Origin of the sequence: Nocardioides kribbensis (assembly GCF_015070375.1) — a bacterium.
In the GTDB taxonomy this organism is placed as follows: domain Bacteria; phylum Actinomycetota; class Actinomycetes; order Propionibacteriales; family Nocardioidaceae; genus Nocardioides; species Nocardioides kribbensis.
This window is the reverse complement of the sequence record NZ_JADCLL010000007.1, coordinates 50,825-106,367: the sequence shown is the minus strand read 5'-3', so window position 1 is coordinate 106,367 and position 55,543 is coordinate 50,825. Positions and strand designations below refer to the sequence as shown.

Annotated in this window: 55 protein-coding genes and 3 tRNA genes (2 of these 58 cut by a window edge); 26 read left to right on the top strand and 32 right to left on the bottom strand. The window is 75.4% G+C overall.

Annotation, left to right across the window (positions count from 1 at the left end; all coding sequences use genetic code 11):
- Together purM and IR170_RS15485 are read left to right on the top strand one after the other, a co-directional pair.
- Window positions 1-313 carry the 3' end of a phosphoribosylformylglycinamidine cyclo-ligase gene (purM, locus tag IR170_RS15490; protein WP_193665528.1) on the top strand. Its footprint begins 767 nt before the window's first position, so 313 of the gene's 1,080 nt are visible here — the last part of the coding sequence; the start codon falls outside the window, past its left edge; it ends in the stop codon at window positions 311-313.
- Between the two features lie 254 nt (window positions 314-567).
- A complete protein-coding gene (locus IR170_RS15485; protein WP_056863354.1) occupies window positions 568-756 on the top strand; it encodes a DUF3073 domain-containing protein in 189 nt (62 codons plus the stop codon).
- Between the two features lie 79 nt (window positions 757-835).
- Here the strand turns inward: IR170_RS15485 and IR170_RS15480 are convergent, their stop codons facing one another.
- The 5 genes from IR170_RS15480 to IR170_RS15460 form a co-directional block, all read right to left on the bottom strand.
- Window positions 836-2,005, bottom strand: coding sequence for a Glu/Leu/Phe/Val family dehydrogenase (locus IR170_RS15480; RefSeq protein ID WP_193665526.1), 1,170 nt, complete (start codon window positions 2,003-2,005; stop codon window positions 836-838).
- A 118-nt stretch (window positions 2,006-2,123) separates the two neighbouring features.
- A complete protein-coding gene (locus IR170_RS15475; RefSeq protein ID WP_319805114.1) occupies window positions 2,124-3,560 on the bottom strand; it encodes a hypothetical protein in 1,437 nt (478 codons plus the stop codon).
- A gap of 4 nt (window positions 3,561-3,564) precedes the next feature.
- Entirely contained in the window at window positions 3,565-3,912 is a 348-nt protein-coding gene (locus IR170_RS15470; protein ID WP_056863355.1) for a hypothetical protein, read from the bottom strand.
- A gap of 65 nt (window positions 3,913-3,977) precedes the next feature.
- Window positions 3,978-4,955 (bottom strand): lipid kinase, encoded by a 978-nt coding sequence (locus tag IR170_RS15465; protein WP_193665524.1) that lies wholly within the window; start codon window positions 4,953-4,955, stop codon window positions 3,978-3,980.
- 107 nt (window positions 4,956-5,062) lie between these two features.
- Window positions 5,063-6,286: a TerC family protein gene (locus IR170_RS15460; protein WP_193665522.1), complete on the bottom strand. Its 1,224-nt coding sequence runs from the start codon at window positions 6,284-6,286 to the stop codon at window positions 5,063-5,065.
- Between the two features lie 145 nt (window positions 6,287-6,431).
- On the opposite strand from IR170_RS15460, the gene IR170_RS15455 reads away from it, so the two are divergent.
- Together IR170_RS15455 and IR170_RS15450 are read left to right on the top strand one after the other, a co-directional pair.
- The gene (locus IR170_RS15455; RefSeq protein ID WP_193665520.1) at window positions 6,432-7,502 is read left to right on the top strand and encodes a winged helix family transcriptional regulator; all 1,071 of its coding nucleotides are present in this window, start codon (window positions 6,432-6,434) and stop codon (window positions 7,500-7,502) included.
- Window positions 7,493-7,873: a response regulator transcription factor gene (locus IR170_RS15450; RefSeq protein ID WP_193665518.1), complete on the top strand. Its 381-nt coding sequence runs from the start codon at window positions 7,493-7,495 to the stop codon at window positions 7,871-7,873. Before IR170_RS15455 ends, IR170_RS15450 begins: the two co-directional genes overlap by 10 nt.
- Here IR170_RS15450 and IR170_RS15445 read toward each other — a convergent pair.
- Entirely contained in the window at window positions 7,822-10,704 is a 2,883-nt protein-coding gene (locus IR170_RS15445; protein ID WP_193665516.1) for an ATP-binding protein, read from the bottom strand. The two genes, IR170_RS15450 and IR170_RS15445, sit on opposite strands and share 52 nt — an antisense overlap.
- Before the next feature lie 132 nt (window positions 10,705-10,836).
- Here IR170_RS15445 and IR170_RS15440 point away from each other — a divergent pair, with 132 nt between their 5' ends.
- Window positions 10,837-11,643 carry an alpha/beta fold hydrolase gene (locus IR170_RS15440; RefSeq protein ID WP_193665514.1) on the top strand — a complete coding sequence of 269 codons (807 nt, stop codon included), beginning with the start codon at window positions 10,837-10,839 and terminating at the stop codon, window positions 11,641-11,643.
- Between the two features lie 39 nt (window positions 11,644-11,682).
- Here the strand turns inward: IR170_RS15440 and IR170_RS15435 are convergent, their stop codons facing one another.
- Complete coding sequence (locus tag IR170_RS15435) at window positions 11,683-14,448, bottom strand: SCO7613 C-terminal domain-containing membrane protein (protein WP_193665512.1); 2,766 nt, start codon at window positions 14,446-14,448, stop codon at window positions 11,683-11,685.
- Window positions 14,449-14,517: 69 nt separating this feature from the next.
- A complete protein-coding gene (locus tag IR170_RS15430) occupies window positions 14,518-15,600 on the bottom strand; it encodes a hypothetical protein (protein WP_056903353.1) in 1,083 nt (360 codons plus the stop codon).
- Between the two features lie 167 nt (window positions 15,601-15,767).
- Here IR170_RS15430 and IR170_RS15425 point away from each other — a divergent pair, with 167 nt between their 5' ends.
- The 3 genes from IR170_RS15425 (at window position 15,768) to IR170_RS15415 (ending at window position 17,904) form a co-directional block, all read left to right on the top strand.
- Window positions 15,768-16,577, top strand: a complete 810-nt coding sequence (locus tag IR170_RS15425) for an SDR family oxidoreductase (protein ID WP_193665510.1) — start codon at window positions 15,768-15,770, stop codon at window positions 16,575-16,577.
- Window positions 16,578-16,736: 159 nt separating this feature from the next.
- Window positions 16,737-17,507 (top strand): hypothetical protein, encoded by a 771-nt coding sequence (locus IR170_RS15420; protein WP_227489397.1) that lies wholly within the window; start codon window positions 16,737-16,739, stop codon window positions 17,505-17,507.
- A 10-nt stretch (window positions 17,508-17,517) separates the two neighbouring features.
- Window positions 17,518-17,904 (top strand): hypothetical protein, encoded by a 387-nt coding sequence (locus tag IR170_RS15415; RefSeq protein ID WP_193665508.1) that lies wholly within the window; start codon window positions 17,518-17,520, stop codon window positions 17,902-17,904.
- Window positions 17,905-17,928: 24 nt separating this feature from the next.
- Here IR170_RS15415 and IR170_RS15410 read toward each other — a convergent pair whose 3' ends face one another.
- The 5 genes from IR170_RS15410 to IR170_RS20420 form a co-directional block, all read right to left on the bottom strand.
- Window positions 17,929-19,611 (bottom strand): ABC transporter transmembrane domain-containing protein, encoded by a 1,683-nt coding sequence (locus IR170_RS15410; RefSeq protein ID WP_193665506.1) that lies wholly within the window; start codon window positions 19,609-19,611, stop codon window positions 17,929-17,931.
- Window positions 19,608-20,741 carry a P-loop NTPase family protein gene (locus IR170_RS15405; RefSeq protein WP_193665504.1) on the bottom strand — a complete coding sequence of 378 codons (1,134 nt, stop codon included), beginning with the start codon at window positions 20,739-20,741 and terminating at the stop codon, window positions 19,608-19,610. The genes IR170_RS15410 and IR170_RS15405 overlap by 4 nt, the downstream gene beginning before the upstream one ends.
- Before the next feature lie 147 nt (window positions 20,742-20,888).
- Window positions 20,889-21,110, bottom strand: coding sequence for a YbdD/YjiX family protein (locus IR170_RS15400; protein WP_056863369.1), 222 nt, complete (start codon window positions 21,108-21,110; stop codon window positions 20,889-20,891).
- A complete protein-coding gene (locus tag IR170_RS15395; protein WP_227489396.1) occupies window positions 21,107-23,311 on the bottom strand; it encodes a carbon starvation CstA family protein in 2,205 nt (734 codons plus the stop codon). Before IR170_RS15395 ends, IR170_RS15400 begins: the two co-directional genes overlap by 4 nt.
- Before the next feature lie 58 nt (window positions 23,312-23,369).
- Window positions 23,370-24,503: a glycoside hydrolase family 26 protein gene (locus IR170_RS20420; protein WP_193665502.1), complete on the bottom strand. Its 1,134-nt coding sequence runs from the start codon at window positions 24,501-24,503 to the stop codon at window positions 23,370-23,372.
- Window positions 24,504-24,761: 258 nt separating this feature from the next.
- Here IR170_RS20420 and IR170_RS15385 point away from each other — a divergent pair, with 258 nt between their 5' ends.
- From IR170_RS15385 to IR170_RS15375, 3 genes are read left to right on the top strand one after another with little or no spacing between them, the layout of a single operon-like run.
- Window positions 24,762-26,027: a glycosyltransferase gene (locus tag IR170_RS15385; protein WP_319805113.1), complete on the top strand. Its 1,266-nt coding sequence runs from the start codon at window positions 24,762-24,764 to the stop codon at window positions 26,025-26,027.
- The gene (locus IR170_RS15380) at window positions 26,024-26,182 is read left to right on the top strand and encodes a hypothetical protein (protein WP_156718038.1); all 159 of its coding nucleotides are present in this window, start codon (window positions 26,024-26,026) and stop codon (window positions 26,180-26,182) included. The genes IR170_RS15385 and IR170_RS15380 overlap by 4 nt, the downstream gene beginning before the upstream one ends.
- On the top strand, window positions 26,179-26,877 hold the full coding sequence (locus tag IR170_RS15375; RefSeq protein WP_193665497.1) for a sortase: 699 nt from the start codon (window positions 26,179-26,181) through the stop codon (window positions 26,875-26,877). The genes IR170_RS15380 and IR170_RS15375 overlap by 4 nt, the downstream gene beginning before the upstream one ends.
- Here IR170_RS15375 and IR170_RS15370 read toward each other — a convergent pair.
- The 4 genes from IR170_RS15370 to IR170_RS15355 form a co-directional block, all read right to left on the bottom strand.
- Window positions 26,805-29,027 carry a heavy metal translocating P-type ATPase gene (locus tag IR170_RS15370; protein ID WP_319805112.1) on the bottom strand — a complete coding sequence of 741 codons (2,223 nt, stop codon included), beginning with the start codon at window positions 29,025-29,027 and terminating at the stop codon, window positions 26,805-26,807. The genes IR170_RS15375 and IR170_RS15370 overlap by 73 nt on opposite strands.
- Before the next feature lie 10 nt (window positions 29,028-29,037).
- Window positions 29,038-29,316, bottom strand: a complete 279-nt coding sequence (locus IR170_RS15365) for a DUF1490 family protein (protein ID WP_193665495.1) — start codon at window positions 29,314-29,316, stop codon at window positions 29,038-29,040.
- Between the two features lie 96 nt (window positions 29,317-29,412).
- Window positions 29,413-31,227, bottom strand: a complete 1,815-nt coding sequence (locus IR170_RS15360) for a 4Fe-4S binding protein (RefSeq protein WP_193665493.1) — start codon at window positions 31,225-31,227, stop codon at window positions 29,413-29,415.
- Between the two features lie 3 nt (window positions 31,228-31,230).
- On the bottom strand, window positions 31,231-32,145 hold the full coding sequence (locus tag IR170_RS15355) for an AurF N-oxygenase family protein (RefSeq protein WP_193665491.1): 915 nt from the start codon (window positions 32,143-32,145) through the stop codon (window positions 31,231-31,233).
- Window positions 32,146-32,286: 141 nt separating this feature from the next.
- Between IR170_RS15355 and IR170_RS15350 the strand changes: the two genes are divergently transcribed.
- A complete protein-coding gene (locus IR170_RS15350; protein WP_193665489.1) occupies window positions 32,287-32,997 on the top strand; it encodes a TetR/AcrR family transcriptional regulator in 711 nt (236 codons plus the stop codon).
- Window positions 32,998-33,050: 53 nt separating this feature from the next.
- On the opposite strand, the gene IR170_RS15345 is transcribed toward IR170_RS15350, so the two are convergent.
- Window positions 33,051-33,806: an SDR family NAD(P)-dependent oxidoreductase gene (locus tag IR170_RS15345; protein ID WP_193665487.1), complete on the bottom strand. Its 756-nt coding sequence runs from the start codon at window positions 33,804-33,806 to the stop codon at window positions 33,051-33,053.
- A 125-nt stretch (window positions 33,807-33,931) separates the two neighbouring features.
- Here IR170_RS15345 and IR170_RS15340 point away from each other — a divergent pair, with 125 nt between their 5' ends.
- The gene (locus IR170_RS15340; RefSeq protein WP_193665485.1) at window positions 33,932-34,585 is read left to right on the top strand and encodes a TetR family transcriptional regulator; all 654 of its coding nucleotides are present in this window, start codon (window positions 33,932-33,934) and stop codon (window positions 34,583-34,585) included.
- A 27-nt stretch (window positions 34,586-34,612) separates the two neighbouring features.
- Here IR170_RS15340 and IR170_RS15335 read toward each other — a convergent pair whose 3' ends face one another.
- The 5 genes from IR170_RS15335 to IR170_RS15315 form a co-directional block, all read right to left on the bottom strand.
- Window positions 34,613-34,930, bottom strand: coding sequence for a hypothetical protein (locus IR170_RS15335; protein ID WP_193665483.1), 318 nt, complete (start codon window positions 34,928-34,930; stop codon window positions 34,613-34,615).
- 53 nt (window positions 34,931-34,983) lie between these two features.
- Entirely contained in the window at window positions 34,984-35,187 is a 204-nt protein-coding gene (locus IR170_RS15330) for a hypervirulence associated TUDOR domain-containing protein (protein ID WP_193665480.1), read from the bottom strand.
- 92 nt (window positions 35,188-35,279) lie between these two features.
- Window positions 35,280-36,227 carry a hypothetical protein gene (locus IR170_RS15325; protein ID WP_193665479.1) on the bottom strand — a complete coding sequence of 316 codons (948 nt, stop codon included), beginning with the start codon at window positions 36,225-36,227 and terminating at the stop codon, window positions 35,280-35,282.
- A gap of 61 nt (window positions 36,228-36,288) precedes the next feature.
- Window positions 36,289-36,750 carry an RDD family protein gene (locus IR170_RS15320; protein WP_193665477.1) on the bottom strand — a complete coding sequence of 154 codons (462 nt, stop codon included), beginning with the start codon at window positions 36,748-36,750 and terminating at the stop codon, window positions 36,289-36,291.
- Between the two features lie 139 nt (window positions 36,751-36,889).
- Window positions 36,890-36,963, bottom strand: a tRNA-Phe gene (locus IR170_RS15315).
- A 122-nt stretch (window positions 36,964-37,085) separates the two neighbouring features.
- Here IR170_RS15315 and IR170_RS15310 point away from each other — a divergent pair.
- Window positions 37,086-37,158, top strand: a tRNA-Glu gene (locus IR170_RS15310).
- A gap of 94 nt (window positions 37,159-37,252) precedes the next feature.
- A tRNA-Asp gene (locus IR170_RS15305) sits at window positions 37,253-37,329 on the top strand.
- A 78-nt stretch (window positions 37,330-37,407) separates the two neighbouring features.
- Here the strand turns inward: IR170_RS15305 and IR170_RS15300 are convergent.
- Window positions 37,408-38,811, bottom strand: coding sequence for a mycothione reductase (locus IR170_RS15300; RefSeq protein ID WP_193665475.1), 1,404 nt, complete (start codon window positions 38,809-38,811; stop codon window positions 37,408-37,410).
- A gap of 79 nt (window positions 38,812-38,890) precedes the next feature.
- Here IR170_RS15300 and IR170_RS15295 point away from each other — a divergent pair, with 79 nt between their 5' ends.
- The gene (locus IR170_RS15295; RefSeq protein ID WP_193665473.1) at window positions 38,891-39,247 is read left to right on the top strand and encodes a metallopeptidase family protein; all 357 of its coding nucleotides are present in this window, start codon (window positions 38,891-38,893) and stop codon (window positions 39,245-39,247) included.
- Window positions 39,248-39,252: 5 nt separating this feature from the next.
- Here the strand turns inward: IR170_RS15295 and IR170_RS15290 are convergent, their stop codons facing one another.
- The 3 genes from IR170_RS15290 to IR170_RS15280 are packed head-to-tail and all read right to left on the bottom strand — an operon-like array spanning window position 39,253 to window position 41,013.
- Window positions 39,253-39,621 carry a fluoride efflux transporter FluC gene (locus IR170_RS15290; protein WP_319805111.1) on the bottom strand — a complete coding sequence of 123 codons (369 nt, stop codon included), beginning with the start codon at window positions 39,619-39,621 and terminating at the stop codon, window positions 39,253-39,255.
- The gene (locus IR170_RS15285) at window positions 39,618-40,028 is read right to left on the bottom strand and encodes a fluoride efflux transporter FluC (RefSeq protein ID WP_193665472.1); all 411 of its coding nucleotides are present in this window, start codon (window positions 40,026-40,028) and stop codon (window positions 39,618-39,620) included. Before IR170_RS15285 ends, IR170_RS15290 begins: the two co-directional genes overlap by 4 nt.
- 19 nt (window positions 40,029-40,047) lie before the next feature.
- On the bottom strand, window positions 40,048-41,013 hold the full coding sequence (locus IR170_RS15280) for an ATP-binding protein (protein ID WP_193665470.1): 966 nt from the start codon (window positions 41,011-41,013) through the stop codon (window positions 40,048-40,050).
- Between the two features lie 388 nt (window positions 41,014-41,401).
- On the opposite strand from IR170_RS15280, the gene IR170_RS15275 reads away from it, so the two are divergent.
- The gene (locus tag IR170_RS15275) at window positions 41,402-42,901 is read left to right on the top strand and encodes an NAD(P)/FAD-dependent oxidoreductase (protein ID WP_193665468.1); all 1,500 of its coding nucleotides are present in this window, start codon (window positions 41,402-41,404) and stop codon (window positions 42,899-42,901) included.
- A 76-nt stretch (window positions 42,902-42,977) separates the two neighbouring features.
- A complete protein-coding gene (locus IR170_RS15270) occupies window positions 42,978-43,526 on the top strand; it encodes a GNAT family N-acetyltransferase (RefSeq protein WP_193665465.1) in 549 nt (182 codons plus the stop codon).
- A 68-nt stretch (window positions 43,527-43,594) separates the two neighbouring features.
- On the opposite strand, the gene IR170_RS15265 is transcribed toward IR170_RS15270, so the two are convergent.
- Window positions 43,595-45,355, bottom strand: a complete 1,761-nt coding sequence (locus IR170_RS15265; RefSeq protein WP_193665463.1) for a hypothetical protein — start codon at window positions 45,353-45,355, stop codon at window positions 43,595-43,597.
- Between the two features lie 155 nt (window positions 45,356-45,510).
- Between IR170_RS15265 and IR170_RS15260 the strand changes: the two genes are divergently transcribed.
- Both IR170_RS15260 and IR170_RS15255 read left to right on the top strand, forming a co-directional pair.
- Entirely contained in the window at window positions 45,511-46,575 is a 1,065-nt protein-coding gene (locus IR170_RS15260; protein ID WP_319805110.1) for a phosphotransferase family protein, read from the top strand.
- Window positions 46,576-47,113: 538 nt separating this feature from the next.
- Window positions 47,114-47,947, top strand: coding sequence for an enoyl-CoA hydratase/isomerase family protein (locus IR170_RS15255; protein WP_193665461.1), 834 nt, complete (start codon window positions 47,114-47,116; stop codon window positions 47,945-47,947).
- Between the two features lie 18 nt (window positions 47,948-47,965).
- Here the strand turns inward: IR170_RS15255 and IR170_RS15250 are convergent, their stop codons facing one another.
- On the bottom strand, window positions 47,966-48,682 hold the full coding sequence (locus IR170_RS15250; RefSeq protein WP_193665459.1) for an HAD family hydrolase: 717 nt from the start codon (window positions 48,680-48,682) through the stop codon (window positions 47,966-47,968).
- 126 nt (window positions 48,683-48,808) lie between these two features.
- Between IR170_RS15250 and IR170_RS15245 the strand changes: the two genes are divergently transcribed.
- A complete protein-coding gene (locus tag IR170_RS15245; RefSeq protein ID WP_193665457.1) occupies window positions 48,809-49,081 on the top strand; it encodes a DUF7218 family protein in 273 nt (90 codons plus the stop codon).
- A gap of 147 nt (window positions 49,082-49,228) precedes the next feature.
- Window positions 49,229-49,510, top strand: coding sequence for a hypothetical protein (locus IR170_RS15240; protein ID WP_193665454.1), 282 nt, complete (start codon window positions 49,229-49,231; stop codon window positions 49,508-49,510).
- A gap of 57 nt (window positions 49,511-49,567) precedes the next feature.
- On the opposite strand, the gene IR170_RS15235 is transcribed toward IR170_RS15240, so the two are convergent.
- Window positions 49,568-50,560 carry a TIGR03557 family F420-dependent LLM class oxidoreductase gene (locus IR170_RS15235; RefSeq protein WP_193665452.1) on the bottom strand — a complete coding sequence of 331 codons (993 nt, stop codon included), beginning with the start codon at window positions 50,558-50,560 and terminating at the stop codon, window positions 49,568-49,570.
- A 234-nt stretch (window positions 50,561-50,794) separates the two neighbouring features.
- Between IR170_RS15235 and IR170_RS15230 the strand changes: the two genes are divergently transcribed.
- Together IR170_RS15230 and IR170_RS15225 are read left to right on the top strand one after the other, a co-directional pair.
- Window positions 50,795-51,595: an SDR family NAD(P)-dependent oxidoreductase gene (locus IR170_RS15230; protein ID WP_193665450.1), complete on the top strand. Its 801-nt coding sequence runs from the start codon at window positions 50,795-50,797 to the stop codon at window positions 51,593-51,595.
- A 41-nt stretch (window positions 51,596-51,636) separates the two neighbouring features.
- The gene (locus IR170_RS15225) at window positions 51,637-52,833 is read left to right on the top strand and encodes an NAD(P)/FAD-dependent oxidoreductase (protein ID WP_319805109.1); all 1,197 of its coding nucleotides are present in this window, start codon (window positions 51,637-51,639) and stop codon (window positions 52,831-52,833) included.
- A gap of 233 nt (window positions 52,834-53,066) precedes the next feature.
- Here the strand turns inward: IR170_RS15225 and IR170_RS15220 are convergent, their stop codons facing one another.
- Both IR170_RS15220 and IR170_RS15215 read right to left on the bottom strand, forming a co-directional pair.
- Window positions 53,067-53,744: an SDR family NAD(P)-dependent oxidoreductase gene (locus IR170_RS15220; RefSeq protein WP_193665448.1), complete on the bottom strand. Its 678-nt coding sequence runs from the start codon at window positions 53,742-53,744 to the stop codon at window positions 53,067-53,069.
- Between the two features lie 114 nt (window positions 53,745-53,858).
- Complete coding sequence (locus IR170_RS15215; RefSeq protein WP_193665446.1) at window positions 53,859-54,572, bottom strand: helix-turn-helix transcriptional regulator; 714 nt, start codon at window positions 54,570-54,572, stop codon at window positions 53,859-53,861.
- Window positions 54,573-54,734: 162 nt separating this feature from the next.
- Between IR170_RS15215 and IR170_RS15210 the strand changes: the two genes are divergently transcribed.
- Window positions 54,735-55,142: a hypothetical protein gene (locus IR170_RS15210; protein WP_193665444.1), complete on the top strand. Its 408-nt coding sequence runs from the start codon at window positions 54,735-54,737 to the stop codon at window positions 55,140-55,142.
- Window positions 55,139-55,543 carry the beginning of a DICT sensory domain-containing protein gene (locus IR170_RS15205; RefSeq protein ID WP_193665442.1) on the top strand. It continues 543 nt past the right edge of the window, so only the first 405 of its 948 coding nucleotides appear in the window; the start codon lies at window positions 55,139-55,141; its stop codon lies off the right edge, out of view. The genes IR170_RS15210 and IR170_RS15205 overlap by 4 nt, the downstream gene beginning before the upstream one ends.

Genomic DNA, 55,543 nt, shown 5'->3' with positions numbered 1-55,543 from the left:
CGGCGGTGGCCTGGCGGCCAACCTCGAGCGGGTCATGCCCGAGGAGCTCGTGGCCGTGCTCGACCGTGCGACCTGGACCCCGCAGCCGATCTTCGACCTCGTGCGGCGCGTCGGCGACGTCTCGCAGCCCGACCTCGAGGCCACCCTCAACTGCGGCGTCGGCATGGTGGCGATGCTGCCGGCCGCCGAGGTCGACCGGGCCGTGGGCGTGCTCGCCGGCCATGGCGTGCGGGCCTGGGCCGCGGGCCACGTGAGCAGCAGCGACACCGACGGCGGACGCGTCCTGCTGACGGGCCAGCACCCGGGCTGGTGAGGCCTCCGGGCGGGGTCGGACCGGCCTGGACCGGCCCAGACCGGCACGGTCCGGCTCGCCCGGGCACGGTGATTTCGACGACACGATCCACCGTCGGCGGCCCCGCGGCGGGGCGGACCGACGAGATCGGTGGTCCGAAACACCGGACTGGTGTGCGGGAACGACCGGGCAGCAGGTAGCGTTGGCGCCACGAGTATTCGAGAGACAGCCCGGGAGCCATGGGCCCCGGCCGAGCGTGCGAGGGGGCTGACCCTATGGGGCGCGGCCGAGCTAAGGCCAAGCAGACGAAGGTCGCCCGCGACCTGAAGTACCGCACTCACGAGACGGACTTCGGGGCGCTGGCCAACGAGCTGCATGGCGAGAACCACCAGGACAGCACCGACGAGCTGGAGCCCGAAGAGCTCGAGAAGTGGTCGGACTACGCCGACCCGCGTCGTGACTGACTCCGTCTGACGCACGCACCAGACGACCGCCGGGCCCTGCCCGGCGGCCGTCTGCGTGTGCCCGGTGTCGCTCTCGGCCTCAGCCGACCCAGATGCCGCGCAGGCGACCCACGTCGCGCATGCGGGCCTCGGCGAGCCGGTCGGCGGCGACGGCGGGGGAGACCCCGTCGGTGGCGGCGAGGCTGAGCACCCGGCGGGTGGTGTCGCCGATCAGGTGGGCCCGCGCGCGGGCCCGCTCGAAGGAGAAGCCACGCGGGTCGAGCTCGTCGGCGACCTGCACGAGGCCGCCGGCGTTGACGCAGTAGTCGGGCGCGTAGACGATCCCTCGGTCGAGCATCGCCTTGTCGACCCCGGGGTGCGCGAGCTGGTTGTTGGCGGCGCCGCACACCACGCTCGCGCGCAGCACGGCGAGCACGTCGTCGTCGATCGCGCCACCGAGCGCGCAGGGTGCGTAGACGTCGAGGGGCAGCGCGACGAGCTCGGCGGTCGAGGCGGCGGCGCGGACCCCGGGGTGCGCGGCTCGCACCGCGTCGACGGCCGGGCCGTGCACGTCGGTGACCACGACGTCGGCGCCGTCCGCCACGAGCAGCTCCACGAGGTGGCGTCCGACCTTGCCGACGCCGGCGACGCCGACGGTGCGTCCGGCCAGGGTGGCCGACCCCCACACGTGCTCGGCACAGGCGAGCATGCCCCGGAAGACGCCGTAGGCGGTCAGCACCGAGCTGTCGCCGGCCCCGCCGTGGGCCTGGGTGCGGCCGGTGACGAAGTCGCACTCGCGGGCCACGTGGTCCATGTCCTCGGAGAAGGTGCCGACGTCGCAGGCGGTGTTGTAGCGACCGCCGAGGGTCTGCACGAAGCGGCCGTAGGCCCGCAGCAGGGCCTCGGACTTCAGGGTGGCGGGGTCGCCGATGATGACGGCCTTGCCGCCGCCCAGGTCGAGCCCGGCCAGCGCCGCCTTGTAGGACATCCCGCGGGAGAGGGCGAGCACGTCGCGGACGGCGTCGGCGGTCGAGGCGTAGGGGTAGAACCGGGTGCCGCCGAGGGCGGGGCCCAGGGCGGTGGAGTGGATCGCGACGACGGCGCGCAGGCCGGTGGCGGGGTCCGAGGCGAAGACGACCTGCTCGTGCTCGGCGCCGGCCTCGAAGACGTCGAGGGGCACCGACGCCGGCTGCGCCGGGCCGGGCTGCGTCGTCGCGGTGGGGCTGCCGGTCGTGGTGGGGCTGGTCGCCGTGGTGGGACTGCTCGTCATGGTGGGACTGGTCGGCATGGTGGGGCCGCTCTCTGCTCGGGCCACGAGGTGGTGTGGCGCTGACGGACGACCCGCAGGGGTGGCGCGGGTCACGTCCCAGGCTAGCGGCCCCCGCGGCTCAGGTCCCGGCGACCGACCGGGCCACCACGACCCGCCCGTGGGTGCCGTAGCCCGGCAGCGGCCCGGCGTACGGCGTGCCGTCGAAGGCGACCATCAGCCAGCCCTCCTCACCGAGGTCGACGAGCGTGGGCCAGGGGATGTTGGTGGGGTAGGGCGCGTCGAGCACGCCGACCTCGGCGAGGTCGAGGTCGAGCACGGCGTGCTGCTGGCGCTGGCCCCGGCGCCCGTCGCGCCCGTCGCTGACCAGCACCCGCCACGCGCCGTCGACGCGCAGCAGCGTGGTGCCCTCGGTGGCCCGGCGCCGCGCGGAGACCGCGCGCAGGGTGAGGGCGTCGAGGGCGGGCCCGGTGGCGAGGGCGGGGTGGAAGTCGAAGAAGCGCCGGGCCGAGACGAAGCCGACCAGCCAGTCGTCGCCGTCGCGCACGAGGTGGGGGTCCCACACCCCGACCGAGCGGACCCCGGCCGCGCGCAGGCCGTCGACCGGGAGGGGCAGCGGCTCGGTGTCGAGCAGGTGGCGGCCCGCGAGCAGGTCGACGTCGCCGCCCGGGCGGGCCAGGGTGACGGCGACGCTCGCGTCGTCGCGGCGCCGGTCGAAGTCGCCCCACGTGCTCGTCGCGACCAGCCAGTGCTCGCCGTCGCGCACGAGGTGGGTGGCGTGGTCGCCGAAGGCCCCGGGCCGGTCGGGGCGTCGGAAGAACAGGTCGGAGCGGTGGGTGAGCGACAGGGTGACGGGGTCGAGGGACCACACCGAGGTGTGGGCGGTGTCGAAGAAGCCGGGCCCGGCGCTGGTGGCGGTGAGCAGCAGGTCGCCCCCGGGCCGGTACGCCGAGCCGTCGGCGCGCGTGACCAGCCGCAGGTCGCGCAGGCCGAGCTGGCCGAAGCCGCCGGCGCGCACCCGCGCGACGGGGCCGGATCGGGTGGTGACGAGAGCCGCGAGCCACCGCTCGTCGCGGGTGTCGACCCGGCCCGCCCCGCCGCGGTCGGCGGCGCGTTCGGCGCCGAGGTCGACGCGGGCGCGGGTGGTCCAGGCCCGCCCGTCGTGGGTGTGGACGGCGAGGTGGACCCCGGTGAGGGTCAGGCCGAGCCGCACGGGGCGCTGCTCGGGCCGGCCGTGCCGCCGGCTGAGGTGACGTGACGTGGTGGAGCCGACGCGCAGCTCGAGGGAGACCTCACCGGTGGCGGGGTCCCACAGCGCTCCCAGCTCGTCGTCGCCGGAGGCGAGGGCGAGGCGCACCGGGGCGTCCCGGCCGGGCGCCGTCCCCGACGCGAGCAGCTCGACCTCCGCGGCGGCGTAGGGCGCCGGGTGGGGGGTGGGGTGGGCCGAGGCGGGGCCCGGTGCGGCGTCGTCGACCAGCACCGACCCGGGGCAGACGAGGTCGACCGGTCGCAGCCGGGCCGCCACCTCGAAGCGGGGCAGGCCCGTCGCGCCGCCCACGGGGTCAGGCGAGCACGAGCACGAGCCCGACGACGCCGGGCAGGGTGCCGAGCAGCAGCCACGGGCTGAGCGGGGAGCGACGGTGGATGGCCAGCCCGGCGGCCACCGCGACCACGCCGAAGGCGGCGCCGATGACGTTGAGGCCGACCCGGGCGGAGACCTCGGAGTCGTCGAGGAAGAAGGCCGAGATCACCAGCCCCACCGACAGGTGCATGATCGTGGTGACGGCCAGCACCGACATGACCCACTGCTGCACGTTGGTCAGCGACCGGCTCGACGGCGGTGCCGGCGGGTTGGCCGGGTCGATGAGGTGGCGGGCGCGGCGCGGGGCCGGCGGGGTCGGTGTGCTCATGGCTCCTCCAGCCTACGGGCCCCGCTCCCGGCCCGGGTCGCAGCGCTCAGCCGTGGTCGCAGCGCTCAGCCGTGGTCGGCGGCGGCGGCCCGGGGCCCGTCGAGCTCGGCGGCGCGGCTGGTCTGCGGCACGACGACGTGCAGGGCGTTGCGCTGGACCTCGAAGGTCGCGGGCGTGGTCGCGGCGATCTCGCCGTCGAGGTTGACCGGGAGCGGCTCGTCGGTGACCACGCGGACCCGACGGGTGGTGAGGTGGTGGACCTTCTCGTGCTCCACGAACGACCCGTCCTTGAGGAAGCGGGCGATCGAGACGTGGTCGCGCAGCCGGCCGCGCTCGATGGCGTAGACGTCGAGCAGGTGGTCGTCGACCGAGGCGTTGGGCGCCACGGCGTTGCCGCCGCCGTAGTGGCGGCCGTTGCCGACCGCGACCTGCATCAGGTCGTGCAGCGCGAGGGTGTCGTGGTCGCCGTCGGGGAACTCCAGCCGGGCGGTGAAGGGCTCGTGGCCGCGGTAGGCCCCGAGCGTCGCCACGGGGTAGGCCAGCGGGCCGAGGCGCTTCTTCAGGCCGGGGCGCAGGCGCTGGGTGACCCCGACCGAGAGCCCGAGGGAGGCGACGTTGAGGAAGCCGCGCCCGTCGCAGCGGCCGAGGTCGACGTCGACGACCTTGCCCGTCGCGAGGTGCTCCACGGCCTGCTCCAGCGCCGACGGAATCTCGAGCGTGCGGGCGAAGTCGTTGGCGGTGCCGAGCGGCAGCACGCCGAGCACGACGTCGGACCCGGCCACGCGGTCCGCGGCGCACGAGGCGCTGCCGTCGCCGCCGCCCACCACGAGCAGGTCGGGACCCTCGGCGAGGGCCCGCTCGAGGGTGGCGGCGAGCTCGGCGCCGGTGGTGACGCTCAGCACCCGCGCGTCGGCGAGGTCGTGGCGCGCCAGCAGGGCGGGCAGCCGGTCGCGCGCCGCGGCGCCGCTGCGGGAGCCGGCGTTGAGCACGACCGTCGTACGGCGACGCGGGGCCGGGGGACCGGGGGTGGGCTCGGGTGCCATGGCACGAGAGTAGGTCGCCTCGATGAGGACCCGATGAGACGCCGCTGTGCCCGCGCTGTGCCACCCCTCCGCGCCCGCCGGTCTGCTCCGGACCGGCGGGCCCGCGCTCAGACCTCGGTGAGGGGGTTGCGCTGGCGACCGTCGGTGACGGTCTCCTCGTGCTGCTGGCGGGCCTTCTCGATCTTGGCCATGAGACCGGGCTCGTCGCGCACCATGCGGCGGTACTTCGGGCCGAGGGCCTTGATCTGCTCGCCCTCCTGGATCAGCTTGCCGAAGATGCGCTCGCGCTCGGAGGTGTCGGCGGTGTAGTCGAGGTCGAGGTAGGCGTCGACGTGGCGCTGGGCGTTGCCGATCGCGGTCTTGGCCCGGCCCTTCTTGCTGACCAGGGAGGCGACCACGGTGACGACGAGGATGCCGAGGATCACGCTGAGGGAGACCCCGGTGCTGATCTCGGTGACGTCGACGTGCTCGCCGCCGTTGATGAAGCCGAGGTTGTTCTCGTGCAGCGCGTGGAGGATGAGCTTGACGCCGATGAAGGCCAGGATCGCCGCGAGGCCGTAGGACAGGTAGATCAGGCGCTCGAGCAGGCCCTCGATGAGGAAGAACAGCTGGCGCAGCCCCAGCAGGGAGAACGCCGTGGCGGTGAAGACGATGAAGGTGTTCTGGGTGAGGCCGAAGATCGCCGGGATGGAGTCGAGGGCGAAGAGGATGTCGGTGCCGCCGATGGCCACCATGACCAGCAGCATCGGGGTGAGCATCTTCTTGCCGTCGACGACGGTGGTCAGCTTGTCACCGTCGAACTCCTCGGAGGTGCGGATGAAGCGGCGCGCCAGCTTCACGACGAAGTTCTGCTCGTCCTCGTCGTGGCCGCCCTGGGCCTCGCCCTTGAGCATGTTGCCGGCGGTGAGGATGAGGATGAGGCCGAAGAAGTAGAAGACCCAGGCGAACTGGTTGATCAGGGCCGCGCCCAGGAAGATGAAGCCGGTGCGGGCGATCAGGGCGAAGACGATGCCGAAGAGCAGCACCTTCTGCTGGTCCTCGCGCGGCACCCGGAAGCTGGTCATGATGATGAGGAAGACGAACAGGTTGTCGACGCTGAGCGCCTTCTCGGTGATGTAGCCCGCGAAGTACTCCCCGCCCATCGTCCCGCCGCCGAACCACAGCACCCCGAAGCCGAACAGCACGGCGATGCCGACGTAGAGCGCGGACCAGACCGAGGCCTCCTTGAGCGTCGGCACGTGGGCCTTGCGCACGTGGAACACGAAGTCGAAGAGCAGCATGCCGACGATGCCGACCACGGTGAGGGTCCAGACCCAGGTGGGGACTTCCATCGTCAACGCTCCATCTGCTCGGTGGGTCGGCGGTGTGCCGGCGCGGTCAGCCTAGGGTCGGCGGGCGCGGCCGCGCTCCCCCGGTTGGGCGTGTGGAGAGGGCCGAAGAGACCCGCCGGGCCCGGCGGGGCACTAGCCTGGCTCGATGCCCCACATCCTCGTCGTCGCCGGTGGCCAGGACCGCGCCGACGCCGTGGCGGCCCGCCTCGAGTCCGCCGACCGGCGGACCGCGACGGCGGACCGCGGCTCGGCGCTGGAGGCGGTGGCCACGACGGGTCCGCGGTGCGTGGTGGTGGCCGCCGAGCGCACCGACGGCGGGTGGGTCACACCCCTGCTCGCCGAGCTGCGGGCGTGGTCCTCGCTGCCCGTGCTGGTGCTGGCCGACCTCGACCGCGACTCCGACCTCGACCGTGGTCTCGACGGTGACCCCGACGGTGACGACGACGGCGCGGCGCCCGGCGAGCTCCTCGCGGCGCGGCTGCTCGACGCGGGCGCCGACGACGTCCGCGACCTCGGGTGCGGCGACGCGCTGCTCGCGGCGGCGCTGCGGGCCCTGGAGCGGCGGTGCGGGGCCGAGCCCGACCCCGACGCGGCACTGACCGGACCGCTGCTGCGCTTCGGTCCGCTGGTCGTGGACCTGCACGAGCGCAGCGTGCGCCGCGACGGTCGCGAGGTGCGGCTGACCCCGACCGAGTGGCGGCTGCTCGAGCCGCTGGCCACCCGCCCGGGGGTCCTGCTCACCCATCGCGGGCTGCTGCGCTCGGCCTGGGACGAGAGCCACGGCGACGAGACGCGCGACGCCCTGCGCGCCCACATCCGGTCGCTGCGGGCCAAGCTCGGCGACGACGCGACCGCGCCGACCTTCATCCGGACCGAGAGCGGCACGGGCTACCGCTGGGTCGCCGTGCCGAGCGCCACCGCCGACACCCGGGCCTTCGAGCAGGCCGGGCCCGGTCGGCTGGGGGCACGCGAGCTCGTCCACGAGCTCAGCACGCTGCTGAGCTCGGTGCGGGTGACGGTCTACCTGCTGCGCGGCGCGGTGGTCGCGCCGGCCGGCGCCGCCCAGGCGCCCGGTGACCTGCTCGACCGTCTCGAGCAGCTGCTGGCCCGTGTCGCGACCCATGCGGTGGAGCTGGAGGGGCGCTGCGTCCGCGACCCCGGGGTGCTCGCGCCCGCCGTGCCGGTCGGGGAGGCAGGTGGGTCGTCGTGGCGGTGATCGTGGTGGCCGAGGACGACCCCGACCTCAGGGAGCTGGTCACGCTCATCCTCGGCCAGGCCGGGCACGAGGTGGTCGGCGTCGGCCAGGGCGACGCCGCCCTCGCGGCCTGCCGCGAGCGGCGCCCGGCGGTCGCCGTGCTCGACATCGCGATGCCCGGCGACCTCGACGGCCTGGCCGTGACCCGGGCGCTGCGCGCCGACCCGGCCACCGCCGACCTGCCGGTGCTGCTGCTGACGGCCCGGGCGCGGGCCGACGACGTCAGGGCCGGCATCGACAGCGGCGCCGACGACTACATCGCCAAGCCCTTCGACGTGGGCTACTTCGTGGAGAGGGTCGGCCGGCTCGTCGCCGACGGTCGACCGGCCTGAGGCGTCGCGCCGTGCTCGCTCGGCGAGCAGGCGAGCGGCAGGACGAGGCGCACGGTCGTGCCCGCGCGCGGCGCGGAGTCGAGGTCGACGCGTCCGCCGTGGGCCTCCACGATGGAGCGGACGATGCTCAGGCCCAGCCCGGTGCCCTCGATGGCGGCGTCGGAGGCGCTGGCCGAGCGGTAGAACCGGTCCCACACCCGAGGCAGGTCGGCCTGGTCGATCCCGATGCCGTCGTCGCTGACCTCGATGACGGTCTCTGACCCGACGGTGGTCACGGTGAGCGTGACGTGACCGCCGTCGGGGGTGAACTTCACGGCGTTGCCGACGAGGTTCATCACGGCGCGCTCCAGCTGGTCGAAGTCGCCGACGACCTCGGCGGGCGGGGTGTCCAGGTCGTGCACCAGCTCGATCGACCGGGCCCGGACGAGCTCGGAGCAGGCCTCCATCGCCGCGAGCACGACGCGGTGCACGTCGAGGCGCTCGCGGGCCATGGAGATGGCGCCCGACTCGATGCGGGAGAGGTCGAGGAGGTTCTCGATCAGGCGCAGCAGGCGGCGACCGTTGCGGTCGACGCGCCCCAGCAGGGCGTGCTGCTCCTCGGAGAGGGGCCCGGCCGCCTCGGAGTCGAGGACCTGGGTGAATCCGAGCACGCTGGTCATCGGCGTGCGCAGCTCGTGGCTGATGGAGGCCACGAAGTCGGTCTTGATGCGGTCGAGCTCCGAGAGCCGGCTCACCGCCTGCCGCTCGTGCTCGAGGGCGATCTCGAGCGCCTGCTCGCTGCGACGGCGCTCGGTGACGTCCTGGGCCACGCCGACCAGGCCGGTCACCGCGCCGGAGGCGTCGCGCAGGAGGTTGACGGTGAGGCTGACGGTGAGGCGACCGCCGTCCTTGCGGATGAGCGTCCAGTCCAGCTCGGGCGGGTCGGGCTGCTGGGCGAGCGCGGTGAAGACCTCGAACGTGGGAGCGACGCCGAGGCGACGGGCGTGGCCGGCCACCTCCTCGGGGTCGTGGAGCGCCAGCTTGGTCATGCGCCCGACGACCTCCTCCGCGCTCCACCCCAGGCTCTCCTGGGCGCCCCGGTTGAAGAAGGTGATGAGCCCGGCGGCGTCGATGCCGACGATGATGGCGCCCGAGGTGGCGTCGAGCACGGTCTGCAGCTGGTGGGCGGTGTGGCGCTGGTCGGTCACGTCGAGCCCGGTCATCACCACGAGCGGGGCGCCGGTGTCGTGCCGGAGCACCGCCAGCGTGGTCAGCACCTCGCGTCGGGCCGACCGCCCGCGCCACAGCAGCTCGTGCACCGCGCCGGTCTCGCCGGCCATGCACGCCGCGAGCGCGGCCTCGAAGGCGGCCGCGCTGTCGGGGCACACCAGCGACGCGGTCGCCGGCGCCCCGACGAGGCTCGTCGCGCGCGCCCCCGTGCTGGACTCGGTGGCGGCGTTGACCTGGAGCACACCTCCGCCGGCGTCGAGCACGACGACGAGGGAGCCGACGCTGTCGAGCACGGCGCGGCTGAAGTCGCGCTCGTGGGTGAGCTCGGCCTGGGAGGTGCGGGCCGCGGTGAGGTCGACCAGCTGAGCGACCACGAGCCGGCCCTCGGCGGCGTCGGGCACCACCGACAGGCCGACTCGCACGCACCGTGGCGGAGAGGTCTCCAGCCACAGCTCGCTCTCCCAGGTCAGGGAGCGACCGGCCTCCAGCGACCCCACCGCCGAGTGCAGGAGTGTGCGGTGGGAGGCGGCCAGGCCCCGGGTCCAGGGCCGCTCCACCAGCTCGGCCTCGGGGGCGCCGAGGAGGTCGGCGGCCGCGTCGTTGAGCTCGACGACCACGAGCTCCCCGTCGGTGTGGCGCAGCAGCACCATCCCGATGAGCGACTCCCGGATCCCGCGGCGGTAGCGCTCGCGCTCGCCCACGACCACCCGGAGCGCGGCGTCGCGCTGGCTGGAGGCGATGGCGAGGGGGAGGGTGACCAGGACGAGGATGACCAGGTAGCTCTGCTGGAGCGCCGCGAGCGACGTGGCCGGGCCGTCGAGGTCTCCGAAGGGGCCGCGGCCCAGGTCGCTCAGCACGGTCACCGCCACGCCGGCCGCGAGCATCTGACCGCAGGCGATGTGCGCGGGGAACCGTGCTGCCGCCCAGGCGAGCAGGGGCAGCGGCAGGTAGGCGAGGGGATAGGGGTGGGCCGGGACGAACACCGCCGCGAAGACCACGGTGGCGGCCGATCCCTGGACCACTCTCTCCACCGTCCGGGCCAGCCCGGCCCCCCGCTCGGCCGGGCGGGTGGCGAGGAGCAGCCCGAGAGGGACGACGATGAGGACGGAGGCCCCGTGGGTGGCCATCACGGCCCGGGCGACCACCAGGAACGAGCCGGTGTCGAAGAGCTCCACCGCGAGGCCGGCCAGCGCGCCCGCCACGGCCGCGCCCCCGGCCGCGGCGAGGAAGAGACGCCCGAGGTCCTCGAAGCCCGCCAGGACGGGTCGACGGCGGTGGGCCCCGAGCAGGATCGCGACGACCAGGGACTCCGCGGTGTTGGTGACGCCGAACATCAACGCCAGCCCCGGTGGCCGGTCGCCGACCAGGTTGGCGGCGAAGGACAGGCCCACGAGGGCCGCGGCCAGCAGCGCCCACCGGCGCACCGGGGAGAGGGCCACCACGAGGGCCGAGACCCCGGCGGCGGGCCACCACGCCGCCACCGGCGCGCCCTCGGGGCGCAGGGTCACCGAGGCGACGCTCAGGGCGAAGGTCGCGGCCAGGGCCAGCAGGGTCAGCAGGGTGCCCGGGCTGCCGCCGCGCGCCGACGGCCCGCGGCGTCCGAGAGCAGCGGACGCGGTCACCCGACCATCGTCGGCCCCGCCGACTTCGACGTGAGGCTCCTACACAGAACCTTCACGTCGAGACGCCTGCGGCGTCGCCCACCCGGGGCCGGCGAGCGACGTCCGGTTTCGGGCGCCCGCCATGATCGAGCGGTGGACAACACGACGCCGCCCCCGGCCCCGACCTCGACCGGGGCGCTCCCGGCGTACGACGACCTGGGCGGGGGCGAGCGCACCTGGCTGCTGCTGCACGCCTTCCCGCTGTCGGGTCGGATCTTCGAGCGGCTGGCCCCCCTGCTGGCGCAGGGCGCGCGGGTGCTGGTGGTCGACCTGCCGGGGCTGGGACGCAGCGCCGTGCCGACGGCCGAGGCGTCGATGGACCACGTCGCCGCCGCCCTGCTGGCCGTGCTCGACGCCGCCGGGGTCGAGCGGGCCGGCGTGCTGGGCATCTCCACCGGGGGCTACGCCGCGCTGCGCCTGGCCGGCCTCGCACCCGAGCGGGTCGGTCGCCTCGTGCTCGCCAGCACGACCCCGTGGCCCATCGAGCCCGACGTGCCCGCCGAGCGGCGGGCGACGGCCGAGGAGGTCGAGACGAGCCGGTCGACCGCGTCGCTGCTCGACTCGGTCGAGGGAGGGCTCGGCCCGACCGCCCGCCGCGAGCAGCCCGACCTCGCCGACCTGGTGCGCGGCCTGATCCTGGGCGCCGACCCCGACGGCGTCGCCTGGGTCGCGAGGGCGGTCGCCGGGCGGCCCGACACGTCCGCGGTGGTGGCCGGCCACCCCCGCGAGGTCGTGCTGCTCTTCGGCGAGGAGGACGGGGAGACCCCGCCCGAGCGCGCGACGCAGATGGCGCGGCTGCGGCCCGACCACCTGCCGACGTCGCTCCACGTGCTGCCCGCGACCGGCCACCTCACCGTGCTGGAGCGGCCCGCCGAGGTGGCCGCGCTCCTCGGGGGCTGAGAGGGGACGCTGGGAGGGCCGGGCCCACCGGCGGGCGGGTCAGCGCAGCCGGGCCAGGTAGGCCGACCCGGCGCGCACCTGGGCGAGCCGGCGCTCCCAGGTCACGCCGACCACGGTCAGCAGCGTCCCGGTGAGGCCGAGCAGCACCCACTGCGGGGTCTGCGCCGCCCACGGCGCCGCCTCGGCCAGCACGAGCACGCCGCCGACGACGGCACCGACCACCAGGGGGGCGGCGAGGCGCAGCCGGGCCCCGAGCAGCACGAGGCCCAGGCAGGCGAGCCCGAGCACCAGGGCGCGGGGGCTGACCGGGTCGTCGACCAGCACCCGCAGCAGGCTGGGCACGGTGGCGAGCAGCAGGCCGCTGCCGAGCGCCGACCGGGTCGAGGCGGCGGGGTCGCGCCGCAGCCGGAGCGCACCCAGCACGAGGAGGGCCAGCGCGGCCGGCAGCGCGTAGGCCTCGGGCTGGGTCACCCCGGTGTCGGCCAGCCGCACCCAGCTGGCGGCCGTGAGCAGCGCGCCGCCGAGCCACCCGGCCGGTCGTCGCTCCACCCGCAGCAGCGCCGCGGCCACGACGAGGGCGCCGACCAGCGTGAGGTGGAGGGCCAGCGCCGCCGCTGCGTCGTACGTCGACCCCGCGCCGTCGCGACCGGCCGCGGCGGCCGCCGCGTCGACGGCCGCGTCGACGGCCGCGGCGGAGGCGAGGACGGCGGTCGCCAGCGCGGTCAGCTCGACCACGGGCCGGGCCCGCCACAGGGCGAGCGCGCCGACGACCACCACGACGGCGGGGCCCAGCGTGGTGGCACCGAGCCCGGCGGCGTCACCACCCGACCACGCCGCCCACCCGGCGGCGGCGGTGAGCACCACGAGCGACGGCGCGGCGGGTCGTCGGTGGGCCGCGACCAGGGAGACGCCGAGGGCCGCGAGGGCGGCCACGGCGCCGAGGGCGGCACTCGGGAGGGCCGCCAGGACGGCCAGGACGAGCAGCCCCAGGCCCACGTCGGTATCGCGGGCGACGGGGAGGGCGAGCAGGCCGCCGGCGACGCAGAGCAGGAGCACCACACCCGCGAGCGGCGCGCTCGAGAGCGCGACCAGCACCGCGGCGAGCAGCGCCACCGCGGCCGCCGCGCGCCGGAGGGCCGGGGCACGGAGGGCGCGGGTCAGGTCGCGGGCGCCGTCGAGCCGGGGGCCCGGGCGCGTCAGCGTCGCGGCCAGCACACCGAGGGCGAGCGCGGAGGGCAGCACCAGCCACGCCGGGGCGGGCAGCTCGCCCGAGAGGCGCACGCCCACCGACCGGCTCAGCGGCTCGCCGACCGCCAGCAGCCTGACCACGGCGGCCGCGGCCAGGACGGCGGCGGTGACGGCGACCGGCGCGGCCGCGACGACGGCGGGCACGGTGACCGCGACCCGCCACGGGGCCGGCACGCCCCGCGCTGCCAGGGCCCACGCGACGCAGACCACGCCCGCGGCCAGGGTGACTCCGGTGGGCCCCTCGTCGAGGGCCGGAAGGACGAGGGCCAGGGAGGCCAGGGCGCCCGCCAGCACGACGCAGGTGTGCAGCCGCGTCGGCCGGTGGCCCGGGTGGCCCGGGTGGTCCGCGTGGTCCGGGTGGGCGGAGCGCCCCGCGTGGCCACGACGGGACGTGCCGCCCACGACAGGGGCGACGCCGCCGGCGGAGACGACAGGAACGGCGACGGACCCGGGAGGCGTCCCGGTGGAGGCCCCCGTGGTGCGGGCCGGGGACCAGACGACGGGGAGCAGTGCGAGCGCGGCGGTGACCAGCAGCGCCGGGCCGTGGGTCGTGGTCCACAGCCCGGTGAGGGAGGCGTGGTCGGTGGCCTCGCCGAGCGAGGCGAGCAGGAGCAGGCCCCACCACGCGGTGGCGCCGACCAGCGCCGCGCCCGGCAGCGCCCGGGCGGGCACGGGCTCGCCCAGGAGCAGCCGGAGGGCGGTGCGGACGGCGGCGTGGGCGAGCACGAGAAGCGCCCCGACGAGCCGCGGGTCGTCACCGTCGGCCAGCAGGGCGCCCCCGACCAGGCCGAGGCCGACCGGCACGGCGAGCTGGGCCGCGACCAGGTCGGTGCGGGCGAGCACCACGACGACGCCCCCGGCGAGCAGGGCGGCCCCGCAGGCGAGCAGGGCGCCGGCGAGGCCCACGGTGCCGAGCCAGCCGGCCGAGAGCGCGCCGACGGCGTCGAGCACCACGAGCCCCAGGGCCACGACCGTCAGCGACTCCGCGCCCACGCGCAGGCCGCGTCGCGCCAGCCGGTCGGCGGTGACGCCCGCGGCGACGGTGAGGCCGAGCAGGGTGAGCGTGCGGCCACCGACCCCCAGGGCCGACCAGGTCACGGCGAGGAACACCACGGCCGCCACCAGCAGGCACAGCGCGCCGAGGCCGAGCAGCAGCCGCGGCACCGACCACGCGGGCAGCCCCCGCCCGGTGGCCCGCCCGGTGGCCCGCTCGTCGGTTCCGCCGGGGACCGTGTCGGCCCGGTCGGCCCGCGGGAGCGGTCCGACGCCGTCGAGCAGACCCGCACGACCGGCTGCACCGGCCTCACGACCGGCCGGGCTGCCGGCGCGGCCCCCGTCGACGGCGCCACCCGCGGCGCTGGCTCCCGAGGCGCCGACGAGCACGGGCGCCTCGGCGCGCAGGCGCTCGAGCAGCAGGTCGGCGCGGGTCAGCGTGCTCAGCAGGTCGGCGGCGACGGAGCCGCGCAGCGGGAGGTCGCAGCGGGGGCATACGGCCGGCGCGGGAGGCAGCGGGGCACGGCAGTCGGGGCACACGGTGGGGTCGGCGTAGCGCAGCATGCGGGCAGCCTCGCGCGCCCGCGGGGCGCGCGGCAGGGCCGACGTACTCCCGCCTCTGGGTAGGAGGGCCTAGGCCGGTGCGGCGGCCTCGTCGCGCTGGCGCAGCGCCAGCACCGGTCGCCAGGCGTCGTGGAGGGTGGTGACCAGGCTGATGAGGGCGAGGTAGAAGAGCGTGGCGCTGATGTCGAGGTCGCCGCCGGTCACGCCGAGCAGCAGCTCGGCGGCGAGCACGAGCACCACGTTGACGAGCATGCGGGCCAGGAAGGCCATGAGTGAGGACTCGATGCTGCGGCGCCGGCTGGCGGCGGCGAGGGTCAGCAGGGCGTTGACCACCACGACGACGCCGACGCCGAGGAAGAGCTGGAGCGGGGTGGACCGCACCCCGGGGAGGGTCTGGGCGTAGACGACGGCCAGCAGACCCACGAGCACGACCTTCTCCACCGTCGTCCACGACAGCAGGGCGCCGTGCACCCAGTGCCACTGCAGCCGCTCCTCGGCGGTGTCGACCTCGGCGGGCAGCGGGTCGGCTGCGAAGCGCGTCGGGTGGTCGGGCGGGCGCAGCCGCGCGTGGTAGCGGCGCCACCCGATCGAGGCGGCGCTGACGGCGCCCGCGGCGACCACCAGACCGCCGACGGGGTGGTCGCCGACCATGTCGGTCACATCGAGCCGGGCGACGTGGATCCACCACTCCTGGGGCAGCTTGACCAGCACCCAGATCAGCGCCGCAGCCGTGATCCACCAGCGCAGGCCGAAGCGGGTGGGGCGCCAGCGCGCGCGGACCGCCTCGTAGGCGATGAAGAAGTACTCGAAGGTGTTCGGGAAGACCAGCAGCAGCGCGCGGGCGTGGCTGAGCTCGAAGGCCACCACGCCGACGAGGCGGTAGAAGTAGAGGAAGCGCGCGACCCGGAAGGCCGGCAGGCTGGTCCAGTTGCGCAGGGTCGCGAGGTAGGCGATGGCGAGGTAGTAGACGTCCATCGCCTTGTCGTAGGACTGGTAGCCCGGCGGGTCGTGGCCGAAGAGCTGGAAGATGGTCTGGTCGACGCCGTCGAGCACGAGGCAGGCCACGATGGCGGGCAGCGGCCAGCGCGGGATCGCCAGCGGCAGCAGGAACCGTCCGCCGATCACGGCGAGGAACACCAGCGTCGTGCCCATGGTCCCCCCCAGGTCGTGGCCGACGTGCGCGGCGGGGAGATCGTCCCACCGCCCGGTGGCCGCGGCCATCACCCACCTGGACCACCGGGACCGACCCGGCCTCCTCGCGTGCCGTGTGACGAGATCGCCCCTCGCGCTGGCGTGTTACCGACTGGTAGGCATGGGTCATGACCTCACCGACCGTCCTCGTCACCGGCGCCGCTGCGGGCATCGGCCGCGCCACCGCCCTCCGCTTCGCACGGGAGGGATGGACCGTGGGTGCCTACGACATCGACGAGGCCGGGCTGGCCACCCTGGCCACCGAGGTCGAGGCCCTGCGCACCGGCGCCCGTGTCGTCAGCGGCACCCTCGACGTCCGCGACGCCGAGGCCTACGCCGCGCGCGCGGCCGAGCTCGTGGACGAGACCGGCCGCCTCGACGTGCTCGTCAACAACGCCGGCATCCTGCTGGCCGGGCAGTTCGCCGAGATCGACGTCGCCGCGCACCACCGCGAGATCGACGTCAACGTCAAGGGCGTCGTCAACGGCCTGCACGCCGGCTTCGAGCCGCTGCGCGCGACGGCCGCGGCCCACGGCTCGGCCCACGTGGTCAACCTCGCCTCCGCCTCGGCCATCTACGGCCAGGCCGAGCTGGCCAACTACAGCGCCACCAAGTTCTTCCTGCGCGGCATCACCGAGGCCCTCGACCTGGAGTGGGGCCGCCACGGGGTGCGGGTGGTCGCGATGTGGCCGCTCTTCGTGCAGACCGCCATGACCCAGGGCGTGCACACCGGCACCACCGACTCCCTGGGCGTCAACCTGGGCGCCGACGACGTCGCCACCGCCATCTGGGACGCCGTGCACCCCACGCGGGCGCGACGCCTCGTGCACCAGGTGCACTTCCCGGTCGGCACCCAGACCAAGGCCATGGCCCTCGGCGCGCGCTTCTCCCCGGCCTGGCTGACCCGCCGGGTCAACAAGCGCTTCGCCGGCGTCTGAGCCACCCGCGACGCCGGACCCGGCCGCGGAGCCGGCGCCGCCACCGGCCCCGGCCCGCCCGTGGGCCCTCCCCGCGCCGCCGCCCCCGTGCGCCGGTTACGGTCGGGACGTCACGACGGGCACCCGGCCCGCCGCGACCACCGACCCCCGGGAGGGCCCGTGCCGGATCGTCGTACGCGTGAGGTGCGCGGGGGAGTGCGCGGCCTGGGCGGCGCGCTGGGCCGTGGGCGCGAGCGCGTCACCGGCGTGCTGGGCCACCGCTTCCCCTCGGTCGCGGTCACCGGCATGACCGGCGTCGGCAAGACCGAGCTGGTCGACCACCTCTGCGGCCGCCCCTCCGCCGACGGCACCCCGGAGGCCGGCTCCGCGGTGCTCGAGCGCCGGGTGCGCCGCGGGCGACGCCTCACCGGCTTCCGGTTCCGCGTCGTGCCCGGCGACAACGCCGCCACCCGGCTCGGGGCCCTCGACGAGGTCTTCCACGACGACCCCGTCGACGGGGTCCTGCACGTGGTGGCCCACGGCCACGCCACGGGTCGCCGCCCGGCCGGCACCAGTGGCGCCGCGCAGGTGACGCGCGAGCAGCAGCTCGCCGCGGAGCTGGAGGACTGGACGGTCACCGCCCACCGCATCGCCGCCATGGCCGTGCGGCGCTCGCGACCCACCTGGCTCGTGGTCGTGGTGACCAAGGTCGACCTCTTCGCCGACGACGTCGAGGAGGTCGTGCGCTCCTACTCCCCGGGCAGCGGCACCCCCTTCGGCGACCGGCTCGACGACCTGCGCTCCCTGGCCGGCGCGGCCAACCTGTCGGTCGACGTACTGCCCGCCTGCAGCCACCTCGAGGACCTCGACGGCGCGGTCTCCACCGAGCAGCGCGACCGCTACCTCCAGGCCCTCGAGGCACGCATGGCCCAGCTCTCGGGTCACGTCTAGGGGAGCCGTCGTGCTGCGCGAGCCCCACGAGAACGTCGCCACGGTGCTGGTGGACCCGGCCGGGTTGCGCGAGCTCGAGCTCGACCTCGTCGCGCTCGACCTGTGGGTCTGGCCGGTGGCCACAGCCCCGGTCTACGTCGACGGCCCCCGCGCGGCCTTCCAGCTGCGGCGCCGCATGCTCGAGGCGCGCCGCGGGGCCTGGGACCTCGCGGCCGACTGGGTGCCGGTGCTGGTGTCCTTCGGCGACACCTGGCGCACCGGCGACGAGCCCCTGCCCTGGTCTGCCCACGCCGCGCTGTGGGACGCCCTGGCCCGCCACGCCGCCCACGTGCGGCACCGTCGCGCCCTCGGCGGCGTGCCCCGGCTCTCGGTGCTGCGGGAGCGCGAGGCCCGCTAGCCGCCGGGGCCGCGGACCCGGCCCTCAGCCGGCGTCGAGGTCCCAGACCCGGTGCCGCGGCGCCAGCGTCCACGCCGCCTCGCTGGCCAGCACGACCACGCCGGGCTGCGCGCGCACGCAGCCGGCCAGCGAGGCGCGGCCCGCGCCGTCGAGCTCGTCGTCGAGGTGGTCGAGCACGACGAGCGCCGGCCGACCGTGCACGGCGCGGGCGAGCAGCACCCGCGCGCGGTCGGCCCGGTCGAGCGGTGCGCCGCCCCGCCGCAGCCGGGTGCGGTCGCCGTCGGGCAGCGTCGCCAGCGTGCGGTCGAGACCCGTCGCGGCGAGGGCGTCGGCGACGGGCACCCCGGAGTCCGGCAGCCGGTAGCCCACCGCGCGGGCCACCGTGCCCCGCTCGAGGGACCACCCGGCCAGCGCGGCGCCGACGCGCTCACGGCGTCGGCGGGCGTCGAGGCCGGCGAGGTCCTCACCGCCCACCACGACCGTGCCCTGCTCGGGCGCCCGCACCCCGGCGAGCACCTCGAGCACGGCGCGTCGCAGCGCGGGGTCCGACCCGCTCAGCACCACCCGCTCCCCGGGCGTGGCCACGAGGTCGGGCACCGCCCGGCCGTCGAGGACCAGTCCCCGCACGGCCAGCCCGGCCGGCGCCTCCGTCGGCTCCGGTGCGGTCGGCCCGTCGGCGCGGCCCGTCGTACGCCGTGCGAGCTCGGCCGCCCGCGCGGCGCGACCGGGGGCCAGGGCCGGACCGAGGATGCGGCGGGCGGCCAGGAAGGACTGGCGGTACTCCACCACGCGGCCGAGGTCGGCGACCGGCGCGACGAGGATGCCGACCACCGTCAGCGCGGTGGCCACCCCGCTGGCGCCGAGACCGGCGGGTCCGGCGACGGCCAGCACCGCCACCGTGGCCAGGGCGCCGGTGGCGGCGGCGCTGCCGCGCAGGACGCCGCTGGCCTCGGCGCGGGCGATCGCGGCGTCGCGCACCCGCGCCCCGCGGCGCTCGACGTGGCGCAGCTCGCGGGTGGTGCCGCCGGCAGCGACGATGCCCGGCGCCGCGGCGACGGTGTCGGCGACGTGGGCGGCCAGCACCCCGCGGTGGCGGCGCAGCTCGGAGGCGCGCGCCAGCACCCGCGGAGCGACCACCACGACGCTGAGCGCGAAGCCGACCAGGGGCACGGCCACGGCCAGGCCGAGGAGCGGGTGCACCACGACCAGGGCGGTCAGCACACCGAGCACGACCGGGCCGGCGACCGCGAGCGGCGCGACGCCGAGGGCGACCCAGGTGCGCACCGAGGTGAGGTCGTTGGTGGTGCGGGCGACGGTGACGCCCAGGCTCGGCCCCGACCCGGTCAGCGCCGAGGCCACCAGGCCGGTGCGGATCTCCTGCACGTAGTCCTGGCCGAGCCGCTCGGCCAGCACCCGCTCGCGGGCCCGCACGAGGCCGAGCACCGCCGCGCCGGCGACCAGCGCCAGCACCCCGAGCACCCGCACCAGCGTGGTGGGGGCGTCGAGCACCATCGGCACGACCAGCACCGTCTGGACCGCGAGCGCCGCCTGGGCCGCCCCGGTGCCGAGCAGGCGCAGCAGGGTGGTGCGGCGGGAGCCCGTGAGCAGCGGGGGGAGCCGCTCGTCGGCGGGTGGTCCCGAGACGCTCGCCGGCGCTCGCTCCTCGACCTCCGGGGTCTCGTGGGGTGCGTGGGGGGCGGGCGTCACGCGAGCAGCTCCCGGGCGACGGCGGGGTCGCAGAGGTCGTAGGTCGCGACGACGGGCAGGTCGAGGGCGCGGGCGGCCTCGCGGTGCGCCAGCGGCGAGGCGGTCAGCACGCCGCTGACCGCGCGCACCCGGGCGCTGGTCGCGGCGAGGGCCTGGCGCCCGGCCACGGCTCCGAGCGCGTCGCCCGCGGCGAAGACGACGTCGTCGACCAGCGTCGCGAAGAGAGGGTCGGCGAGCAGGCGGGCGGTCTCCTCCTGGTAGACGCCGTCGGCGATCTCGACCACCACGACGTCGGGGGAGTCGGCGGCGAGCTCCTCGACCAGGGTGGAGAGCAGGGTGCGCACGCGGGCGTGGGAGAGCAGGTACGTCGACGGGTGGCCCACGTCGGTGAAGTCCAGGACCCGTCGGGCGCCCGCGTCGGCGAAGAGCCGCGGGTCGCCGCCGGCCCCGGTGCCGGTGACCTTGCCCGCGTTGACGTGCAGGCCGTCGGCGCTGAGCCCGCGCACGAGGCAGGCCAGGGCGGTGGACTTGCCGGAGTTCATCGACGTGCCCAGCACGGCCACGACCCGCGGTCCCACGCCGCGCTCGCGCACGGGGCGGGCGGCGACCGGCGCGTGGTCGGCCAGGGTCACCCGCTCGCCGTCGCGGGCGAGCAGGCCGAGGGGGCGCAGTCGCGTGGCGTCGTCGAGCGCGGCGTGCTGGGCCACGACCCGGCCGGCGACGCCGCCGGCCGCGACGAGGTCGGTGGGGCCCAGGTCGTCGGGCACGACGGCCTCGAACTGGTCGGGGGCGTAGCGGTTGCCGTAGGCCACCAGCACCTCGTCGCCGACGAAGAGGGTCTGGCGCCGGCTGCCCGGGCCCTCGAGCCTGGTGTGCTTGCCGATCTCCTCGACCCGGGCGAGCACGACGTCGCCGCTGCGCGGGGCGACCTCGGGGCCGTGGAGCAGCTGGTGACCGGAGCCGCCGGCCTCCAGGGCGGCCGCGAGGAAGCGGGTCGTGTAGGCCTTCTTGGCCCGGGCCAGGCGCTCGGCCGGCAGCGGCTCGAGGGTGGTGGTCGTCGCGGGGGTGCCGGCGGGGGTGCCGGCGGGGGTGAGGTCGGCGGGGGCGGGGAGGACGGGGTTCGTGGTCATGACGAGGACGCTAGGAACGCCGGATGAGGCTTTCTTGTGACGCCGATGAGCGTCCTCTCACGGAGGTCGCGCGGGGTCCCGCGGCCGGACACGGCGAGGGGGCCCGACGCAGCGCGTCGGGCCCCCTCGGGAGGTGTCACGGGCGGCTCAGCAGCAGCGGCCCTGGGTGGAGCTCTCGCGGTGGTCGTCGCGGTGACGCTCGAAGGCACGGCGGCTCATCGGCTCGGTGCCCTCGCGCTCGCAGCGGGCGAGGTAGGCGTCCCACCGGCCCTCGCCGCTGAGCTCGCGGGCGTACCACCGCACCCCCGCCAGCGCCCGACGTACGGCGCCGGGGCGCTGGTCGGCGGCGGGCCGGCCGGTCGCGCTCACCGCCCGCTCCCGACCGTCTCCGTGCGCTGGGCCTCCCACTCCGCGACGGCCCGCTTCTCCTCGGCGGTGGCGACGAAGTCGGCGGGGGCGACCAGCTGCGAGGGCACGGCCGGCACCTCCGTGGTCGGCAGCGAGCCGGCCCGCAGCGCCCGCACCCAGATCAGGGCGGCGTTGGCCACGATGACGATGACGAGCAGCGCGAAGCTGGCCTGCAGCACGCCGTTGACGGTCGAGTTGAAGACCACGGTGTCCATCTGCGAGGGATCGGCCGCCGGGGCCAGGACCTCGCCGGCGTCGCGCGCGGTGCGGTAGCGGTCGGCCTGGGCGAAGTAGCCGATGGCGGGGTTGTCGGAGAACACCTTCTGGTAGCTCGCCGTCATCGTGGTGACCAGGTCCCAGGCCAGCGGCACGGCCGGCACCCACACCCACCTGGTCCAGCCGTGCTTGAGGAAGAGCGTCACGCACAGCGTGAGCGCGATCGCGGCCAGCAGCTGGTTGGCGATGCCGAAGAGCGGGAAGAGCTGGTTGATGCCGCCCAGGGGGTCGGTCACGCCGACGTAGAGCATGTAACCCCAGCAGGCGACGACGGCGGCCGAGGAGAGCCAGGCCGCGGGCTTCCACGAGGTGTCGCCGAAGCGCGGCCACACGTTGCCCACCGTGTCCTGGAGCATGAAGCGGCCCACCCGGGTGCCGGCGTCGACGGCGGTGAGGATGAAGAGCGCCTCGAACATGATCGCGAAGTGGTACCAGAAGGCCGCCAGCCCGCCGCCGAAGGCGTCGCTGAAGATCGTCGAGATGCCGAAGGCCAGGGTCGGCGCACCGCCGGTGCGCGAGACCAGCTCCTCCTCGACCGAGTCGGTCGCGGCCTGGAGCTGGTCGGGGGTGAGGGTCATGCCCAGGCCGTTGACGAACTGCACGGCGCCGTCGATCGTGCCGCCGGTGACGCCCGCGGGGGCGTTGATGGCGAAGTAGAGGCCCTGGTCGATGACCGAGGCGGCGATGAGGGCGGAGATGGCGACGAAGGACTCCATCAGCATGCCGCCGTAGCCGATCATCCTGATCTGGCTCTCCTTGGCGACCATCTTCGGCGTCGTGCCCGAGGCGATGAGCGCGTGGAAGCCCGAGAGGGCGCCGCAGGCGATGGTGATGAAGAGGAACGGGAAGAGCTGGCCCGCGAAGACCGGCCCGTCGCCGTCGGTGGCGAAGGAGGTGACGGCGTCGTTCTGCAGCACCGGGCGGGCCAGCACGAGACCGACCGCCAGCAGCAGGATGACGCCGATCTTCATGAAGGTCGACAGGTAGTCGCGCGGGGTGAGCAGCATCCACACCGGCAGGATCGAGGCGACGAAGCCGTAGCCGACCAGCGCGACGGTCAGCGTCTCCTTCGACAGCGTCAGCGACTCGCCCAGGCCCCAGGTCTCGACGTAGCCGCCGCCCACGATGGCCAGCAGCAGGAGCACGACGCCGATGGCGGTGGTCTCGAGCACGCGTCCCGGGCGCAGGAAGCGCAGGTAGACGCCCATGAAGAGGGCGATCGGGATGGTCAGCCCGATCGAGAACACGCCCCACGGCGACTCGGCCAGCGCGTTGACCACGACCAGCGCGAGCACGGCCAGGATGATGATCATGATCGCGAAGACCGCGATCAGCGCGGCGGTGCCCCCGACGACGCCGATCTCCTCACGCACCATCTGGCCCAGGCTCTTGCCGTCGCGGCGCATGGACAGGAAGAGCACCACCATGTCCTGCACGGCGCCGGCGAAGATGACGCCGACGATGATCCAGACCGTGCCGGGCAGGTAGCCCATCTGCGCGGCGAGCACGGGGCCGACCAGCGGCCCGGCGCCGGCGATGGCCGCGAAGTGGTGCCCGAAGAGCACCCGGCGGTCGGTGACCTCGAAGTCGCTGCCGTTCTCCAGCCGCTCGGCGGGCGTGGCCCTCGTGTCGTCGAGGCGGAGCACGCGGCGGGCGATGAAGCGGGAGTAGAAGCGGTAGGCGATGAGGTAGGACGACAGCGCCGCGAAGAGGATCCACAGGGCCGAGACCGACTCGCCGCGGCTGAGGGCGAGCACGGTCCAGCAGACGGCGCCGACGAGGGCGACCGCCACCCAGACGGCGATCGAGCGTGGCGTCATCCGGCCCGTGTCGCGGCTCGGCTGGGGGGCCGGGCCCGACGGGCGGGACGTGGTGGACGTGGACATGGGGGACCTCCGAGACCGAGGGGGGTGAGCGCCGTCACCGTACTGCGTCCCGGCCCCCTCAGCGCGCGGCGATGCGTGCGGCGGTACGCCACGCGCGGGTCGTGCCCGCCGAGGAGGTCAGCCGCCAGTCGCGCTCCTTGCGCTCGTCGAACCACACCACGGTGGTCAGCGCCGGCATCCCGCGGTGCGCCAGCATGCTGCGCACCCAGGCGGCCTTGCTGTGCTCGCGGTCGACGGGCGCCCCGTCGTCGACACGCGGCTCCTTGGAGGCCACCTCGCAGATCCACACCGGCAGGCGCGGGGCGAGGGCCACGAGGTGGTCGTACTGCGCGCGGAAGATCCGCCCGAAGGAGCGCCACCGGCCCCAGCCGGCGTCGCGGCCCCAGTTGAAGCCGTCGAGCCCCAGCACGTCGACGTACGCCGCCCCGGGCCAGATCCGCCGCACGGGCGTGGTCTCGGCGTAGGTGTCGGCGGTCGGGTTGAAGACCCAGCGCAGGTTGTCGGCCCCGGCCTCGCGCAGGTGGGTGACGACGTGGCGCCAGGCGAGCCGGAACTCGCGGAAGGTGCCGCCGAAGCGGCGCTCGCCGGCCGCGGTGGGCTGGAAGTCCTGCCAGTCGCCGTTCATCTCCGGCCAGGGCCGGACGTAGACGTCGTGGGGGTAGGCGCGGGCGGCCGCGGCGATCTGGTCGAGGTAGGCGTCGTGCTCGCCGGCGGTCCACTCCGCGAAGCGGGTCGGCCCCATGTCCCACGACAGCAGCAGGTCGCGGGCGCCGTCGTCGGCGAGCCGCTCCTCGGTGGCCGCGGGGAAGACGTCGCCGTAGCCGTAGTAGTAGGAGGCGACCGCGGCGTCGGTGCCGGCGCTGCGCTCCCAGTCGGTGAGCCGCTCGGGGTCGGTGGTCATGCCGGGCACGAAGGCGCCGAAGTCGACCCGCTCGACGAGTGGCGCGGTCCGGGCCGCGCGCGCGGTGCCGGGGGCAGGGCTCGCTGCTGTGCTCGCTGCCGGGCCTGCTGCGGGGCCTGCTGCGGGGTCTGCTGCGGGGGCGGTGGTGCGGGTCGGGGGGAGGGCGGTCGTCCCGGCGGGGTGCTCGACACCCGATGCGACCGCCGGGGTCAGCGCCAGGGGGAGCGCCAGCGACACCAGGGCCAGACCGAGTGAGCGCGACAGCCGGGGGGACCTGTCACGGTCGCTCACACCGCGACCATCGGCCGGGCCGCGCCCACCCGCACCCCTCGCGGGCCACTTCCACCCCGGTGGGGGCCGGAAATGCCCGACCGGCCGCCGCCGGGGGCCGGGGGTGACCACAGCCGGTCTAGTCACTTCGGGCCATCGTCTGGGGTCGAACGAGGGGCTCGGCTATTTTGGGGATCGCACGGGGCTCGGGCCCGCGCGTGCCGGTCGTCGGGGGGACGGCCGGATGTTCTGGGGGGAACACACGTGACGACTACCGTCGTGGCGCGGCCTGACGCCGCGCCCGCACCACAGGCTCCACCGCGGCACCAGCAGCCCGACCGGCAGCCCGACCAGCAGCCCGAGCGATCCGAGCAGCGGCCCGACCAGCAGGCGGAGCGTCGCCGGCGGGGCCGGCACCGTCGCCGCCGCGTCGAGATCCAGCCGCCGCGCCCGCTGCGGCCGCACGCGACCGGGCGGCTCGTGGCGCTGCTGCCGGCCCACGACGAGGAGGTCGGCCTGCCGCCGGCGCTGCGGTCGCTGGCCGGGCAGACCCGCCCGCCCGACCGGGTCGTGGTGATCGCCGACAACTGCACCGACCGCACCGAGGAGGTCGCCCGCGAGCTGGGCGCCGAGGTGCTCACCACGGTCGGCAACCGCCACAAGAAGGCCGGCGGGCTCAACCAGGCCCTCGACCTGCTCCTGCCGACCCTCGACGACACCGACCTGGTGCTGGTCATGGACGCCGACTCCCTGCTGGAGAGCCGCTTCCTCGAGGTGGCGCGCGCCACCCTCGACGGCTCACGCCCCCTCTCGCGCCGGCACCGCAAGGAGCTCGGCGGCGTCGGCGGCACCTTCCAGGGCGGGCCGGGCGGCGGGCTCGTCGGCCTCTTCCAGCGCAACGAGTACGCCCGCTACGCCCGCGACGTGCGCCGCCTCCAGGGCAAGGCGCTCGTGCTCACCGGCACGGCCTCGGTCTTCCCGGTGCGGGTGCTGCGCGAGGTCCGCGCGGCCCGGCTCGCCGGCGTCCTGCCCGACCGCTCGGGGGCGGGCGGCGTCTACGACACCCACGTGCTCACCGAGGACAACGAGCTGTCGCTGGCCCTGATGCACCTGGGCTACGGCATCGCCGCGCCGGCTGGCTGCACGCTGGAGACCGAGGTGATGACGACCTGGCGCGCCCTGGCGCAGCAGCGGGCCCGCTGGAAGCGCGGCGCCCTGGAGAACATCGTCGACTACGGCCTGACCCGCATCACCGCGCCCTACTGGGGCCGTCAGGCGATGAGCGCCCTCGGCGTCCTGGCCACGGTGCTCTACCTCGCCACCCTGGTGTGGGGCGTGGTCGCCGGCATCACGCTCCACCCGTTCTGGCTGGCCGCCTCGCTGGTCTTCGCCCTCGAGCGCGTGGTCACCGTGCGCTCCCGCGGCTGGCGCCAGCAGCTGCTCGCGGCGCCGCTGGTGGTCGAGATGGTCTACGACGTCTTCCTGCAGCTCGTGCAGGCCCAGGCGATGGCCCAGTCGGCCCTGCGTCGCGAGAGGAGGTGGTGAAGGAGATGTACAACAACCCTGCCGTCGTCAGCGGCGGCGGCGTGCTGGCCGCGACCGGCCTGGGCGCCGGCATGCTGTGGATGTTCCTCGCGGCGTTCGCGCTGCTCGCGCTCGGCCTGGCCGTGCTGCGCACCGTCCCGCGGGCCGAGCGGTGACCCCGCGACGGCCCCGCCGACCCCACCCCCGGCGTCTGCTGGCGTGGCTGCTGCTGGTCGCGGGCTGTGCCGTGCTGGTGGCCGCGGGCGCGACGTACGTCGGGGCGGGGCGGGAGACGGCCGCGGCCCAGCAGCGGCTCGCGGGCCAGCTGCCCGCGGGGCCGCGGGTGGTGCCCGACGACCGCGGGCGGGTGCCGGTGGCCCGCCCGGTCGCCACCGGTCGGGCGCTGGCCGAGATCCGCGTGCCCCGGCTCGGGGCCGACTGGTCCTGGGTCGCGGTGGAGGGCACCGACGACGTGCAGCTGGCGACCGGGCCGGGCCACTACACCGGCACCCCGCTGCCCGGTGCGCGCGGCAACAGCGCCTTCGCGGGTCACCGCGCGGGCCACGGCGACCCGTTCCTGGACTTCGACACCCTGCGCAGGGGCGACGAGGTCGTGATCACCCAGGGGAGCGTGCGGTGGACCTACCGCCTCACCCGCGACCCCGAGGTCGTGCCCGTCGACGCCACCTGGGTCCTCGACCCCACCCCGGGGCGGCAGCTGACGCTGACGACCTGCTGGCCCCGCTACGGGTCCAGCAAGCGGATGTGGGTGCGCGGCACGCTCGAGCGCGTCGAGCGTCAGCCCGGGGCGCTCGCAGCTGCGCCGTCGGCGGGGGACCGGGCGGAGGTGTGGCCGACCGGGAGCCGGTAGCGGGTGACCCGTGAGGAGTTGCCGACGACGGCGATCGACGAGGCGTTGTGCAGCAGCGCGGCCACCACGGGTGAGAGGGCCCCGCCGGCGCTGACCAGCAGCCCGGCGGAGTTGACCGCGATCGACATGCCGTAGTTCTGCCGGATGACGCGCACGGCCTGGCGGGAGAGGTCGCGCAGGTCGAGCAGGCGGCGCAGGTCGTCGCCGACCAGCGCGATCTCGGCCGCCTCCAGGGCCACGTCGGTGCCGCCGACGCCCATGGCGATGCCGACGTCGGCGAGCGCGAGCGCCGGGGCGTCGTTGGTGCCGTCGCCGACCATGGCCACGGTGAGGCCCTCGGCCTGGAGGGCCCGCACGACGTCCTGCTTGTCCTCGGGCATGACCTGGGCGCGCCACTCGGTGATGCCCAGCTCCGCCGCGACGGCCGCCGCCGTGCGCGGGTGGTCGCCGGTGAGCATCACGATCCGCCCGACGCCGTCGAGGCGCAGCGCCTCGAGCACCTCGCGGGCCTCGGGCCGCACGGTGTCGCGCAGGCTGAGCAGGCCGGTGAGCGTGCCGTCGACCGCGAGCAGCAGCGGGGTCTCGGCGTCGCCCTGGAGCCGGTCGATCCAGCGCAGCGCGTCGTCGGGGATGGCCACGCCCTCCCCGGCGAGCAGCTCGGCGTTGCCCAGCAGCATCACCCGGCCGTCGGCGCGGGTGCGCATGCCCAGGCCCAGCAGCACCTCGCACTCCTCGTGCGGGGGGATGGCGATGTGGCGCTCCTCGGTGGAGCGGATCACGGCCTGGGCCAGCGGGTGGCGCGAGTGGATCTCCGAGCTCGCGGCGTAGGCCAGCACCCGCTCGGGCTCCCACCCGGCGTCGAAGGACACGACGTTGGTGACCACCGGCCGCCCGACCGTGAGGGTGCCGGTCTTGTCGAACACCACGGCGTCGACGCGTCCTGCGGCCTCGAGGTGGGAGCCGCCCTTGATGAGCACGCCGCGGCGCGCGCCGTTGCCGATGGCGGCGCTGATGGCCGTGGGCGTCGAGAGCCCCACGGCGCAGGGGCAGGCGACGAGCAGCATGGTCATCGCCCGGCGCACGTCGCGGGTCGCGGCGAAGGTCAGCGCGGCCACGGCGAAGGAGACGGGCACGAAGCGTCGCGAGAAGTTCTCGCCCACGGTCTGCAGCGGCGCGCGGTCTCCCTGGGCCTCCTCGACCCGGCTGATCACCCGCCCGATCGCGGTGTCGCGCCCGACGGCCGTGGCCTCGACGACCACCCGCCCGCGCATGAGCACGCTGCCGGCGTGCACGTGCTGGCCCGCCAGGGCGGCCACCGGGAGCGTCTCGCCGGTGATCGCGGACTGGTCGAGCACGCCCTCGCCCTCGAGCAGGACGCCGTCGACGGGGATCGCGACGTGCTCGTGCACGACGACGTGGTCGCCCACCCGCAGCGTGTCGATGTCGACGAGACGCTCGCTGCCGTCGGCGTCGCGCACCCACGCCTCCGACTGCGTGCCGCTGAGCAGGTCGTGGATGGCGCGGCGGGTGCGGCGCAGCGTGAGGTCCTGGAGGTACTCGCCGATGTTGAGCAGCCACAGCACGGTCAGCGCGACCACGTTCTCACGCAGCAGCAGGCTGGCGACCGTGGCGGCCGAGACCAGGGCGTCGGTGCCGGCGCCCCGGCCGCCGCCCAGGCTGCGCAGCGCCCCGCGCAGGAAGGGGTAGCCGGTGAAGATCGTGACGCCGGTGGCCAGCGTGCGGCTGGTCGGCCCGAGCACCGGCGGGCGGCGCAGGACGTAGCGGCGACCGCCGAGCAGCACGAGGGCCAGCCCGCCGACCACCATGCGGGTCAGGTCGCCGTTGGCGACGTCGGCCGAGCGGGGCGCGCGCAGGGCCACCGCTCCCGGAGCCACCTGGCGCAGCGCCCCGGTGATGGCGGCGCGCACCTCGGCGTCCTCGCAGGCGTCGGGGCGGAACCACACCACGACCGATCCGGTGCGGGGATAGGCGTGGACGGCCCTGACCCCGGCGACCTGCTCGACGGCGTCCTCCACCGCCACGGCGCGCGCGGGGGAGGCGGTCAGCCCCGCGACGCGGTAGCGGGCCCGGCCGGCCCGTGGGGCGCGGGCGGCCAGCGTGACCAGGTCGGGGGTGGCGGTGGCGGTCACCGGCTCGTGCTCAGTGCTGGTGGTCGTGGGCCTCGTGCGCGCCCGGGGGCGGCGCCTGCTCGCCGACGCGCTCGCGGGCCTCGGCGACGATGTCGCCGGTGGTCAGCCGCAGCTGCTCGGCGCCGGTCTCCACGCGCCGCTTGCCCCGCAGGCCCCAGGCGGTCGCGGCCACCGCACCCTCGCGGACGACGCCGGCCCCCACGGCCCGCTTCGCCCCGTCGTACGCCGCGGCGCCGACGAGTCCGGTCACCAGCGTGCTGCCTGCCTTGCCGAGGAGAGCCGCGATCATGCGAGGGTCCTTCCGCGCGTGGATGAAGTGAGAACGATTATCGCCTGGCGGTGACCCCGGTGTCACGTCGGTCCGCATCCTAGGACCGCACGCCGCTCAGCGCCGCGCGGTGGCCAGGAGGTCCTCCAGGGTCGCCAGCTTGACGCGCGGCCGGCCCTGCGCCTCGCCCCGCTCGCGCTCGCCGCGGTCGATGGCCAGGTGCTCCCGGCGTCCGATCGCCTCCGGGCGCCGCGCACGCACCAGGCGGCGGAAGGAGCGGCGCGAGCCGCGTCCGACGCGGCCGCCGGCGGCGCCCGGGTGGTCGAGGCGACCGGCGTTGGCGTCCTCCACCAGCGCCGCGACCGTCTCGGCGGCGTCGGCGCGGTTGGTGCCGATGCCGCCGCGCGGGCCGCGCTTGATCCAGCCGACGACGTAGGTCGCGGGCACCACGGCCCCGGTGACGGGGTCGACGACCCGGCCCCGGTCGTGGGGCACCGTGTGGGCCACCTCGTCGAAGGGCAGGCCCGCGACGGGCTCGCTGCGGTAGCCCACCGAGCGCAGCAGCAGCCCGGTGGGCACCGTGCTCGCGGCCACGCCCGGCTCGGTGGCGTCGGCAGCGGCACCCGGGCCGGCGCCCGGGGCGGTGCCGGGGAGCGGGGTCGGCGCGAGGCGCACCTGCTCGACGCGGTCGGCGCCCTCGACGCGCTCGACCACGCTGCCGAAGCGCAGCACGAGCCGGCGGCGGGCGCCGGACGGAGGGGCCACGGAGTAGTCGACCGGGGCGACCGGCACGCCCTGCAGGGCGGCGGCGTGGCTGCCGGGGGCGGCCTCGGCGATGGCGGTGGCGATCTCGGGTCCGGCGTCGACGACCACGTCGAGGTCCTCGCGCAGCAGCAGGGGCCGCAGCTCGGAGAGGGAGTACGCCGCCTCCGCGGGGCCGCGACGGGCCACCAGCACGACCTCGGTGACCTGGCTCCCGCGCAGGGCGGCCAGCGCGTGGTCGGCGATGTCGGTGCGGGCGAGGTCGCCGCCGCGGCGGGCGTCGCCGAGCAGCACGCGGGCCATGTCGAGGGCGACGTTGCCGTTGCCGACCACCACGGCCCGGCCGCGGCTGGCGGGGCCGAGGTCGACGACGTCGGCGGGCACCTCGGGCTGGGCGTTGTACCAGCCGACGAAGGTGCGGGCGGCGAGGCTGCCGGGCAGGTCCTCGCCCGGCACGCCGAGGGTGCGGTCGGAGGTCGCGCCGACGGCGTAGACGACCGCGTCGTGGTGGGCCATCAGGTCCGCGTGGGAGAGGTGGGTGCCGACCTCCACGTTGAGCACGAGGTCGAGGCGGGGGTTGCGCAGCACGGTCGCGAACCGGTCGGCGATGGCCTTGGTGCTCTGGTGGTCGGGCGCCACGCCGTAGCGGATCAGGCCGCCGGGCGTCGGGAGCCGGTCGAGCATGGTGACCTCGGCGCTGGTGGTCAGCAGCGCCATGGCGGTGTAGCTGGCGGCCGGCCCGGTGCCGACCACGGCCACCCGCAGCCCGGCGGCGCGGGCGGTCAGGCTCGCCGGGAAGTGGGGCTCGGACCAGCCCGGGTCGGGCCGCTCCGCGGCCGACGCGACCCGCGCCGCGGCCGGCTCCTCGCCCCGCTCCTCGTCGGGCTCCGCCCCGGGCCCGGCCGGAGCGGTGCCCGGGCCGGTGAAGTGGGCCCGGTTGATCTCGGCGTACGCCGCGAGCGGCCCGGTGAGCGACTCGACCGGGAAGATCGCGTCGACGGGGCAGGCGTCGGCGCACGCCCCGCAGTCGATGCAGCTGCGCGGGTCGACGTAGAGCATCTCGGTGGTGCCGAAGTCGGGCTCGTCCGGCGTCGGGTGGATGCAGTTGACCGGGCAGACCGAGACGCACGAGGCGTCGCTGCAGCACGACTGCGTGATCGCGAAGGCCATGGGTCAGACCATGCTCACGCGCTTGTAGAAGGCCAGCGCCGGGCGGGTCAGCAGACCGAGCTCGTCGAGGAACTCCATGAGGTGGGCGCAGCTGGAGCGCATCAGGGTCTTGTGGTGCTCGTTGGCCCCCGCCTCGGCCAGGGCGCGCACGGGGTCGAGCCCGGCGGCGGCGTAGACCTTCTCGTTGACCATGTTGGAGACGATCACGTGGGCGGCCACCGCGATGACCAGCGCGGAGGTCTGGCGGCGGCGGGGGCCGGCGCCCTCGATGCGCTCGCGCATCTCCTGGCGGGCGAACTTCATGTGGCGCGACTCCTCGACCACGTGGATCTTGCTGGTGGTGCGCACGATCGGGAGCACCTGCTCGCCGCGCATCCAGTCGCGCTGCATCACGTCGAGCACCTCCTCGGCGACGAGGATCCCGCCGTAGGCGACCTCGGCGGTGGCCAGCGACTTGAAGCCGCGGCCGAGCTGGATGCTGCTCCGGGTGGGGAAGTAGGCCGAGATGCCCATCTTCTGGCAGGCCCGGGCGAACATGATCGAGTGCCGGCACTCGTCGGCGATCTCGGTCAGCGCGAACTGGAAGTCGGGCCGGGAGTAGTCGGCGCAGTACTGGTCGCGCAGCACCATCTGCTGGAGGATCATCTCGAACCAGATGCCGGTGCTCATGATCGACGCGACCTCGTGGCGGGTCAGCGTGACGCGCTGCTGCTCGGTCATCTCCGACCACAGCCGCGTGCCGTAGAGGGTGCTCCACTCGGGGTTGAGCCCGTAGTGCGACGGGTCGAGGGGGGCGTCCCAGTCGACCTCGGTCATCGGGTCGTAGGACAGCGCCGCCGAGGAGTCGAGCAGACGCTGCGAGGCGTCGTGGGTGGTGCGCCGAGCCGGGTCCAGGGTCGCGCCGAGGGTCGTGTCCATGCCGGGCCTCCGTAGAAGGGGTGGGGTGACGCCGCAGCGGGAGGGTTAAGTGATACGCGGTGTCACGGTTAGATAGAAGGTACAGCGTGTACCCCCACGTGCCCAGCCCCCGTCGGGTGTGAGCCCGGTAACCTCGGGCCGGTGTCCGACCCCGCCGACGAGCCCGCCGACCCGGGAGGGCGGGCGGAGCAGGTCGACGGTCGCGCGACCCGGTGGACCGGCCAGCAGGAGCGACGCCGCGAGGAGTTCGTGGAGGCCGCGCTGGCCGCCATCGAGGAGCACGGCGCCGACGTGTCCACCGAGCAGATCGCCGCGCGGGCGGGAGTCGCGCGCACGCGTCTCTACCGCCACTTCGCCGGCGCCCAGGACCTCAACCGCTCGATCGCGGCCCGTGCCGAGCAGATGATCCTCGAGGGCCTCGCCCCGGCCTGGGACGCCTCGCACAGCCCCGACCGCATCATCCGCACCGCCGTGACCACGCACCTGCGGTGGCTGACCGACCACCACGAGCTCTACCGCTACCTCGTGCGCCACTCCGTGACGACCGCCGACGGCGAGAACGTCGTCAACGACGTCAAGCGCCTCATCTCCGACCTGCTGATCCGCCTGCTCGACGAGTACGTCGAGCTGCTCGGCCTCGACCCCGGCCTCACCCAGCCGCTCTCCTTCGGCCTGGTCGGCTTCGTCGACGCCGCCGCCGGTCGCTGGGTCGACGACCCCCTCGGGGTGTCGCTCGAGGACATGGTCGACCTGCTGGCCCGGTGGATCTGGGCGGTGCTCGACGGTGTCCTGCGCGACATGGGACTCGAGGTCGACCCCACCGAGCCGCTCGTCTCGCTCGGTGGGGCCTGAGGCCCGCCCCTCCTGCCGGGCGGCCCTGTCGTCAGGCGCTCGTCAGGCGGCCGTCACTGGGCCGCGTAGCCGCCGTCGACGAGGTGGTAGCTGCCGGTGACGAAGGTGGCGGCGTCGGAGACCAGGAAGGCGACGAGGGCGGCGACCTCCTCGGAGGTGCCGAGGCGACCGGTCGCGTGCTTGTCGGCGAGCGCCTGCTGGGTCGCGGCGTCGAGGTTGGCCTCAAGCAGCGGGGTGGAGATGAAGCCGGGGCCGACGGCGGTCACGCGCACGCCCTGCGCGCCGTACTCCAGGGCGGCGGTCTTGGTCAGCCCGACCAGCGCGTGCTTGGCGGTGACGTAGGCCGAGGAGTGGGCGATGCCGACCGAGCCGAGCACCGAGGCCATGGTGACGATCGCCCCGCCGCCGTGGGCCGCCATCGCGGGCACCTGGGCGCGCAGGGCGTAGAAGACGGCGTTGAGGTCGACCTCGATGACCCTGCGCCAGGCGTCGAGCGGATAGTCGCCGACGGGCACGGCGGGGCCGCCGATGCCGGCGTTGTTGACCGCGATGCGCAGCGGGGCGAGCTCCTCCGCGGCGGCGACGAGCCGGTCGACGACCTCGGGGTCGGACACGTCGCCCACGAGGGCGGTGGCGCGTCCGCCGGCGGCGGTGATCTCGGCGGTGACCGCGTCGGCGGCGGTGGCGTCGAGGTCGGAGACGACGACGGCGGCGCCGTTGGCGGCGAGCAGCGTGGCGACGGCGCGGCCGATGCCGGAGCCGGCTCCGGTAACGATGGCGGAGCGGTCGGAGACGTCGTAGGTGGCCATGGGTGGGTCCCTCCAGGGTGCGGGGCGTCGCCCCTGGCGGCGCCGGATCTATCCGACATATGTCGGTTATCTGACTAACCTACGATCGTCGGAAATCGTTCCCGCCACCGCCCCAGGAGGACCCTGTGGACCCCCGCCAGCAGCGCAGCCGCGCCCGGCTCCACGCCGCGGTGCTCGCGCTCGCCGCCGACCGGCCCGTCGGCGAGCTCACCGCGACCGCGGTGGCCGCGCAGGCCGGGGTGCACCGGTCGACCTTCTACGAGCACGCGTCCTCGCCGGTCGACCTGCTGCAGGCGGCGCTGCTGGCCGAGCTCGACCTGCTGCGCGCCCGGCTGCGCGACGACCTGGCCGACGCCGGCCCGGCGCCCGTCGCGACCGACGTGGTCGCTCGGGTGGTGGGGGAGGCGACCGAGGGGGTGCTCGAGCACGTCGCCCGCCACGCGGCGCTCTACCGCCGCGGACTCGGCCCCACCGGCGGCGCCGCGAGCCTGCACAGCCTGCTGAGCGCCCACTTCCAGGAGTCGAGCCGGCTGCTGCAGCGGCTGGTGGGCGCCGGGGTCGACGTGAGCGTGCCCGGGGTCGCCGACCCGGTGGTGGCCGACGTCGCCACCCGCTTCATCGCCGACGGCACGGTCGGCGCGATCGAGGGGTGGCTGCGCGAGCCGTCGCTCGACGTGCGCCGCTTCCTCGAGGTGTACCGGCGGCTGCTGCCGCCGTGGTGGCCGTTGACGGTCAGCACGCCGGACGTGGATGGTCCGGAGGCGGCGGCTGAGGACTGAGTCGGGCAGCCCCAGCACCGCGCCGGGCTAGAGCTCGATGCCGCCCACCCAGCGCTCGCCCTCGTCGCCGCCCCAGGCGTCCCAGGCCACGCGACCGGGGGAGGGGAAGCCGTCGGTGCCGTGCTTGAAGCCGTCGGCGTCCTTGTCGACGCTGTGGCGCTTGAAGTAGGCCTGCATCTTCTTGACCTGCTCGTCGGTGAGCTTCTCGCCGGCGGCCAGCTGGTGGGCGCGGTGGTCTCCCACGTCGGTGAAGTTGCGCCCGGCCTTGCCCTCCTCGATCCAGCGCACCGCGCGCTCGCCGTTCTCCTGCACACCCTTCGGTGGCTGGTGCCTGCCCTCTGCCATGGTCTGCTCCTCGTGTGCGTGGGGGACCGCGACGACGCGGTCGAGGCCTGCCCTCAGGCCTTCGACAGCGACGACTCCTTGTGGGCCGCGGTGGAGCCCGACTTCTCCGACTCCACGATCCAGTAGGGCTCGTCGTCGCTGGCGTCGAACTTCTGCTTGTCGTGCTGGAAGGGCGAGGTCTTCTTCTCCTTCGCCGTGCCCTTCGTCTTTCCCTGCGGGGTGTTCCAGGTGACCTCGTCACCCTTGCTGATGGCCATGGGTCGACGATAGGAAGACGCTCGGGCGGCCACCGCACCCGCCGGGGTGGGCTCGCGGCACGGTCTGCCCGGGGGCTCCTGGCCCCGGCGGCCTAGGCGTCCTCGGGTCGCGGCGGCGCGATCTCGCCGCGGGCGACCCGGCGGTCGTAGCGCCGCTGCATCCGAGCCGTACGACGACGGGCGCGGGCCTGGCCGCGGCGCCCGGCGCGGGTCTCGGAGAAGCGACGCCGCCGGTCGGGCCACCACGACTCCTGGGCGCGGATCACCCACCGCATGGTCAGCCGCACCACGGCGCCCGCGACCCGGCCGGGCTCACCGGTGCGGTGCACCTCGCGCACGCGCGGCGGCATCAGCAGCAGCGCCTGGGTGCGGGCGAACCACCGCATCGGCGGCGGGAAGAACCGCTCGGCGTACTGATTCACCATGCCCTCGGCCAGCTCGTGGCCCTCGGGGGTCGAGGGCCAGTCGCGCGCCTCGAAGCGTGCCGCGAAGGCCCGCACCCCGGCCAGGTCGTCGGGGAAGCCGGTCACGGCGCCGTGCTCGCCGCGGAAGAGCTCGGCCAGGTCGCGCAGGAAGTGGTGCCAGGCGACGTCGAGCGTCGGGCTCTGTGGCGGCAGGCCGAGGGTCTCGCGCATGCGCGGCAGGAAGTCGCCGACGGCGCAGAGGGTGTAGACGTACTCGTCGTTGTCGCCGAAGGCGCCGGGGAAGCGCCGGGCCAGCCCGAGGTGGTAGCGGTTGAGCCGCTCCACCGAGGCCCGGGTCGCCTCGCTGCGGGCGCCCTGGGTGAACCACGTCATCAGGTAGCCGCTGCCGTCGTGGAAGCGCTCCTCCCCGCGGTGCAGCATCTTGCCCGTGCCCACGAGCGTGGCCGACGCCGTCGGCGGCAGGGCGGTCTGCGCGGTGGTGACGAGCAGCGTCAGGTTGACGATCGGGTCGTTGAGCTGGTGCTCGGCGACCAGGCGCATGATCTCGTCGCTGTCGGTCTCCGGGTCGAGGGACTCGATCCGGTCGGCCAGCCACTTCCACGGGGCGCGGGTCACGCCTGCGAGTCTGCCCGGTGCCCGGAGGGCCCGACCCGCACCGAGTGCCGGCGGGCGCTCGTCACCTCGCGCGGACGACCCGGGTGGAGGCAGCCATGTCGCCGAGGCGCTGGTTCCTCGGGCTGGCCAGGACGGCCACGAAGGCGACGAGGTAGAAGGCGAAGCCGTCGACGACGCGGAGCGCGGTGCGCACGAGCGCCTGCACGGCCGTCACGTCGCCGCCCTTGTCGGAGACGACGCGGATGCCGACGATCTTCTTGCCGAGGGTCTGTCCCGTCGTCAGCTCGAGGACGAGGAAGTAGCCGGCCGCCACGAGCAGCGTGAGCAGGAACGGCACCCCGGTCAGCGAGACGCTCGCGCCGCCGTCCCCGGCCTGGCTGTCGCCGAAGAGGATCCCCGCGACCACGAAGAGCGGCACCATGACGAGGAGGGTGTCGAGCAGGAGGGCGCCGACACGCTGGCCCGCGCTCGCGTCGGTGCGGGCCGTCGGGGGCGGGGACGTCTGGGCGTGGGGGAGGCTCACGGGGTGGTTCTACCGCGAGCGGCGCCGCGGCCGCAGGAGTTCGGGGAGGACATCGACCCCGTGAGGGGCCGGCGACGGCGAAGGCCCCCGTCGGATCCCGACGGGGGCCTTCTCGCAGGTCTGAGCCCTGCGGTGCTCGTGGGCAGGGGCGGGGTCGAACCGCCGACCTTCCACTTTTCAGGCGGACGCTCGTACCAACTGAGCTACCTGCCCGAGCGACACGAAGGTTACACGGGAGGGGGCGGCCCCACGAATCGACCCTGTCCGACACCGGACGGGCGCCGGACGCCGATGGGCCGGGCGGGTGCGGGTTCCCCTAGACTGCTGCGCGCCTGGCCCCCATCGTCTAGCGGCCTAGGACGTCGCCCTTTCACGGCGGTAGCACGGGTTCGAATCCCGTTGGGGGTGCTGCGGTCCCGCTCCGGCGGGGCCCGATCCACTCCGATTCGGTGCTCCCGCGAGGAGTGGGTTATGGTTCCATCGCTCCGGTGACGGAGCACCTGGCCCCGTAGCGCAGTTGGTTAGCGCGCCGCCCTGTCACGGCGGAGGCCGCGGGTTCGAGTCCCGTCGGGGTCGCCATCGCGAACAGCCCCGGACCACCACGGTCCGGGGCTGTCGTCGTTCTCGGCCGGCGCCGCCGTCGCGGCCGTGCGCGGGTCAGCCCGCGAGCTCCCCGGCGAGCGCGAGGAGCGCGTTCTCGACGACCTCGGTCAGCGCGGGGTGGATCCAGTACTGGCCCCGGGCGAGGTCGGCCACGGGCTGGTCGAAGCTCATGGCCTGGATGAGCGGCTGCACCAGCAACGAGGCCTGCGGACCGAGCAGGTGGGCACCCACGAGACGACCGGTCGCGCGGTCGGCGAGCAGCTTGACGAGGTAGCCGGCCGCCTCGCCGTGGCGGTCGTCGGCCTCCAGGGCCCAGCCGAACGCCGTGTCGCCGTACTCGTGGCGGGCGACGGCGAGGTCGAGACCCTGCTCGCGGGCCTCGGCCTCGGTGAGCCCGACCGCGGCGACCTGGGGGGAGGCGAAGACGGCGTTGGGCACGAAGCGGTGGTCGGAGACCCGCAGGTCGTCGGGGTGCAGCAGGTTGTGCTTCACCACCCGGGCGTCCTGGTTGGCGACGTGCTTGAGCGGCTCGGGGCTGGAGGCGTCGCCGAGCGCCCATACGCCCTCGGCGCTGGTGCGCTGGTGCTCGTCGACCAGGATCCGGCCCGTGTCGTCGGTCTCGACGCCGGCGCGGTCGAGGTCGAGCAGGTCGCCGTTGGGGCGGCGGCCGATGGCCAGCAGGAGGGCGTCGACCTCCACCTCGCTGCCGTCGTCGAGGTGCATCACCGTGCCCCCGGCGGCGCGCGAGACCCGCTGCAGCGACGTGCCGAGCCGCACGTCCCAGCGCTGCGACACGATCCGGGTGAAGGTCTGGGAGATGTCGTGGTCCTGGTTGGAGATCAGGGCCTCGCCCGACTCGACCTGGGTCACGGTGGCGCCGTAGGCCGCGAAGACGTGGGCCAGCTCGGCGCCGATGTAGCCGCCGCCGACCACGCCGATGCGCCGCGGGAAGGTCTCCAGGCGCATGACGTCGTCGCTGGTGTGGTGCTCGACCTGGTCGAGGCCGTCGATGTCGGGCACCACCGGCCGGCTGCCGGTGGCGAGCACCACCTGGTCGGCGGTGAGCTCGACGGTGGCGCCGTCGTGGAGCTCGACGCTGAGGGCGCGCGGGCCGGTGAACCGGGCGGTGCCGGAGAGGAGGTCGACGCCCGGCAGGCTCTCGCGGTAGGCCCGGCCGTCGGCGGAGACCTCGTCGAGGCGCCCGAAGACCCGGTCGCGGACCGCGTCCCAGTCGGCGCCGTCGGCGCTGGTGCGCGCGCCCAGGCGGGGGCCGTCGGCGGCGGCGTCGACGACGTCGGCGGGGCGGATGAGCATCTTGGAGGGGATGCAGCCGCGGTTGAGGCAGGTGCCGCCGAAGGGGCCCCGCTCGACGATGGCCACCGAGAGGCCCGCGAAGGACTTGTCGATGACGGTGTTGCCGGAGCCTGCTCCGAGGACGACGACGTCGTAGTGGGTCACACCGGCGAACCTAGGCGCCGCACCCTGGGGCGCGGTCCACCCGCGTGGGTCGGTTGTCGTGCGGTGGCACGATGCGGGTGTGCCCGTCGCGATGGATCCCGACCGCTTCGACGCCCTCGTCGACGCCGCGCTCGACGAGATCCCCGACGAGCTGGCGCAGCTGGTGACCAACGTGGTCGTGCTGGTCGAGGAGGAGCCGCCGGAGGGCGAGCCGCGCGACCTGCTCGGGCTCTACGACGGCGTCGCGCTGACCGAGCGGGACTTCTCCACGATCCTCGATCTGCCTGACCGGATCTTCGTCTTCCGCGGCCCGCTGCTGCGGATGTGCGCGAGCGAGGAGGAGCTGGTCGAGGAGGTCCGGATCACCGTGGTGCACGAGGTGGCCCACCACTTCGGCATCGACGACGACCGCCTCCACGAGCTGGGCTACGCCTGAGGCCCTCAGGCGGCCAGCAGGAAGCCCAGGGCGCACAGGCCGAGGCCGCCGAGCAGCGACACGGCGACGTAGAGGGCCCCGGTGCGCGGGCCCAGGCCCCGGGTCTGCACGACGAAGGAGGAGTACGTCGTGAAGCCGCCGCAGAAGCCCGTGCCGAGGAGCGCGACCCACTCCTGCGAGAGGTGGCCCGAGAGCGCCAGCGCGCTGACCACGCCGAGCACGAGGGAGCCCAGCAGGTTGACCGCGAGCGTCCCGGTCGGCCAGCGGGCGTCGAGCCGCTGGGCGACGGCGTAGCGCAGCGGCGCGCCGACCCCCGCCCCGAGCGCCACCAGCAGGCCGCTGACCACGGTGTCGACGGTGTCGGTGATCGTCACGGGCCGTCCCCGCGAGCCGTGCGGTCGTCCTCGCGTTGCGCCGCCCCGGCGTGCACCGCGGTGACGGCGAGCAGCGCGGCGGCCAGGCTGCCCACGACGTAGGCGGCGGCCGGCCCGGGGCGGCCGGCGTCGAGCAGGGCCCGGGTCTGCTCGGAGGCCGCCGACAGCGTCGTGAAGCCGCCCATGACCCCCGGCCCGAGGAACGCCGCCAGGCCGCGGCTGCGGCGTACGACGGCGAGCAGGCCCACGGCGGCGAGCAGCGCCGAGCCGACCACGTTGACGGTCAGGGTGGTCCAGGGGAAGGTGCCGGCCGGGTCGGGGGAGACCTCCAGCAGGGACCAGCGCACGACGGCGCCGAGGGCTCCGCCGAGCGCCACCAGCGCGAGCAGCCGGGGAGCGGGGCTCACCGCGGCGTGGGGGCGTCGGTCACGAGACGACGGTACGCCGCACCTCGGGCGCCTGCTCGCCGTCGTCGGGCCCGGGGGCCGGGTCGCGCCACGGGAGCGGCTCCTCGCCGGCGACCTGGCGCACGAACTCGCCGAGGTACCACTGCTGGAAGCGGCGCTGCTCCGGGGTGCGGGCCAGCGACAGCAGCCGCTGCTCGCGGCAGAAGACGTCGGCCATGTCGAGCAGGTCGATGAACTGCTGCATGCTGCCCGAGGCCGCGCGGGAGACGAGCAGGTCGAGGTCGAGGTGGGTGCGACCCTCCGCGACCGCGCGGTCGACGTCGGGGCCGACCGAGCCGCCGCGCAGCTGGCGCTCGAGGTCGCCGAAGAGGTCGGAGAGGTCCTTGGCCAGGGGGTACTCCGACTCGTGGGCCAGCGCGAGCAGCCGCACCTCGCGGCGCAGCTCGCGGAAGTGGCGCTGGAAGGCGACGTAGCGGTCCAGCGGCACACCGTGCACCGACACCGCGACCGGGTCGGACGGCACCGCGGGTGGCTGCTCGAGCCCGGTGACGACGCCCTCGGCGCCGTTGTCCTCGGCGAACTCCGCGGCCGGCTCGAACCACACCGTCTTGCCGTCGGCCTCGATCTCCGCGCCCCACGCCCGCGAGCACCGCGCCACGATGCTCAGCCCCCGGCCGAAGGTGAGCAGCAGCGACTCGACGTCGTCGTCGTCGGTCTCACCGGTCTCGGTGGGGAGCACGGGGCGCTCGGGGGAGCCGTCGCGGACCTCGACGCGGGGGTGCTCCACGGTGCCGCGCACCCGCACCTCGATGGGGGGCGAGCCGTGCAGCAGGGCGTTGGTGACCAGCTCGGAGACCGCCAGCTCGGTGCACTCGACGAGCTCGTCGCGACCGATGTCGCGGCACGTCTCGACCACCCAGCGGCGTGCATCCTGCACGCCCCGGGGACCGGAGCCCAGGGAGAGGGCGGGCCGGTTCAGCGGCACGGACGGCTCCAACGGTGCGAAGAGATCGGGACGAGATCGGGTGGCGGGCCCGGACCGCGAGGTCCGGCGGACGACCGGCGGCCGGGGCCCTGCGGCGGCGGGTGCCGGACGAGGACAGCGGCAGGTGGGTGCCAGTCCCGTGCCGACTACCCGCGGGCCTGCGCGGGCAAACCTGCGTCGTTGAAAGTTTTCCCACCCGCACGGCGCGTCGGCCGGGGGCCTGTGGCGAGGGCCACGAGGGAGGCCGCGACGACCACCCGCGAGGGTGCTGTGAGCGACCAGACGGTGGCCCAGATTAGAGATGCGACGCCCTGCGCGGGAGAATGGGGCAGACGCCCCGACCGAGAGACGTCGCCTCCGTCCCGGCAGCCACCAGAGAGGTCCCGACATGGCAGCCAGCCCAGTCCCCGCACCGACCAACCCGTCGACGGGCAAGCACCGCGTGGTCGTGATCGGCTCCGGCTTCGGCGGTCTCTTCGGCACCAAGGCGCTCCGTCGCTCGGACGTCGAGGTGACCATGATCGCCAAGACGACCCACCACCTCTTCCAGCCGCTGCTCTACCAGGTGGCGACCGGCATCCTCTCCGAGGGCGAGATCGCCCCGCCGACCCGCGAGATCCTGCGCAGCCAGTCCAACGCGCAGGTGCTCCTGGGAGAGGTCACCGACATCGACCTCGAGGCCCGCACGGTCACCTCCCACGTCCTGGGCCGCCCGACGGTGACCGCCTACGACTCGCTGCTGGTCGCGGCGGGCGCGGGGCAGTCGTACTTCGGCAACGACCACTTCAGCGAGTTCGCCCCCGGCATGAAGAGCATCGACGACGCCCTCGAGCTGCGCGGTCGCATCTTCGGCGCCTTCGAGATGGCCGAGCTCGGCGCGCAGCGCGGCGAGAACGTCGACCACCTCCTCACCTTCGTGGTCGTCGGCGCCGGCCCCACCGGCGTCGAGATGGCCGGCCAGATCGCCGAGCTGGCCCACCGCACCCTGCGTCGCGACTTCCGCGCCATCGAGACCCGCTCGGCCCGCGTGATCCTCGCCGACGCCGCCCCGCAGGTGCTCCCGCCCTTCGGCGCCAAGCTGGGCGAGAAGACCAAGACCGAGCTGGAGAAGCTCGGAGTCGAGGTCATGCTCGGCGCGATGGTCACCGACGTCGACGAGCGCGGCCTCGAGGTGAAGTACAAGGACGGCCGCACCGAGCGGATCCAGTCGGTCACCAAGATCTGGGCCGCCGGCGTGCAGGCCAGCCCGATCGGCAAGACGCTCTCGGAGCAGACCGGCGCCCCGCTCGACCGCGCGGGCCGGATCGGCGTCAACCCCGACCTCACCCTGCCCGGGCACCCCGAGGTCTTCGTGGTCGGCGACATGATCGCCCTCGACAACCTCCCCGGTGTCGCCCAGGTCGCGATCCAGGGCGCCAAGTACGCCGCCAAGGAGATCGACGGCCGGGTCAAGGGCAAGCCGGCCCAGGAGCCGTTCAAGTACTTCGACAAGGGCTCGATGGCCACCATCAGCCGCTTCCGGGCCGTCGCGATGATCGGCAAGATCCGCCTCACCGGCTTCATCGCCTGGCTGATGTGGCTGGCGGTCCACCTCGTCTACATCACCGGCTTCAAGAACCGCGTCACCGCGGTGCTGCACTGGTTCGTGTCGTTCCTCGGCCGCGGTCGCTCCGAGCGCACCTCCACCGAGCAGCAGATCTTCGGGCGCAACGCGCTCTCGCGACTGCGAGGGGGCGCGACCGACCTGGTGTCCGCGCCGGGCTCCTACGAGGCCTCGCGCGAGCTGCTCGAGACCACGCGGCGCGCCGAGCTCGAGGCCCAGGCCGTCGAGGAGGCCCGCCTCACCGACGCCGGTCAGCGCGGCGTCAAGACCGGCGAGCGGGTCTGAGACAGACCGCCACCGCGGGGGCGTCACCGGAGCAATCCGGTGGCGCCCCCGTCGGCGTCTGCGGTCCACTGGCCCCGTGACCGAGCTGCGCCGCCCCGACGCCCGCCTCGCGACGAGCTGGGCGCAGACCCTCGCCGACTTCGGCGACGAGCACCCCGCCGGCAGCGGTGTCTGGCTCCTGCCGCCGGCCCTGCGGCGCGACCTGACCCCGGCCGGCTGCCACGCGTGGGTCGAGGCGCTCACGCCGTACGCCGACCGGTCGGTGGCGCTGGGCGAAGGCCCGCACGGGCCGCTGGTGCACTCCACCTTCTGGTGGATCGTCGACACGGCGGACGGGGTCGAGGAGGTCGTGGGCTTTCTCGACCTGCGCCACGAGCTGACGCCGTACCTGCTCGAGACCGGGGGGCACGTCGGCTACTCGGTGCGGCCGGCCCGGCGTCGTGAGGGCCATGCCTCGCGTGCGCTCGCGCTCGCCGTCGGTGAGGCGGGGGAGCTGGGGCTCGACCGCGTGCTGGTGACCTGCGACGTCGACAACCTGGCCTCCGCGCGCACCGTCGAGCGCTGCGGCGGGGTGTGCGAGGACGTGCGGGGCGACAAGCGCCGCTACTGGGTCGCCGTGCCCTGAGCGCCCGGCGGGCGAGCGCCCGACGGTCGGGTCGGGGGTCGGGGGTCGGGTCAGAGGTGGGGGCCGGGTCAGAGGTCGGGTCGGTAGTAGCGCAGCACCTCGGTGAAGCCACGGGGGTCGACCATCGAGGAGTCGATCTCCACGGGGGACATCCCGCGGCGGTGGATCAGCACCCGCCAGCCGCGGCGTCCGGGGGTGCCGAGCAGCTCGATGTCGGTGTAGCGGTTGGCCAGGTCGAAGACCTGACGACCGCCGCTGCGCCGGATCTCGAGCTGGCCGCCGCGCACCGAGAGCCGGGGCGGGCTGGAGCCGGCCCACACCGCCCACACCACCGCGGTGGACAGCAGGGCGATGCCGGCGAGGCCCAGGCGCTCCTCGGTGCGGACCTGCCAGGCCTGCCAGGCGAGGTAGCCGCTCGCCGCCACCCCGGCCAGCACCAGCAGGCCCACCAGTCGCCGCAGCGCTGCGCGGGGCGCGAAGTCGACCTGGGGCGGCGGGCCGCTCGGCGCCGGCCGCGGCGGCGTCTCGCCGCGGGTCTGGTGGGCGAAGTCGCTGAACACCGACCGGGCCGCCGCAGGCGTACGCCGGGGGGCCGCGCCTGCCTCCGGGGCGGAGGCGGGGGCGTGCGTGGGGGCGGCACCGGAGGGGACGGGTGCGGACGAGGTCTGCGTCGCCGCCTGGGCCCGCGCGGCCGTCTCCCGGAGCCGGGCGACCCGCGGAGGCTTCTCCTGCTTCTCCTGCTTCTCCTGCTTCTCCTGCTTGGCGGGCTTGGCGGGCTTGGCGGGCTTGGCGGGCTTGGCGGGTGTGGTCGGCTTCGCGGGGCGGGGGGCTGCCGAGCCACGGGTGGTGGGCGCCGTCCGACGCCGGTCGGAGGCCGGGTCGGTCTTCCGCTCGTTCGGCGAGACCGGCGGGATCGGCGTGGCGGCGCGCGGCGGGGTGGTGGGCGGAGCGGCTGTCGCGGCGAGGAGGTCGAAGACGGCGCGGCCGGCACTCACCGCGTCGGCGCGCGTGGTCGTGGGCGGGGGCGGGGGGTCGGTGGGGACGGCCGTGCGGGTGGGGTGGTTTCGAGACGCTCGCTGCGCTCGCTCCTCGACCACGGGGGTGGGGGCCGGTGCTCGTCCCTCGACCACGGGGGTGGGGGCTGGTGCTCGTCCCTCGGCCGTCGGGGGCGGGGCGGGGTGGTCGATGAGGTCGACGATGGCGCGACCCGCGGCCACGGCGTCACCGGGTTGCGCGGGGGAGGGGCTCGGTTCCGGGTCCGGTGCCGGCTCAAGGTCCGGTGCAGCGTCGACGACGGGGGCGGGCTCGGGGAGAGCGGCAGCGGGGGCGCCCGTCGTCGGGTCGGCCACGGTGTCAGGGACGGTGCCGGGGACCGGGTCGCCCGGGTCGCCCGGGTCGCCCGGGTCGCCCGTGTCGACCGTGTCGACCGGGACGGCGTCGCTGGGCTCGGTGGCGCGGCGGCGGGCGAGGAGGCCGCGGCGGGGCTCGGACTTCGGGCGGCGCGCCGAGGGGATGATGACCGGCTCGAAGTCGGCGAGTCCGAGACCGGGGCGGATGCCCCCCGAGGGGGGCAGCGGGTGGGCGGTGGCGGCGTCGTACGCGTCGAGCTCGCGGCTGGCGGCCGGGGCCGCAGGGTTGGTGGTGCTGTCGAGCCGCTCGGAGGCCGGGGCGGCGACGTCCTCGGGCGGTGCCGGCCGACCCGTGCGCTCCCGCAGCGCCGCGCCCTGGCGGCGCAGCTCGGCAGCGCGCGCGTCGGCGCCGCCGTCGCGGTGCGTGAGCCACCGGTCGACGAGGTCGGCGCCGGCCTCGTCGGGTGTCGCGTCTGCCATGGACGGCAAAATACGCGGATCCGGGCCGCGGCGAGGCTGAACGCAGCAGACCGCGCCGCCACAGTGCACTCGCCGACGGGCACGTGCCGCCACGGTGCGGCGGACCTCCGTAGAGTGCGACCCGACGCCGGGGCCGCCCGGCAGGAGAGGCCCCGGTGACCGCGACCGACCAGGACACCCCCGGCGACGCCGGGCTCAGCGCCGACGAGCTCGTGGCCGTGGCCGCGGTCATGACCGAGGCCGGCGAGCCGCCGGCGGCGCCCCTGCGGGCGCGCCTCGTCTCCGGCGGCCGCTCCAACCTCACCGTCCGCCTCGACGACGGCGAGGCCGCGTGGGTGCTCCGTACGCCGCCGCGGGCGGGCCGGACGCCGTCGGCGCACGACGTGGCCCGCGAGTTCCGGGTGACCAGCGCCCTGGGCCGCGCGGGGGTCCCCGTGCCGCCGGCGGTGGCGCTGAGCGAGGACGAGTCGCTCATCGGCGGTCCCTTCGCGGTGGCCCGCTTCGTCGAGGGCCGCTCACTGCAGTCGGCCGACGACCTCGCCGGGCTGCCCGACGACCGGGTCGAGGCGGCCGTGGCGGCCCTGGCCGACGCCCTCGCCCGGCTGCACGAGGTCGACCACGTCGCCGTCGGCCTCGAGCGCTTCGGACGCCCTGACGGCTACGCCGCCCGCCAGCTCAAGCGGTGGTCGGGCCAGTGGGAGATCGTGGGCGAGGCCCAGCCCGAGCCCGTGCGCCGCGCGGCCGGGGCGCTCGCCGCCCGCCTGGGGGAGCGCCTGCCCGAGCAGCGCTCCACCGGCATCGTGCACGGCGACTACCGCATCGACAACACGCTGCTGCGCGTGCCCGCCACCGGCCCGGTCGAGGTCGCGGCGATCGTCGACTGGGAGCTGTCGACGATCGGCGACCCGGTCGCCGACGTGGCCATGATGTGCGTCTACCGCCACCCGGCCTTCGACCAGGTGCTCGGGTTCCCGTCGGCCTGGACCGAGACGCGCGTGCCCGACGTGGCCGGCCTGGCCGCGGCCTACGAGCGCGCCGGTGGCGTGCCGCTGGTCGACCTCGGGCGCCATCTCGCCCTCGGCTACTACAAGCTCGCCGTCATCGCCGCCGGCATCGACCACCGCCACCGAGCCGCTGGGGGCGAGGGGCTCTCCTCGGCCGGCGAGTCCGTCGGCCCCCTGCTGGACGCCGGACTGGCCGTCGACCCCGACCCGGCCTGATCCGGCCCCGGCTGGCCCTGGCTGGCCCTGGCTGGCCGTCGACCCCGACCCGGCCTGGTCCGGACCTGCCTGACCCCGCCTGACCCCGCCTGACCCCGCCTGACTCGGCCGAGCGGCCCGGCTCGGCCGGCCTGGTCACGTGGCGCACGTGCGCCCGCCGAGCGAGGCGCGGACCCCGGCAGAGGAGGGAGCCCCCAGCCGACGCCCCGTCGGCCGTCGAGCGGCGTGGTCGAGCCCCGACTTTGCGCGGTTGCAGCAGCCGGTCGGCGCCGCCGACCGCGCGGATCGTGCAAAGCCCGGGCGCGGGGCGGTCTGGATCGCGCAATTGCGTGATCCGCGTAGGTGCTGTGCGACGTCGGCTCCCGAGCCCGTGACCGGGCGCGGAGCGGGTCTGGATCGCGCAATTGCGTGATCCGCGTAGGTGCTGTGCGACGTCGGCTCCCGCCGCCCCCGACCTCGGCCCCCCGACCTCGGCCCCCCGACCTCGGCCTCTGGACGTCGGGCGAGCGCGGGCCCTGCCGGTGGCAGAGTGACGGTCATGGCGCCCCACGACCCCTCAGCCGCCGTCGGCCCCTCCCGCGACACCGACACCGACACCGGCCCGTCGCACGTCCGCTACGCGTTCGCCGACGGCGTCGCCCGGATCACCCTGGTCGACGCCGACCGCGGCAACCCGGTGCACCTCGACTCCGTCGACCAGCTCTTCACCGCCGTGCGCCGCGCGGCGGCCGACGCCGCCCGGGTGGTCGTGCTCGCTAGCACGGGGCGCTTCTTCTGCGTCGGCGGCGACGTCGCGGCCTTCGCGGGGGCCGAGGACCTGCCGGGCTACGTCGACGAGCTCGCCGACCGCCTGCACCGCGTGGTCTCCGAGCTGGTGCGCAGCGAGGCCGTCGTGGTCTCGGTGGTGCAGGGCGCGGCGGCCGGGGCCGGCTTCCCGCTCGCGGCCGCCGCCGACCTCGTGCTGGCCGCCGACACCGCGACCTTCAGCCTCGGCTACACCCGCCTCGGGCTGTCGGTCGACGGCGGCACGAGCATGCTCACCCACACCCTCGGCCTGCACCGGGTGCTGCGCCTGGCGCTGCTCAACGACCGGCTCACCGCGGCCGAGCTGCTCGACGCCGGTCTCGTGGCCCGCGTCGTGCCGGCGGCGGAGCTCGACGCGTGCGTCGAGGGGGTCGTGGCCACGCTGGCGGCGGGCTCGGCCCCGGCGTACGCCGCGAGCAAGCGACTCCTGCGCGGCGCGGTCGAGGAGCACCCCGAGGCCCGGCTGCGCGCGGAGGCCCTGGCCATCCGGGAGCTGGCCGGCGGCGCCGACGGCCGCGAGGGCGTCGCGGCCTTCGTGGCCAAGCGCACCCCCACCTTCGGGGCCTGAGCCCGGCCCGCGGCCGGGTCAGCCCCGGTGGGCCTCCGCGGCCAGGGCGAGCGCCTCGTCGAGGTGGTCGACGAGGTCGCGCGGGTCGTCGTAGACCGCGACGGCCCCCGCCTCGAGCAGCTCGGCGGCGCCGATCCCGCCGCAGCGCAGCCCCAGGCAGGGCACCCCGGCGGCGCGGGATGCCTCGACGTCCCAGACGGCATCGCCGACGGTGACCGCGCGGGTGGCCTCGACGCTCCCCAGGGCGATCTCGAGCAGGTCGGGGGCGGGCTTGCTGGCCTCGGCGTCAGCGCCGGCGACCTTCTCGTGCAGCAGGTGGTGGGCGCCCTCGACGAGGTCGAGCAGCTGCTCGGTCTGCTCCTTGGCCCCCGAGCTGGCGAGCACGACCTGCAGGCCGCGCCCGCTCAGCGCCTCGAGGAGGGCGGCGGCGCCGTCGGTGGCGCCGATCTCACCCGTGCGGCGCTCGACGTCCTCGTCGTGCAGCGCGCGCACCCGGTCGCCGACGGCCCGCTCGGCGGCGTCGCCGGCGGCGTGGGCGACCAGCCGGTCGCCGCCGAGCCCGATCGCGCGGTGGAGCCGGTGCGAGGCGACGTCGAGCCCGACGGCGGCGAAGGCGGCACGCCAGGCGAGCACGTGCACGTAGACGGAGTCGACGAGGGTGCCGTCGAGGTCGAGCACCACCGTGTCGACGGTGGCGGAGGGGGAGTCGGGCCGGGCGGGTGTCGTGGGGGTCATCGCACCCACCGTGGCACGGGCGCGCGGGGTCGACGTTCACCCCGAGGGGCGTGGGTCGTGGCCGGTGCCGCTCCTACCGTCGGAGGGAGCCGGGAGGACCCGGTGGCCGACCAGGAGGAGACGACCATGCCCGCCGAGAAGAAGCCCGGCCCGAGCGTCAAGGACGACGAGCTCTACGAGAAGCTGCGCGAGGAGGGCAACAGCAAGGAGAAGTCGGCGCGCATCGCCAACGCGGCCGCCGCGAAGGGCCGCTCCGCCGTCGGCCGCAAGGGTGGCTCGTCGCCGGCCTACGAGGAGTGGACGGTCGAGGAGCTGCGCGAGCGCGCGGCCGAGCTCGACGTCGAGGGCCGCTCGTCGATGAGGAAGGACGAGCTGGTCGAGGCGCTGCGCGAGCACTGACCGGCCGGCGGCCGGCCACCGCGGCCGCGTCGAGCTGGTCCGCGCCGGGCGGCGCCGTCGCCGGGCAGGTCTAACCTGGGTCCAGGCCCCCTCGACGGCGCGACGCCAGGTCGCGCTCGGCGGAGGGTCGGGAGGGCTCCCGCGCCCATGAGCACGACCAGATCCACGGGCCACGGTCCGGCCTCCGGCCCCGGCGGCGACCCGCGTCGGCGCATCCCCGCCCTGCTCACCGCGATCGACACGGCTCGCGAGCGGCTCCAGGTCGAGCTCGAGCAGCGCGCCGCCGGCTCCCGCGAGGCCGAGCAGGCCCGCCACGCCCTCGTCTCGGCGCTCGAGGCGTACGCCGCAGCGCTGGCGGCCGCCCACCTGCCGATGCCCTACCGCCTCCACGCCGAGCTGCGGCTCCAGCGAGGTCTGGGCGGCCACTGACCGACCGGGACGCCCGGCCCGGCTCGCGCGGGTCGCGCCGGGGTCGTCCCGGGCGGCTCAGGGGGCCGCGGCGCGCAGCCTCTCCAGCAGGGGCTCGGCCGCCTCGGCCAGGAAGCGGTCCTGGTGCTCGTCGCCGACCTGCACGAGGGCGACGTCGGTGAAGCCGGCCTCCCAGAAGGCGCCCACGGCCTCGACGATCTTGTCGAGGTCGGGCCCGCAGGGGATCGAGTCGGCGACGTCGTCGGGCGTGACGAACTGCGTCGCCCCGGCGAAGCCGGCCGTGGTCGGCAGGTCGCTGTTGACCTTCCAGCCGCCGGCGAACCAGCGGAACTGCTCGTGGGCCCGGGCCACGGCCCGCTTCTCGTCGGGGTCCCAGCAGATCGGGATCTGGCCGATGGCGCGGGCGCCGTCGCCGATCCGGGTGGCGCCCTCGACACCGTTCCAGGTCTGCACGAGGTCGCCGAGCGGCTCGGTGGCGACGAGGTCGTCGGCGATGGGCGCGAAGTGCTCGATGCCCTTGTCGCCGGCCACCGCCAGCGCCAGCCGCACCCGCTCGTCGTCGCCGGGCAGGTCCCACAGGCGCGAGCCGTCGACGGAGAAGTGCTCGCCGTGGAAGGTGAGCAGCTCCCCGGCCAGCAGGCGGCGGATGATCTCCACCGCCTCCACCAGCATCTCCTGGCGCCGCGCCACGGGGGGCCAGCCGCGTCCGACGGTGTGCTCGTTGAGGTTCTCCCCGCTGCCCAGGCCGAGGGTGAAGCGGCCCTGCGACAGCAGCGCCATGGTCGCGGCCTTCTGGGCCACGACGGCGGGGTGGTAGCGCATGGTCGGGCAGGTCACGTAGGTCATCAGCTCCACGCGCGAGGTGACCTGGCTGATCGCGCCGAGCACGCTCCACGCGTAGGGGGCGTGGCCCTGCTCGGTCAGCCACGGGGAGAAGTGGTCGCTGGAGACCTCGAAGTCGAAGCCGGCGCGCTCCGCGGCGGCGGCGTACTCGACCAGCTGGCGCGGGCCGCTCTGCTCGGTCATGAGGGTGTAGCCGATGCGGGACACGTGTCCTCCTGGCCCGTCGGCTCTGCCGGGGGCGTCGTCGTGGTCGGGCCCTGCCACGCTAGGTCGGGCCGGCGCCGCGGACGTCCACCCGCGGGGGTGACCGTGTCGAGCGGCCCCACCCCCGCCCGCCTCCTCGCCCACCTCTGAGGGTGATCGGGGGGCCCGGCCGCCGCCGTACGGTCGGAGGACGGGTCCGCGCGACCGCGCCGACCCGCCTGCTCGCATCGGAGGATCATGGATCTCGGAATCACCGGACGCACCGCCCTCGTCACCGGGGGCGACTCCGGCATCGGCTGGGAGACCGCACGCATCCTGCTCGACGAGGGCGCTACTGTCGTGCTCAGCGACCAGGACGCCGACTCCCTCGCCGAGGCCGCCGCCCGGCTCGACGCCCCGGAGGGGCGCCTGCACCACGTGGCCGCCGACCTGTCCACCGACGAGGCCGTCAAGGAGCTCGCCGCGTCGGTCACCGACCTGGTCGGCGACCTCGACATCCTGGTGCAGTCGGCCGGCATCACCGGGGCCCAGGGCCTCTTCCACGAGATCGACGACGAGGGCTGGACCACCACGCTCACCGTCGACCTGCTCGCGCCGATCCGTCTCACCCGCGCCTTCCTGCCCGGCCTGCGCCGCGGCGGCTGGGGCCGCATCGTCTACCTCGCCTCCGAGGACGCCGTGCAGCCCTACGACGACGAGCTGCCCTACTGCGCCGCCAAGGCCGGCGTGCTGGCCTTCGCCAAGGGCCTCTCGCGGACCTACGCCGAGGAGGGGCTGCTGGTCAACTGCGTCTCGCCCGCCTTCATCAAGACGCCGATGACCGACGCCATGATGGAGAAGCGCTCGAAGGAGATCGGCTCCAGCGTCGACGAGGCCATCGAGAGCTTCCTCGACGAGGAGCGGCCCTACATGGAGCTGGGCCGGCGCGGCCTGCCCGAGGAGGTCGCCTCCGTGGTGGCGTTCCTGTGCTCCGACCGCGCCAGCTTCGTCAACGGCTCCAACTACCGGGTCGACTCCGGCTCGGTCGCCACCATCTGACGACCCACCGACCGACCGACCCACCCCAGGAGGGCACCGACGTGCACCACGACTACGACTTCCTCATCGTCGGCGGCGGCATGGTCGCCGACGCTGCGGCCAAGGGCATCCGCGAGCAGGGGAGTGAGGGCACCATCGGCATCCTCGGCGAGGAGCCCACACCCCCCTTCCCCCGCCCGGCGCTGTCGAAGAAGCTCTGGACCGATCCCGACTTCACCTTCGACGACGCCGCGATGCACACCTCGGAGGAGACCGGCGCGACCTTCCACCTGGGCAGCCCGGTGACCAGCGTCGACACCGAGGCCCGTACGGCGACCACCGCGGCCGGCGACACCTTCGGCTACGGCACCCTGCTGGTGGCCACGGGCGGGCGCCCCCGCCGCATCGAGGGGCTGGAGCCCGGCGACCGGGTGCTCTACTTCCGCGACCTCGCCGACTACAACCGCCTGCGCGAGCTGGCCCAGGGCCGTCCGCGGGTCGTGGTCGTCGGCGGCGGCTACATCGGCAGCGAGATCGCGGCCGCCCTCTCGCAGCACGACTGCGAGGTCACCGTCGTGCACCCCGGCGAGGTGCTGGGCGACCACGTCTTCCCCGACGCGCTGGCGCGGCGCTTCGAGTCGCTCTTCACCGACGCCGGGGTGCGCGTCCACGGCGGTCTGAAGGCCGTCGGCGGGCGCGAGGACGGCGACACGGTCGTGGTCGAGCTCTCCGACGGGTCCTCGCTGGAGGCCGACGTCGTGGTGGTCGGCCTGGGCATCAGCCCCGACACCGACTTCCTGCCCGCTGACGTGGCCCGTGCCGACGACGGCGGCGTACGCGTCGACGAGCGCCTCACCACCTCCGTGCCGGGCGTGCTCGCCGCCGGCGACGTCGCCGAGTACCCCGACCGGATCCTGGGGCGCCGTCGCGTCGAGCACGTCGACAACGCCGGTGAGATGGGCTCCGCGGTGGGCCGGATCATGGCCGGCTCCACCGAGACCTACGACCACACGCCGATGTTCTACTCCGACGTGCTCGGGGTGGGCTACGAGGCGGTCGGCACCCTCGACGCCTCGCTGGAGACCGTCGTCGACGAGCGCGACGGGGGAGCGGTCGTCTACTACCTCGACGACCAGGAGGTGCGCGGCGTCCTGCTGTGGGACGTCGAGGTCGACGGCGGACTCGACCAGGCCCGGGCCGTGCTCGCCGAGCACGCCCGACCCACCGACGCCTCGGCGCTGGTGGGCCGGATCGGCTGAGGCCCGGGGGCCCCACCCGGGCCCCTACGACGACACCCGACGACGACACCGCCCCGCCACCCGGATCCCCGGGTGTCGGGGCGGTGCTGTGCGGGTACGCTGCGCAGTGAGGCCCGCCCGGGTCCGGTCGTCCCCCCCACGTCCGGCCCGGGCGGGCCTCACCGCATGTGGCGAGCGGGGGTCCCGGCCGTGGCCGGGACGCCCGCTGCTGCTCGCTGCTCGGTCGCTGCTGCTCAGTCCTCGCTGACCTGGGTGCGGAAGCCCGAGCGCTCGGCGTGCATCGTCCAGAGCTTCTCCGCCAGCACGTCGGGGTCCTTCTCGGGGTCGCCCTCGACGATGGCGCCGCCGATGATGAGCTGGGCCACGTGGATGCCCTCCTCGGCGAGCACCTCGTGCAGCAGCTCGGCGTAGGCGGCCTGACCGGCGAAGGCGATCGAGGTCCCGGTGACGTTGCGGCCGGGCTTGACGGCGGAGCCGCCGTTGACGAAGAGGATCGTGCCGCGGCCCTCGCCGTCCTCCTTGGGCAGGAAGCGCATGCCGGGCACGACCTGGTGCACGGCGGCGACGGGGCCGTAGATGGAGAACTCGACCGGTCCGACGAGGTCGGCGGGAGTGGTCTCCAGCACCGGTCGCATGAAGTCCTTCTGCGGCAGCGGGCTGTACTGGAGCACCTCAATGGGCCCGAGGGTCTCGGTCACCTGCTCGAGGGCGGCGGCGATCGAGGCCGGGTCGCGCACGTCGGCGGCGAAGCCCTGGGCCTGCACGCCGTCAGCGGCGAGGTCCTCGGCCAGCAGGTCGAGACGGGCCTGGTTGCGCGAGATCAGACCGACGCTGAAGCCTTCGCGCCCGAAGCGGCGGGCGACGGCGGCGCCGAGGCCGCGCCCGGCCCCGATGATGGCGATGGTGGTCATGCGGTGGCCTCCTGCGGGTGGATGTCATGGGTCATGACGTCCACGGTGCCCCGGGGCCCGGGGGGGGCAGGAGACCCAAGCGGGTGACCGGGCCCGGGGGGCCCGGCGGCCGGCTCAGGAGGCGGAGACGTCCACCAGGCCGCCGCGGGCAGGCTCCATGCCCAGGCCGTGGCGCAGGCCCCAGGCCACCGCCTGGGTGCGGCGCTCGACGCCGATCTTGCGGTAGGCGCCACGGATGTAGGTCTTCACCGAGTTGATCGAGAGGTAGAGCTGCTTGCCGATCTCGACGTTGGTGTGGCCCTGGGTCACCAGCGAGAGGATCTCGGCCTCGCGCGGGGTGAGCCCGGCGCGGGCACCGTTGGCGGTGGCACCGACCACGGCGTGCGGGGTGCGGTCGAGGGGGCGGCTGGGACGCGCCGCCGAGGGGGTCGTGCGCAGCGCACGCTCGATGGCGTCGACGAGCTCGTCGGCGCCGAGCGTCTTCGACAGGCGCACCTGGGCGCGGCTGCTGCCGGGCGCCTGCGGGTCGCGCCAGGTGTAGACCACGGGCCGGGCCTGGCCGGAGGTGGCGAGGCGGCGCACGAGGTTCTGCCCGGTCTGCGAGAGCTTGACGGGCTCGTAGAGCACGACGTCGACCGCGGTCGGGTCGTCGAGGGCGGTCTCGGTGTCGACGAGCTGGACCCGGCCGGCGTGGGGGGCGAGCAGGGCGGCCACGCCGGCGGCGACGAAGGGGTGGTCGTCGACCAGCGCCACGACGAGCGGCTGCTTCTGCGGGACGGCGTGGATGCCGCTCGTGCGGGGCGTGTGCGAGGTGGTGGTGGGGTTCATGGTTCTGCCGCTCCTGGGTTCTCGGGCCGACACCCGGGCTGAAACTTAGACAAGGTGTTGGGACTTATATTCCAAACTTAGACAGACTGTGTCAAGATCATCCACAGTTCGACACGAAAGTTCGACAGCGAGTCGAAGCCCCCGCTCGACGAGAGGCCCCACATGACCGAGCAGCGACACGACGACGGTGCGTGCCCCACCTCCATCGACTCCCTGCTGCGCGCCACGGCCAGGGGCGACGAGGCCGCCTTCGGCCGGCTCTACGACCGCAGCGTGCGCCTCGTGCTCGGCGAGGCCGTCCGGCGCTGCACGTCGCGCGGCGTCGCCATCGACGACTGCGCCGACCGCGTGCTGGCCGAGGACCTCGTCGTGTCGATCTACCTCGACGTGTGGGCCCGCGCCGGCCAGTACGCCGCCGGCGACCACGGCGGGCTGCGCAGCGCCGGGCGACCGTCGGCGTCGGCGCGTCCCGACCCCTGGCGCTGGCTCTTCGACCTGGCCGCGGCGAGGGTCGAGGCCGACCTGGCCTCGGGCTCCACCGCCGGTACGCGGCTGCGGGAGGCGTCGTGAGCGGCCAGGCCGGGGGCGCCCCTGCGTCGTCGCTGCCGCCGGGGAGCGCCCACGGCGCCGGACTGAGCGTGAGCGACCTCGCCGAGCGCACGGGCGTGGCCGCCGCCACCCTGCGCGCCTGGGAGAGCCGCTACGGCTTCCCGGTGCCCGAGCGGCGCCCCAGCGGCCACCGTCGCTACGCCGAGGCCGACGTGCACGCGGTCGAGGGGGTGCTGGCCCGGCGCGAGTCGGGGCTGACCCTGTCGGCGGCCATCGAGGAGGTCCGCCGCGAGCGGGAGGCCGAGGAGGGCCCGCGCGGCACGTCGGCGCGGCCGCAGTCGGTCTTCGCCACCGTGCGCGCCGGACACCCCCACATCCCGGTGCAGCGGCTGGGCAAGTCCACGCTGCTCGCCCTGTCCTGG

Excerpts from the sequence above, each read along its gene's own strand:
- IR170_RS15485 (WP_056863354.1), top strand. The coding sequence starts at position 568 with ATGGGGCGCGGCCGAGCTAAGGCCAAGCAGACGAAGGTCGCCCGCGAC.
- IR170_RS15480 (WP_193665526.1), bottom strand. The coding sequence starts at position 2,005 with ATGACGAGCAGTCCCACCACGGCGACCAGCCCCACCACGACCGGCAGC.
- IR170_RS15470 (WP_056863355.1), bottom strand. The coding sequence starts at position 3,912 with ATGAGCACACCGACCCCGCCGGCCCCGCGCCGCGCCCGCCACCTCATC.
- IR170_RS15465 (WP_193665524.1), bottom strand. The coding sequence starts at position 4,955 with ATGGCACCCGAGCCCACCCCCGGTCCCCCGGCCCCGCGTCGCCGTACG.
- IR170_RS15460 (WP_193665522.1), bottom strand. The coding sequence starts at position 6,286 with ATGGAAGTCCCCACCTGGGTCTGGACCCTCACCGTGGTCGGCATCGTC.
- IR170_RS15455 (WP_193665520.1), top strand. The coding sequence starts at position 6,432 with ATGCCCCACATCCTCGTCGTCGCCGGTGGCCAGGACCGCGCCGACGCC.
- IR170_RS15435 (WP_193665512.1), bottom strand. The coding sequence starts at position 14,448 with ATGCTGCGCTACGCCGACCCCACCGTGTGCCCCGACTGCCGTGCCCCG.
- IR170_RS15430 (WP_056903353.1), bottom strand. The coding sequence starts at position 15,600 with ATGGGCACGACGCTGGTGTTCCTCGCCGTGATCGGCGGACGGTTCCTG.
- IR170_RS15425 (WP_193665510.1), top strand. The coding sequence starts at position 15,768 with ATGACCTCACCGACCGTCCTCGTCACCGGCGCCGCTGCGGGCATCGGC.
- IR170_RS15405 (WP_193665504.1), bottom strand. The coding sequence starts at position 20,741 with ATGACCACGAACCCCGTCCTCCCCGCCCCCGCCGACCTCACCCCCGCC.
- IR170_RS15395 (WP_227489396.1), bottom strand. The coding sequence starts at position 23,311 with ATGTCCACGTCCACCACGTCCCGCCCGTCGGGCCCGGCCCCCCAGCCG.
- IR170_RS15365 (WP_193665495.1), bottom strand. The coding sequence starts at position 29,316 with ATGATCGCGGCTCTCCTCGGCAAGGCAGGCAGCACGCTGGTGACCGGA.
- IR170_RS15360 (WP_193665493.1), bottom strand. The coding sequence starts at position 31,227 with ATGGCCTTCGCGATCACGCAGTCGTGCTGCAGCGACGCCTCGTGCGTC.
- IR170_RS15355 (WP_193665491.1), bottom strand. The coding sequence starts at position 32,145 with ATGGACACGACCCTCGGCGCGACCCTGGACCCGGCTCGGCGCACCACC.
- IR170_RS15345 (WP_193665487.1), bottom strand. The coding sequence starts at position 33,806 with ATGGCCACCTACGACGTCTCCGACCGCTCCGCCATCGTTACCGGAGCC.
- IR170_RS15335 (WP_193665483.1), bottom strand. The coding sequence starts at position 34,930 with ATGGCAGAGGGCAGGCACCAGCCACCGAAGGGTGTGCAGGAGAACGGC.
- IR170_RS15330 (WP_193665480.1), bottom strand. The coding sequence starts at position 35,187 with ATGGCCATCAGCAAGGGTGACGAGGTCACCTGGAACACCCCGCAGGGA.
- IR170_RS15275 (WP_193665468.1), top strand. The coding sequence starts at position 41,402 with ATGGCAGCCAGCCCAGTCCCCGCACCGACCAACCCGTCGACGGGCAAG.
- IR170_RS15265 (WP_193665463.1), bottom strand. The coding sequence starts at position 45,355 with ATGGCAGACGCGACACCCGACGAGGCCGGCGCCGACCTCGTCGACCGG.
- IR170_RS15255 (WP_193665461.1), top strand. The coding sequence starts at position 47,114 with ATGGCGCCCCACGACCCCTCAGCCGCCGTCGGCCCCTCCCGCGACACC.
- IR170_RS15250 (WP_193665459.1), bottom strand. The coding sequence starts at position 48,682 with ATGACCCCCACGACACCCGCCCGGCCCGACTCCCCCTCCGCCACCGTC.
- IR170_RS15245 (WP_193665457.1), top strand. The coding sequence starts at position 48,809 with ATGCCCGCCGAGAAGAAGCCCGGCCCGAGCGTCAAGGACGACGAGCTC.
- IR170_RS15240 (WP_193665454.1), top strand. The coding sequence starts at position 49,229 with ATGAGCACGACCAGATCCACGGGCCACGGTCCGGCCTCCGGCCCCGGC.
- IR170_RS15230 (WP_193665450.1), top strand. The coding sequence starts at position 50,795 with ATGGATCTCGGAATCACCGGACGCACCGCCCTCGTCACCGGGGGCGAC.
- IR170_RS15220 (WP_193665448.1), bottom strand. The coding sequence starts at position 53,744 with ATGACCACCATCGCCATCATCGGGGCCGGGCGCGGCCTCGGCGCCGCC.
- IR170_RS15215 (WP_193665446.1), bottom strand. The coding sequence starts at position 54,572 with ATGAACCCCACCACCACCTCGCACACGCCCCGCACGAGCGGCATCCAC.
- IR170_RS15210 (WP_193665444.1), top strand. The coding sequence starts at position 54,735 with ATGACCGAGCAGCGACACGACGACGGTGCGTGCCCCACCTCCATCGAC.